General features: G+C 68.6%; 55 protein-coding genes and 4 pseudogenes. 29 read left to right on the forward strand and 30 right to left on the reverse strand.

What is annotated here, in order from left to right; all coding sequences use genetic code 11:
* Positions 1-81 precede the first annotated feature (81 nt).
* Positions 82-417 carry a winged helix-turn-helix transcriptional regulator gene (locus ACFWFI_RS05940; protein ID WP_387386001.1) on the reverse strand — a complete coding sequence of 112 codons (336 nt, stop codon included), beginning with the start codon at positions 415-417 and terminating at the stop codon, positions 82-84.
* 81 nt (positions 418-498) lie between these two features.
* On the opposite strand from ACFWFI_RS05940, the gene ACFWFI_RS05945 reads away from it, so the two are divergent.
* Positions 499-1107, forward strand: a complete 609-nt coding sequence (locus ACFWFI_RS05945) for an NAD(P)-dependent oxidoreductase (protein ID WP_387386004.1) — start codon at positions 499-501, stop codon at positions 1105-1107.
* Positions 1108-1231: 124 nt separating this feature from the next.
* Here ACFWFI_RS05945 and ACFWFI_RS05950 read toward each other — a convergent pair whose 3' ends face one another.
* Both ACFWFI_RS05950 and ACFWFI_RS05955 read right to left on the reverse strand, forming a co-directional pair.
* On the reverse strand, positions 1232-1753 hold the full coding sequence (locus ACFWFI_RS05950) for a GNAT family N-acetyltransferase (RefSeq protein ID WP_387386007.1): 522 nt from the start codon (positions 1751-1753) through the stop codon (positions 1232-1234).
* A gap of 39 nt (positions 1754-1792) precedes the next feature.
* A complete protein-coding gene (locus ACFWFI_RS05955; RefSeq protein ID WP_387386009.1) occupies positions 1793-2896 on the reverse strand; it encodes a DUF4037 domain-containing protein in 1104 nt (367 codons plus the stop codon).
* Positions 2897-3108: 212 nt separating this feature from the next.
* Between ACFWFI_RS05955 and ACFWFI_RS05960 the strand changes: the two genes are divergently transcribed.
* The 3 genes from ACFWFI_RS05960 to ACFWFI_RS05970 all read left to right on the forward strand — a co-directional run bounded on the left by ACFWFI_RS05960 (position 3109) and on the right by ACFWFI_RS05970 (position 5260).
* Complete coding sequence (locus tag ACFWFI_RS05960) at positions 3109-3279, forward strand: hypothetical protein (RefSeq protein ID WP_187282311.1); 171 nt, start codon at positions 3109-3111, stop codon at positions 3277-3279.
* Positions 3280-3401: 122 nt separating this feature from the next.
* Positions 3402-3908 (forward strand): GNAT family N-acetyltransferase, encoded by a 507-nt coding sequence (locus ACFWFI_RS05965; protein WP_387386011.1) that lies wholly within the window; start codon positions 3402-3404, stop codon positions 3906-3908.
* A gap of 506 nt (positions 3909-4414) precedes the next feature.
* Positions 4415-5260 carry a GNAT family N-acetyltransferase gene (locus tag ACFWFI_RS05970; RefSeq protein WP_387386014.1) on the forward strand — a complete coding sequence of 282 codons (846 nt, stop codon included), beginning with the start codon at positions 4415-4417 and terminating at the stop codon, positions 5258-5260.
* 94 nt (positions 5261-5354) lie between these two features.
* Here ACFWFI_RS05970 and ACFWFI_RS05975 read toward each other — a convergent pair whose 3' ends face one another.
* Positions 5355-6245 (reverse strand): TIGR03620 family F420-dependent LLM class oxidoreductase, encoded by an 891-nt coding sequence (locus ACFWFI_RS05975; protein WP_387386017.1) that lies wholly within the window; start codon positions 6243-6245, stop codon positions 5355-5357.
* Positions 6246-6512: 267 nt separating this feature from the next.
* Between ACFWFI_RS05975 and ACFWFI_RS05980 the strand changes: the two genes are divergently transcribed.
* Complete coding sequence (locus ACFWFI_RS05980) at positions 6513-7586, forward strand: glycerophosphodiester phosphodiesterase family protein (RefSeq protein WP_387386020.1); 1074 nt, start codon at positions 6513-6515, stop codon at positions 7584-7586.
* Positions 7587-7629: 43 nt separating this feature from the next.
* On the opposite strand, the gene ACFWFI_RS05985 is transcribed toward ACFWFI_RS05980, so the two are convergent.
* Entirely contained in the window at positions 7630-8343 is a 714-nt protein-coding gene (locus tag ACFWFI_RS05985) for an SAM-dependent methyltransferase (protein WP_387386022.1), read from the reverse strand.
* Between the two features lie 265 nt (positions 8344-8608).
* Positions 8609-9517, reverse strand: a complete 909-nt coding sequence (locus ACFWFI_RS05990; protein WP_387386025.1) for an NAD(P)-dependent oxidoreductase — start codon at positions 9515-9517, stop codon at positions 8609-8611.
* 83 nt (positions 9518-9600) lie between these two features.
* Between ACFWFI_RS05990 and ACFWFI_RS05995 the strand changes: the two genes are divergently transcribed.
* On the forward strand, positions 9601-9984 hold the full coding sequence (locus ACFWFI_RS05995; RefSeq protein ID WP_387386027.1) for a winged helix-turn-helix transcriptional regulator: 384 nt from the start codon (positions 9601-9603) through the stop codon (positions 9982-9984).
* Positions 9985-10094: 110 nt separating this feature from the next.
* On the opposite strand, the gene ACFWFI_RS06000 is transcribed toward ACFWFI_RS05995, so the two are convergent.
* Both ACFWFI_RS06000 and ACFWFI_RS06005 read right to left on the reverse strand, forming a co-directional pair.
* Positions 10095-11303, reverse strand: coding sequence for an MFS transporter (locus tag ACFWFI_RS06000; protein WP_387386030.1), 1209 nt, complete (start codon positions 11301-11303; stop codon positions 10095-10097).
* An 83-nt stretch (positions 11304-11386) separates the two neighbouring features.
* Complete coding sequence (locus ACFWFI_RS06005) at positions 11387-11992, reverse strand: hypothetical protein (protein WP_387386033.1); 606 nt, start codon at positions 11990-11992, stop codon at positions 11387-11389.
* Positions 11993-12680: 688 nt separating this feature from the next.
* On the opposite strand from ACFWFI_RS06005, the gene ACFWFI_RS06010 reads away from it, so the two are divergent.
* Complete coding sequence (locus ACFWFI_RS06010; RefSeq protein WP_014158060.1) at positions 12681-12884, forward strand: cold-shock protein; 204 nt, start codon at positions 12681-12683, stop codon at positions 12882-12884.
* Between the two features lie 396 nt (positions 12885-13280).
* On the opposite strand, the gene ACFWFI_RS06015 is transcribed toward ACFWFI_RS06010, so the two are convergent.
* Positions 13281-13721: a hypothetical protein gene (locus ACFWFI_RS06015; protein WP_387386035.1), complete on the reverse strand. Its 441-nt coding sequence runs from the start codon at positions 13719-13721 to the stop codon at positions 13281-13283.
* 202 nt (positions 13722-13923) lie between these two features.
* Between ACFWFI_RS06015 and ACFWFI_RS06020 the strand changes: the two are divergent.
* A pseudogene (locus ACFWFI_RS06020) lies at positions 13924-14052 on the forward strand (IS5/IS1182 family transposase); the annotation flags it as partial.
* 26 nt (positions 14053-14078) lie between these two features.
* On the opposite strand, the gene ACFWFI_RS06025 reads toward ACFWFI_RS06020, so the two are convergent.
* Positions 14079-14666, reverse strand: coding sequence for an Imm21 family immunity protein (locus ACFWFI_RS06025; RefSeq protein ID WP_387386038.1), 588 nt, complete (start codon positions 14664-14666; stop codon positions 14079-14081).
* A 297-nt stretch (positions 14667-14963) separates the two neighbouring features.
* Here ACFWFI_RS06025 and ACFWFI_RS06030 point away from each other — a divergent pair, with 297 nt between their 5' ends.
* Complete coding sequence (locus ACFWFI_RS06030) at positions 14964-16286, forward strand: geranylgeranyl reductase family protein (protein ID WP_387386040.1); 1323 nt, start codon at positions 14964-14966, stop codon at positions 16284-16286.
* A gap of 244 nt (positions 16287-16530) precedes the next feature.
* On the opposite strand, the pseudogene ACFWFI_RS06035 reads toward ACFWFI_RS06030, so the two are convergent.
* Together ACFWFI_RS06035 and ACFWFI_RS06040 are read right to left on the reverse strand one after the other, a co-directional pair.
* A pseudogene (locus ACFWFI_RS06035) lies at positions 16531-16650 on the reverse strand (phospho-N-acetylmuramoyl-pentapeptide-transferase); the annotation flags it as partial.
* A gap of 114 nt (positions 16651-16764) precedes the next feature.
* The gene (locus ACFWFI_RS06040; protein ID WP_387386042.1) at positions 16765-17223 is read right to left on the reverse strand and encodes an Lrp/AsnC family transcriptional regulator; all 459 of its coding nucleotides are present in this window, start codon (positions 17221-17223) and stop codon (positions 16765-16767) included.
* A 176-nt stretch (positions 17224-17399) separates the two neighbouring features.
* Here ACFWFI_RS06040 and ACFWFI_RS06045 point away from each other — a divergent pair, with 176 nt between their 5' ends.
* The gene (locus tag ACFWFI_RS06045) at positions 17400-18032 is read left to right on the forward strand and encodes an AzlC family ABC transporter permease (protein ID WP_387386045.1); all 633 of its coding nucleotides are present in this window, start codon (positions 17400-17402) and stop codon (positions 18030-18032) included.
* Complete coding sequence (locus ACFWFI_RS06050) at positions 18025-18354, forward strand: branched-chain amino acid transporter permease (protein WP_387386047.1); 330 nt, start codon at positions 18025-18027, stop codon at positions 18352-18354. The genes ACFWFI_RS06045 and ACFWFI_RS06050 overlap by 8 nt, the downstream gene beginning before the upstream one ends.
* A 21-nt stretch (positions 18355-18375) precedes the next feature.
* On the opposite strand, the gene ACFWFI_RS06055 is transcribed toward ACFWFI_RS06050, so the two are convergent.
* The 3 genes from ACFWFI_RS06055 to ACFWFI_RS06065 all read right to left on the reverse strand — a co-directional run bounded on the left by ACFWFI_RS06055 (position 18376) and on the right by ACFWFI_RS06065 (position 21542).
* Positions 18376-19632: an MFS transporter gene (locus ACFWFI_RS06055; protein ID WP_387386049.1), complete on the reverse strand. Its 1257-nt coding sequence runs from the start codon at positions 19630-19632 to the stop codon at positions 18376-18378.
* A 33-nt stretch (positions 19633-19665) separates the two neighbouring features.
* Positions 19666-20259, reverse strand: a complete 594-nt coding sequence (locus ACFWFI_RS06060; protein WP_387386051.1) for an ArsR/SmtB family transcription factor — start codon at positions 20257-20259, stop codon at positions 19666-19668.
* Positions 20260-20663: 404 nt separating this feature from the next.
* Complete coding sequence (locus ACFWFI_RS06065) at positions 20664-21542, reverse strand: helix-turn-helix transcriptional regulator (RefSeq protein ID WP_387386054.1); 879 nt, start codon at positions 21540-21542, stop codon at positions 20664-20666.
* Between the two features lie 248 nt (positions 21543-21790).
* Here ACFWFI_RS06065 and ACFWFI_RS06070 point away from each other — a divergent pair, with 248 nt between their 5' ends.
* The 5 genes from ACFWFI_RS06070 (at position 21791) to ACFWFI_RS06090 (ending at position 26155) form a co-directional block, all read left to right on the forward strand.
* Positions 21791-22768, forward strand: coding sequence for an aldo/keto reductase (locus tag ACFWFI_RS06070; protein WP_387386056.1), 978 nt, complete (start codon positions 21791-21793; stop codon positions 22766-22768).
* Between the two features lie 37 nt (positions 22769-22805).
* Positions 22806-23654 carry an aldo/keto reductase gene (locus ACFWFI_RS06075; protein ID WP_387386058.1) on the forward strand — a complete coding sequence of 283 codons (849 nt, stop codon included), beginning with the start codon at positions 22806-22808 and terminating at the stop codon, positions 23652-23654.
* A 93-nt stretch (positions 23655-23747) separates the two neighbouring features.
* Complete coding sequence (locus ACFWFI_RS06080) at positions 23748-24119, forward strand: DUF2255 family protein (protein ID WP_387386060.1); 372 nt, start codon at positions 23748-23750, stop codon at positions 24117-24119.
* Positions 24120-24195: 76 nt separating this feature from the next.
* Positions 24196-25230 (forward strand): zinc-dependent alcohol dehydrogenase family protein, encoded by a 1035-nt coding sequence (locus tag ACFWFI_RS06085; protein WP_387386062.1) that lies wholly within the window; start codon positions 24196-24198, stop codon positions 25228-25230.
* Positions 25231-25306: 76 nt separating this feature from the next.
* Positions 25307-26155: an SDR family oxidoreductase gene (locus ACFWFI_RS06090; RefSeq protein ID WP_387386065.1), complete on the forward strand. Its 849-nt coding sequence runs from the start codon at positions 25307-25309 to the stop codon at positions 26153-26155.
* Positions 26156-26167: 12 nt separating this feature from the next.
* On the opposite strand, the gene ACFWFI_RS06095 is transcribed toward ACFWFI_RS06090, so the two are convergent.
* Positions 26168-27034 (reverse strand): helix-turn-helix domain-containing protein, encoded by an 867-nt coding sequence (locus ACFWFI_RS06095; protein WP_387386067.1) that lies wholly within the window; start codon positions 27032-27034, stop codon positions 26168-26170.
* 238 nt (positions 27035-27272) lie between these two features.
* Between ACFWFI_RS06095 and ACFWFI_RS06100 the strand changes: the two genes are divergently transcribed.
* From ACFWFI_RS06100 to ACFWFI_RS06125, 6 genes are all read left to right on the forward strand, one after another.
* Positions 27273-27545: a carboxymuconolactone decarboxylase family protein gene (locus ACFWFI_RS06100; protein WP_387386134.1), complete on the forward strand. Its 273-nt coding sequence runs from the start codon at positions 27273-27275 to the stop codon at positions 27543-27545.
* Positions 27546-27616: 71 nt separating this feature from the next.
* Entirely contained in the window at positions 27617-28036 is a 420-nt protein-coding gene (locus ACFWFI_RS06105; RefSeq protein WP_387386069.1) for a (R)-mandelonitrile lyase, read from the forward strand.
* Positions 28037-28065: 29 nt separating this feature from the next.
* Positions 28066-29052 carry a quinone oxidoreductase family protein gene (locus ACFWFI_RS06110; protein ID WP_387386071.1) on the forward strand — a complete coding sequence of 329 codons (987 nt, stop codon included), beginning with the start codon at positions 28066-28068 and terminating at the stop codon, positions 29050-29052.
* A 94-nt stretch (positions 29053-29146) separates the two neighbouring features.
* Positions 29147-30181 carry an alcohol dehydrogenase catalytic domain-containing protein gene (locus ACFWFI_RS06115; protein WP_387386074.1) on the forward strand — a complete coding sequence of 345 codons (1035 nt, stop codon included), beginning with the start codon at positions 29147-29149 and terminating at the stop codon, positions 30179-30181.
* A gap of 349 nt (positions 30182-30530) precedes the next feature.
* Complete coding sequence (locus ACFWFI_RS06120; RefSeq protein ID WP_387386076.1) at positions 30531-31907, forward strand: cation:dicarboxylate symporter family transporter; 1377 nt, start codon at positions 30531-30533, stop codon at positions 31905-31907.
* A 162-nt stretch (positions 31908-32069) separates the two neighbouring features.
* Positions 32070-32927 (forward strand): PaaX family transcriptional regulator, encoded by an 858-nt coding sequence (locus tag ACFWFI_RS06125; protein WP_387386079.1) that lies wholly within the window; start codon positions 32070-32072, stop codon positions 32925-32927.
* Positions 32928-32953: 26 nt separating this feature from the next.
* On the opposite strand, the pseudogene ACFWFI_RS06130 reads toward ACFWFI_RS06125, so the two are convergent.
* The 3 genes and pseudogenes from ACFWFI_RS06130 to ACFWFI_RS06140 all read right to left on the reverse strand — a co-directional run.
* A pseudogene (locus ACFWFI_RS06130) lies at positions 32954-33297 on the reverse strand (AAA family ATPase); the annotation flags it as partial.
* An 18-nt stretch (positions 33298-33315) separates the two neighbouring features.
* The gene (locus ACFWFI_RS06135) at positions 33316-33705 is read right to left on the reverse strand and encodes a VOC family protein (protein ID WP_387386082.1); all 390 of its coding nucleotides are present in this window, start codon (positions 33703-33705) and stop codon (positions 33316-33318) included.
* Positions 33702-33893, reverse strand: a complete 192-nt coding sequence (locus tag ACFWFI_RS06140; RefSeq protein ID WP_387386137.1) for an ArsR/SmtB family transcription factor — start codon at positions 33891-33893, stop codon at positions 33702-33704. Before ACFWFI_RS06140 ends, ACFWFI_RS06135 begins: the two co-directional genes overlap by 4 nt.
* A gap of 165 nt (positions 33894-34058) precedes the next feature.
* Here ACFWFI_RS06140 and ACFWFI_RS06145 point away from each other — a divergent pair, with 165 nt between their 5' ends.
* Positions 34059-34418, forward strand: coding sequence for a DUF6204 family protein (locus ACFWFI_RS06145; RefSeq protein ID WP_387386084.1), 360 nt, complete (start codon positions 34059-34061; stop codon positions 34416-34418).
* Positions 34419-34470: 52 nt separating this feature from the next.
* On the opposite strand, the gene ACFWFI_RS06150 is transcribed toward ACFWFI_RS06145, so the two are convergent.
* Together ACFWFI_RS06150 and ACFWFI_RS06155 are read right to left on the reverse strand one after the other, a co-directional pair.
* Positions 34471-34800: a DUF6233 domain-containing protein gene (locus ACFWFI_RS06150; protein ID WP_387386086.1), complete on the reverse strand. Its 330-nt coding sequence runs from the start codon at positions 34798-34800 to the stop codon at positions 34471-34473.
* Between the two features lie 2 nt (positions 34801-34802).
* Complete coding sequence (locus ACFWFI_RS06155) at positions 34803-35156, reverse strand: hypothetical protein (RefSeq protein WP_387386089.1); 354 nt, start codon at positions 35154-35156, stop codon at positions 34803-34805.
* Positions 35157-35453: 297 nt separating this feature from the next.
* On the opposite strand from ACFWFI_RS06155, the gene ACFWFI_RS06160 reads away from it, so the two are divergent.
* Complete coding sequence (locus tag ACFWFI_RS06160) at positions 35454-36860, forward strand: cytochrome P450 (protein WP_387386092.1); 1407 nt, start codon at positions 35454-35456, stop codon at positions 36858-36860.
* A gap of 84 nt (positions 36861-36944) precedes the next feature.
* Here the strand turns inward: ACFWFI_RS06160 and ACFWFI_RS06165 are convergent, their stop codons facing one another.
* From ACFWFI_RS06165 to ACFWFI_RS06175, 3 genes are all read right to left on the reverse strand, one after another.
* A complete protein-coding gene (locus ACFWFI_RS06165) occupies positions 36945-37502 on the reverse strand; it encodes a pyridoxamine 5'-phosphate oxidase family protein (protein ID WP_387386093.1) in 558 nt (185 codons plus the stop codon).
* A gap of 157 nt (positions 37503-37659) precedes the next feature.
* A complete protein-coding gene (locus ACFWFI_RS06170) occupies positions 37660-39570 on the reverse strand; it encodes a multicopper oxidase family protein (protein ID WP_387386096.1) in 1911 nt (636 codons plus the stop codon).
* A 370-nt stretch (positions 39571-39940) separates the two neighbouring features.
* Entirely contained in the window at positions 39941-41050 is a 1110-nt protein-coding gene (locus ACFWFI_RS06175) for a cation diffusion facilitator family transporter (protein ID WP_387386098.1), read from the reverse strand.
* Between the two features lie 258 nt (positions 41051-41308).
* Here ACFWFI_RS06175 and ACFWFI_RS06180 point away from each other — a divergent pair, with 258 nt between their 5' ends.
* Complete coding sequence (locus ACFWFI_RS06180; protein ID WP_387386101.1) at positions 41309-42205, forward strand: helix-turn-helix transcriptional regulator; 897 nt, start codon at positions 41309-41311, stop codon at positions 42203-42205.
* On the forward strand, positions 42202-42999 hold the full coding sequence (locus ACFWFI_RS06185; RefSeq protein ID WP_387386103.1) for an SDR family NAD(P)-dependent oxidoreductase: 798 nt from the start codon (positions 42202-42204) through the stop codon (positions 42997-42999). Before ACFWFI_RS06180 ends, ACFWFI_RS06185 begins: the two co-directional genes overlap by 4 nt.
* Before the next feature lie 120 nt (positions 43000-43119).
* Here ACFWFI_RS06185 and ACFWFI_RS06190 read toward each other — a convergent pair whose 3' ends face one another.
* The 3 genes from ACFWFI_RS06190 to ACFWFI_RS06200 form a co-directional block, all read right to left on the reverse strand.
* Complete coding sequence (locus tag ACFWFI_RS06190; protein WP_387386139.1) at positions 43120-44109, reverse strand: endonuclease/exonuclease/phosphatase family protein; 990 nt, start codon at positions 44107-44109, stop codon at positions 43120-43122.
* Between the two features lie 156 nt (positions 44110-44265).
* A complete protein-coding gene (locus ACFWFI_RS06195; protein ID WP_387386105.1) occupies positions 44266-45372 on the reverse strand; it encodes a sensor histidine kinase in 1107 nt (368 codons plus the stop codon).
* On the reverse strand, positions 45365-46060 hold the full coding sequence (locus tag ACFWFI_RS06200) for a response regulator transcription factor (protein WP_387386107.1): 696 nt from the start codon (positions 46058-46060) through the stop codon (positions 45365-45367). Before ACFWFI_RS06200 ends, ACFWFI_RS06195 begins: the two co-directional genes overlap by 8 nt.
* A 319-nt stretch (positions 46061-46379) precedes the next feature.
* Between ACFWFI_RS06200 and ACFWFI_RS06205 the strand changes: the two genes are divergently transcribed.
* The 3 genes and pseudogenes from ACFWFI_RS06205 (at position 46380) to ACFWFI_RS06215 (ending at position 49345) form a co-directional block, all read left to right on the forward strand.
* Positions 46380-47318 carry a MerR family transcriptional regulator gene (locus ACFWFI_RS06205; RefSeq protein ID WP_387386109.1) on the forward strand — a complete coding sequence of 313 codons (939 nt, stop codon included), beginning with the start codon at positions 46380-46382 and terminating at the stop codon, positions 47316-47318.
* A 144-nt stretch (positions 47319-47462) separates the two neighbouring features.
* Positions 47463-47999 (forward strand): annotated as a pseudogene (locus ACFWFI_RS06210) (GNAT family N-acetyltransferase).
* A gap of 113 nt (positions 48000-48112) precedes the next feature.
* Positions 48113-49345: a hypothetical protein gene (locus ACFWFI_RS06215; RefSeq protein WP_387386111.1), complete on the forward strand. Its 1233-nt coding sequence runs from the start codon at positions 48113-48115 to the stop codon at positions 49343-49345.
* A gap of 34 nt (positions 49346-49379) precedes the next feature.
* Here the strand turns inward: ACFWFI_RS06215 and ACFWFI_RS06220 are convergent, their stop codons facing one another.
* The 3 genes from ACFWFI_RS06220 to ACFWFI_RS06230 form a co-directional block, all read right to left on the reverse strand.
* Positions 49380-50411, reverse strand: a complete 1032-nt coding sequence (locus ACFWFI_RS06220) for a hypothetical protein (RefSeq protein ID WP_387386114.1) — start codon at positions 50409-50411, stop codon at positions 49380-49382.
* A gap of 617 nt (positions 50412-51028) precedes the next feature.
* Positions 51029-51424: a GNAT family N-acetyltransferase gene (locus ACFWFI_RS06225; protein ID WP_387386117.1), complete on the reverse strand. Its 396-nt coding sequence runs from the start codon at positions 51422-51424 to the stop codon at positions 51029-51031.
* Between the two features lie 760 nt (positions 51425-52184).
* Positions 52185-54287, reverse strand: a complete 2103-nt coding sequence (locus tag ACFWFI_RS06230) for a hypothetical protein (protein WP_387386120.1) — start codon at positions 54285-54287, stop codon at positions 52185-52187.
* Between the last annotated feature and the right edge of the window lie 26 nt (positions 54288-54313).

Consider the following 54313-nt stretch of genomic DNA (forward strand, 5'->3'; position numbering starts at 1 on the left):
GCCTCAGCCCTGCTGCAGCCGACGTCCGACGTCGCGTGGCGCGGGCGCTCGACGCCGGGGCAAGGCAAGGGAAGCGGTTCGTCAGAGAGGGGCTTGGCCGGAGCGCTCCAGGTCGAGTGCGACCGCTCGCACCGCGTCGACGATCGGCATCAGCTTGCGGCCGAACGGGGTGAGCCCGTAGACCGTCGACTGCTTACTCCTGGACTCGGCAACGCGGCTGACCAGTCCGGCTTCTTCGAGTTTGCGCAGGCGGTTGGTGAGCGTGACCGCGTTGACCTTCGGGATCGCTCGCTGCAATTCGTTGAACCTCAGTTCCGACTCCTGGAGCGTCATCACGATCGCCAAGGTCCAGAGGTCGCCGATGACGGACAGGATCTGCATGCACCGTGCTGTCTGCGGGTCGTTTGTCTCCTCCATGATGCCTTCCATGGTAATTCACTATGCTATCTTTAGTGGTATAGAAGCTTTAGTGGTTGTCTGCGGAAGGGATCTGCGCGCATGAAGATCACGATCTTTGGCGGAACCGGACGCATGGGACACTTGCTCGTCCAGCAGGCCCTGGAGGCCGGGCATGAGGTCACCGTCCATGCCCGCACGCCCGGCAGACTCCGTGTCACCCACCCGCGGCTCTCGATCGTCACCGGACAACTCGACGACCAGGAGTCGATCTCCGAAGCGGTGCGTGCGGCGGACGCCGTGATCGAAGGTGTCGGCTCCGAGAGCGAAGCGACGCGCCGGATCGTCACCGCGATGGACACCGCAGGCGTGAAGCGGTTCGTAGTCGTCTCCACGTGCAGCGTTTCCGACCGCGCAGACCTGCCGGACCTCAAGTTCAAGGCGCTGGTCCGGTTCGTGAAGACAGTCGCGCCCCGCCCCTACGCCGAGGTGCGTGCTGCGGCGGAGACCGTTCGCGCCAGCGACTTGGACTGGACTCTCGTCCGTGTCGCCAAGCTCACCGACGAGGCCCCCACCGGGCGCATCAACGTCGGGCATTACGGTCACGGGACCGTGGGCCTGTCCATCACGCGTGCCGACATGGCGGCCTTCCTCCTCGGTCAGGTATCGGACCGGGCCCACGTGCGCGGCGCTCCCGCGATCAGCAACTGACTTCGACGGGCCTGCGACGTCCGGGACGTGATCGACCCACCCACCGGACAAAGGAGTCTCAGTCTTCCCGCCATCGTGCACGATCTCCACCTCGGACCCGCAGGGCAGCCACCACCGAGCCGGCTCAGAGGTCCCTTCGCATGAGAACGCACATCGTCTCGCGGCGACGGACCGATCCGTCAGGCCCTTCCTCGTCCCAGGCGTCCGGTTCGCGGCCGTAAGCGACGTAGCCCAGGCGCTCGTACAGGGCGCGGGCCCGAGGGCTGTTCTCCTCCACCGCGAGTTCCGCCCTGCGCAGGCCGCGGTCCCTGATGCGCTGCTCGGCGGCTCGGACCAGCAGCGTCCCCAGACCTCGGCACTGCAGTGCCGGGAGCACAGCGAGCTGCCACAAGGTTCCGGCTCCCTCGGAAACCCGGTAGTCGATGCCGCCGATCGCCACCGGCAGATCCACAGGGGTGCACGCAGCCAGGTAGTCCACCTCGCCGGCCGCGGCGCGAGTCAATTCGACCTCCACGTGGCGCAGGTGGGTGGCCGAGCCCGACCAGGTGCATGCGGGCAGGTCGCGGGGCAGTAGGTCGCGCACGCGTACGGGGATGGACACGGTGGCATCGGGCGATGCGTGGTCGGTCTTCACGGATGTGAGCATGCCGACCGATGCGATGGAGCGGCAATACATTTCTCCCGCTCATCGGACGGCTTGGACTGCGGCCCGGACGGCGCGGGGCTGGTTGAGCAGGTCGGTGTTGTCCGCCCACTGGTCCACGCTTCCTACCAGCGGCAACGCCCTGAGGTCCGGGTCCGACACGGTACGCGCGAGAGCCTGCGCGAAGCGTTCGGCGTGCAGGACCAGGAAAGGTCGTGCGTGGTACGGCCGGCGCCCGGGGTCCACCGGAGTGATGAGACCGGATGCGTTCTGCAGCGATGCGACGGTTTCGTAGGCATCGCACAGGTGGGCTTCCCTGACCGGATAGTCGGTCGCCGCAAGCGCACCGCGGAGCATCGGGCCGAGCGACTCCGCCACCGGCAGCCGGCCGAACGAGCTGCCGAGCCACTTGCCGTAGGGGGCGTACTGCCGCTCCAGCAGCAGGCACAGATGCATCAGGCCCCGCACCAGACGCGCGGCCACCACCGCTGAGCCGAGGTCGTCACCGGCCTCCGCGCAGCGCCCCACGAACGCCTCCTCCTGCGAGATGCGCTGCCACTGACAGGCCAGCAGGTATCGCCATACCTGCTCCGGATACCAGGACAGCCTGCGCCGGACATCCGTCAGGGTGCCGAGACCATCGTGGAAGACCGTCCCTCCGGTGGTCTCCGCAAGCCGTTGCTGCGGCATCGCCAGCCAGTCCCGTACGCCCAACTCCACTTCCGACGAGCCCAGTCCGAGACAATTGGCCAGCCAGGCATCCACGTCGTACAGACCCACGCGGTGATTGACCGGGCCGTCGGTCACCTGCATGCGCCCGACCGGATCCAGCGGATCATCACTCTCCTGGAAGTGGGTCGGCCACCCCCGCACCTGCTTCGGCAGCCGTTCGGCCAGGACGCGACGGATGTGTTCACCGTGCTGCGCCTTGTCCTCGGCTGTCAGGAAGAGCTCCAGTCGCGGTCCCCACTCGTGATCCGCGGACCTGGGGGAGTCGAATCCCAGCACCTCGGATCCGCTTCCGACCCGCGCGGCGGCGTAGGGCAGTCCCGGAAAAGCCTCCCGGAGGATCGGCTGGACCGCCTCTTCGTACAGGATCCTGGACAGTTCGATTCCTGGAACGAACCTGGCACCGGAGATCGTCATGCCCCCCACTGTGCTGGCCCTGCTCGTCCCGTGCCAGCGGTTATCCGTACGTGTCCCGGACCGTCAGCAGCAGCCCACACCCCGGCGGCCGTCGGTCAGGCGGAACCGCTGGGTGTGCCGCCCGCCGACACAGGCCGACACGGGCGCTGTCATCCAGGTCTGAGGCGAGCATCCGGGGGCACACGTGTTCCAACGGCGAAAGGAGCCACGTCATGTTGGGAATAGCTGCGGCAGTACTGTTCTTCATCGCCTTTCTGATCAATGCCGCCGAGATAGCGACGAACGATGTCTTCGCTTCGACGAACGTCATGCTGATCGGCCTGATTCTGCTGGCCCTGCATGTCGCAGGCATCGGGAACGGGCGGCGCGTCGGCCGACGTTGACCGTCGTACACCTGGCCGGGTGAGCGTCCTCGCCGGCACCGGGCCGTGGCCGAGTCCGCGGTCCGGTGCCACTCCGCCGGCACAGCACACGCGGGGACGCGGCCGTCCAGGACAATGACGCCATGCGTATCCGTCCGGTGAACATCGACGAACTTCCGCTTCTCCAGGACATCGAGCGAGCCGCCGGGCAGTGCTTTCGCGATATCGGCATGCCTGAGATCGCTGAGGACGAGCCGCTGCCGGTCAGCGAACTGGCTCGCTACCGGGAAGCCGGCCTGGCGTGGGCCGCCGTTGATCCGGCTGACGCCCCGGTGGCCTACCTGATCGCCGAACTCGTCGACGGCAACCTCCACGTCGAGCAGGTATCGGTGCACCCTGATCAGGCGCGTCGCGCTGTCGGACGCCTGTTGCTGAACCATCTCGCGGACCACGCCGTGTCCGACGGCGTCCCCGCCCTCACCCTGACCACGTTCGCCGATGTTCCCTGGAACGCGCCTTATTACACGCGCTGCGGTTTCCATCGGCTCGACGACAGCGTGCTCGGTCCGCACCTGCGGGAAATCCGACGACAGGAAGCCGCTCACGGTCTGGACCGATGGCCGAGGGTCTGCATGCGCAGAGACCTGTGACCAGGTGAGCGAGGACGGAGCCGACCTACTCCGCGCGCTGCGGACTGATGACGTGCTTCGTGACTGCCGGACGGGCGACGATCGGTACGCCATCGCCCGTCACCCCAGGCGCGTCAGCAGGTGCCCACGGCGAAAGCGCCTGCTCGCGTGGCTCGCGCAGTATCCGCCCGACCTGTCGGTACCAGCGGGACGAGGTCGTCGCGGACGCCGGTGACAGGGCGGGGGAGGGGCTGTTCCGGGTATTCGCGCGTGCCCGCATGGAGTTGAGAGCCGCAGCGCAAAGGGTGAAGACTGTCCGGATGCGATGGCTGATGCCCCCTCAGGAGGCGGGACCAGGTCCTGCGCATCCTGGGGTGGTCCGCCATCTGGCCACATCGACGCCGCGCTGTCCGCAGCGGGCGGTGGCCGGACGGACCGGCACGCCGCCGTGCGTCCGGGGAGGGCGGCATGGCCGGACGGGAGCCGAATCCGCCCCGTGGATTCACCGGATCGAGTGGAAGAGGGACATGGCAGAGTACGAGATCACGACAGCCGGAATCCGTGAGATGACGAGGTTCCTGGAGTGGGCCGACGACGAACAGTGGAACCCAGGGAAGCTGGACCATCTCCCCTTCCACGCGGCCGACCCGCACGGGTTCTTCCTGGGCAGGCTGGACGATGAGCCCGTCACCTCCGTATCCGCCGTACGGTACGGAGCGGATTTCGGATTCATCGGGTTCTACATCGCGCGGCCCCCGGCCCGCGGCCAGGGGTACGGGATCCAGGCGTGGCGGGTGGCCATGAAGCACCTGGACGGCCGGAACGTGGGCCTCGACGGTGTGATCGACCAGCAGGACAACTACCGGAAATCTGGATTCCGCACCGCCTGGAACCACTTGCGGTACGCGGGAGTTCCGAGTGGGGAGAAGGCCTCCGGAGACATCACGGTCGTCGACGCCGGAACCATTCCGTTCGGCGGACTGGCGTCGTACGACCGTCGCTTCTTCCCCGCGCCGCGTGACGCCTTCCTCTCCTTGTGGGTGGGAGTACCCGGCCACACTGCCCTCGTGGCACTCCAGGACGGCGAGTTGAGGGGTTTCGGGGTGGCACGCCCGGCCGAGTCCGGCGCGCGTGTCGGCCCTCTCTACGCCGCTTCCGACGACATCGCCCTCGCCCTCCTGAACAGCCTGTCGGCAGCCCAGCAGGGGGCGCCGGTGGCGCTCGACGTGCCCGATGTGAACGCAGCGGCGATCAGGCTGATGGAGCGCCTGGGACTCGAACCGACCTTCGAGTGCGCCCGGATGTACACCCGGGAGGCACCAGAGATCGACATGGCCGGCATCTACGCCGCGACCACCATCGAACTCGGATAGGACCTCCCCGACCGCCATACCCGTACCCCGCCCGGCCGGAACGGCAGCGACCCCTGTGGCCGACCCGGATCCGGCACTCCATGGGAGTCGCGCTCTACAGCTGGTCGGCGAACACCCCGGCCAGCTCGCGCCATTCGGCCCGAGGCAGGCCGCTACCGCCTTCGTCGGCGGTGAGGATCTGCAGCGCCACGTGGTCGGCTCCGGCGTCGAGATATTCCCGAGTCCGGGTCTTCACGCGCTCGGCGTCACCGAGGGCGAAGAGCGCATCGAGGAGACGGATGCTGCCGCCGCCGTCGAAATCGTTCTCTGCGAACCCCAGGCGCAGCAAGTTGTCGGTGTAGTTGGGCAGCTTGAGATACATCGCCAGCATGTTCCGTGCGGTGGTGCGGGCCCGGTCGATGTCGGTGTCGAGGACCACCGAGAGTTCCGGGGCGAGCAGCGCGTCGGGGCCGAGTGCCGCACGTGCCTCTGCGGTGTGTTCGGCGGTGACGAGATAGGGGTGAGCGCCCAGGGCCCTGTCGGCGGCGAGCTTCAGCATCCTCGGACCGAGCGCGGCGAGGACCCGGTGCCCGGAGTCCACCGGTGGCGTCGCGGCGTCGAGCGCGTCGAGATAGGTGACCATCGCGCTGTACGGCTTCGCGTACTGCGGCACCATCGGGCCGTGGCTGACGCCCAGGCCGAGCACGAACCGTCCGCGCGAGCTCGCGTCGATCGCGTTGATCCGTGCCGCCACATCCTCGGCGGCATGGTCCCAGATGCTCAGGATGCCGGTGGCCACGGTGACCGTGCCTGTGGCGGCGACGACAGCTGCGGCATCCTCGACCGAGGGGCTGCCCCCGATCCACAGAGTGCCGTACTTCAGCTCTTCGAGCTCGGCGACGGCCTCCGCGATCGCTTTCCTGCCCGCGTCGTCCGCTCGCGACCCGTGCAGGGCACTGCTCCAGATGCCGACCTGTCCGAAGGTCTCGCGCTTCTCAGAAGTCATGGTGAGGTCAACAGCGCACCGTGTTCACTATTCCCGGCCGGACGGGGGTTCATCCGAACGGAGCCTACGGCGAGGAGGGAACGTACACGCACCCAGGTCGACGGAGGGTGGGTGGAGTGAACGCCGTCGGGAACCGGAGACGCTCGGCTTCCTCGTGAGCGATCGTTCCGTGGACGTTCACGAGGAGCTCACTGCGGGTCCTCGTGTGAGCCGGATCCCCAGGATTGGCTTCGCGGCGTCCGGTCCGACGCAACAGACGAGGCACACATGTCCCTAAGGCGCGCAGTCGCAGGCCTGGTCCTTCTTCCCGCGCTCGCAGTCCCGGCGACTGCGCAGGCGGCCGCGGCTCCCCACACGCATGAGCCGGTTCGCGGGGCCGCGTTCGACTTGCAGGCCCACCGTGGGGGCCTCGGGCTGACCACGGAGGCCTCCCTCGAGGGCTTCGGCAAGGCGCTACGCCTGGGTGTCAGCACTTTGGAGCTGGATACCCAGATCACCAAGGACCGGAAAGTGGTGGTGACCCACGACCGGCAGGTCAGCGCTCAGAAGTGCAGGGACACCGGTCCGCTCACGTCGGGTGATCCGATGTACCCGTATGTCGGCAAGTACATAAGGGACCTGACGCTCGCGCAGATCAGGAGTATGGACTGCGGCTATCAGCAACTGCCCGGCTTCCCGGAGCAGGAGCAGATCAACGGATTCCGCATGGTCGAACTCAGGGACGTCCTCAACCTGGTGAGGAGTTACCGCGCCAAGAGGGTCCACCTGAACATCGAGACGAAGGTGGAGGCCGGAGCGCCCGAGCAGACCGCGCCGCGCGCGCTGTTCGTCCGCCGCGTCTTCGAGGAGATTCGCCGATCAGGCATCGAGGACCAGGTGTCCGTCCAGTCGTTCGACTGGGGGGCGTTGAGGGAGATGCACGAACTCGCGCCGTCCTACCCTCTGGTGGCGCTGACGAACTACGACTTCCTCCAGGTGGGGAAGCCCGGAGCTTCCCCCTGGCTCGGCGGGATCGACGCCGATGACTACGACGGAGACTTCGTGAAGGCTGCCGCTGCCGTTCCCGGCGTGACAGCACTGTCCCCGAACTACGGCTTCCCGCAGAGCGGAACGGTCGCGGACCCCGACTTCCGGTTCTACCCCGACAGGAAGATGGTTCGCGATGCACACCGGCGCGGACTGAAGGTCATCCCCTGGACCTGTGACGACCCCGCCACCATCGAGGCGCTCATGGACATGGGCATTGACGGGATCATCACCGATTACCCCGACCGCGTAAGGGACATCATGGCTGCTCGCGGCATGCCGCTGCCCAGGTCCTACCCGGCACCGCGCCCCTGACGAACGGCGTTCCGCCCACACCAGGATCGGCGTCCGCCTGTGGTCATGAAGGGTTCCTGCAGGCATCGCGGCTCCTTCGACACCGAGTGCGATCGCCGTACTGGCTCGCCCTGCCCGATCGCGCGAGGACGTCGTATCCGACGAATGTGAACATGCTCTGCGCCGTATCCAGGGGCCGGGATTCACCGGCCAGGCGGTGCACTCCCACACCGAAGCCCGCGTCGGGCTCGGACATCCACAGCCTCTCGAAGCCCTCGGCCTCCAGCCAGCCGCAGATCCGGGGCACCAGGTCCGGCGGCTTACGATGCCGCGTCCAGACAAGCGTTCCACCGCTCCGGCACAGCTGCTTGCTGTACGTGGCGACACGCTCGACATCGTCATCTGTGATGTTGCCGAAGACTCCGCAGACCAGCACGAGGTCCGCAGGGGCCATGCCCGTGTAGTGGGTGGTGGACGCGGCATCTCCCACCACGACTTCGATGCCGTGCAGACCGGCGGCGCGGGCGGATTCCCGCGCCGTCGCCGCGTTGCCGACGTCGAGCTCGACCAGCCGCGCCGTGACATCGCCACGACGCGGATGGTCCCAGAGGGCTCCGATGAGGTCATGCCCCTGGCCCGCGCACACACTGATCACCCGGACCGGCCCCGGCGGACATTCGTCCAGAGCCAACCGGATCCGCTTCCGAACGACATCGAGCCGCCGCCTGAGCGAGGAGTCCGTCCGGTCGTAATCCCTGTGCCACGCATGCCAGTCCATGCCGCGAACCCTACGAGCAGCATGGAGTGCACGCAGCTCGATAAAGGACGCAGCGGCTCCTTCCGGTGTCGGCTTCGGGAAGGGTACGCACGGTCAGGGGGCGAGCTGGGGAGCGGACTTCCCTGGTTGCTGTCCGCGAGAACTGCCGCGGACAGCAACATCGGGTCAGATCTCCTCGCGGTCAGCCGATTCCGCAGGGTGCAGGATGGGCGATGGGGCCGGTTCGGCGTGGGTCCGGGAGTGTGCTCATCGGTCCCGCGTCCGGTCAGCGCGGCTCTCGGATGCCGTCGATGATGCGGGTCCAGTTGTCATTGCCGTGTCCGTCCTCGATCGCGCGCCGATAGTGGGTCTGCACGGCCATCGGGAGCGCCAGGCCGAGACCGAGCGACGTGCTGGTCTCGACGATGTGGTCGGCCGTCGCACCCATCATGGTGACCGTGCTGAGGTCGCCGGGATGCGTTCCGGCATCCAGCGCGGCGCCGGGTTGATCTTCGCCGGCCCTCAGGATGTCGCCGATCGAGTCGGCGGACGAGAGCAGCTCCGGCAGCGCTTCGCCGGCCTTCATTCCCGCGGCGCCCAGCATCGCGGTGGCGTGCATCAATCCGGACAGGGTGGTGAGGAACACCGCGAGCTGGGCTTGGTACATCATCTGGGCGAGGCCCGGATCCTCGCCGAGATACCTGGGTGTACCGAGCAGGGTCAGCGCGGCCAGGTGTCCCTCCAGCACCTCGCGGCGGCCGCTGTAGTAGACATGGGCCGCCTCCGTGCCGACCATCGGCGCCGGGACCATGACTCCGCCGGTGAGGAAGGTGGCGTCCTGGCCCGCTGCCCAGATCGCTGCCTCGCGTGTGCGGTCGGGCGTGTCGGAGCTCAGGTTGACCAGCGTCCGGCCGGCGAGGGATTCGGCGGCGCCGGTGAGGACGTCGTACATCGCCCGGTAGTCGGTGAGGCTGAGGATCACGAGGCCACTCGCTTCGACTGCCTCGCCAGGTGTCGCAGCGAGAGTCGCTCCTTCGGTGACGACGCCGTGGGCCCGACCGGCGGTGCGGTTCCACACGGTGACAGGGTGCCCGGCGGTGAGGAGGGTGCGGGTCATCGCCTGGCCCATCGGGCCGAGGCCGATCACGGTGACAGGGCTGTCTTGCCTGGTGTTGCGGTTCTGTTGTTCGTTCACCCCTCCATGCTCGGAGAGCGTCACTACTCTCGGAAGTACCCACTATTTTCTGCGGTACTTACCTTTTCGTAAGGGGACCATTGATGGCCAAGGCGCCGAGGAACGGGCCCTACATCTGCGGCATCGACGCTGCGCTCGACGTGGTGAGCGGCAAGTGGAAGGGGCTGATCCTCTGGGAACTCGACGCCCATGGCGTACGCCGCTTCGCCCAGCTCCGCCGTGGTCTGCCGGGGGTGAGCGAGAAGATGCTGACCCAGCACCTGCGCGAGATGGAGGAGGACGGACTCGTGCACCGGGAGGTCTATGCCGAGGTGCCGCCCCGCGTGGAGTACTCCCTGACCGAGCACGGGCGCACGCTCAACCAGGCGCTCGGGCCGCTCGGCTCCTGGGGGACCGAGCGGATGCGTCGCGAAGGCTCCGGGCAGGCCGACGTGGCCGAGGCCGCCGCACACGGTCAGGCAGTCTGAGCAGGCGCACTCTCAGCCCCGCCGACGGACGGGAGGCGGATTCCGCACGTGCCACAGTGTCCGGGCCTCCTCTGAGCCGGCGGGCCGTCGGAGGACCTCCTCGGCCGCGTTCATCTGCGGCGGGCGTGCAGCACTCCGGCGAGCAGGAACGCGAGCACTCCGGCAAGTGGGACCACCAGGAGGCCTATCCGGAGACTGGTCGCATCGGTCACCAACCCGACGATCGGCGGCGAGGCCAGGAAGCCGAGGCGCATCAGCCAGGAGACGATCGCCAGCCCCGAGCCGGGCTTCAGGCCGGGCAGTTCGTCGGCTTCGTGCATGGCGGCGGGCACCAGCGTCGCCACCCCGAATCCGGCCGCGGCGAAACCGAGGACCGTGCCGGGCACCGTGGGCACCGCCAGGGCCAGGCCCATGCCGACAGCTGCGATCAGGCCTCCTGTTCGGGCCACGGTGCGCTGGCCGAACCTGTCGACGAGCCGGTCGCCGATGACGCGGCCGACGAACTGGGCCCCCACCAGGGCGATGTAACCGAAGGCCGCCAGCGTCACCGACGCGTGCAGCGAGCCGGAGAGATAGAGCGTCGCCCAGGAACTGCCCGCGTCCTCGACGAGGGTGCCGGCCGTCGCGATGAGCACGAGGGCAGTCAGCACATACACGGTGCGTCGACCGGGCGCCGCAGGCCCCGCCTGCCGCCCCACGTGGGCGTCGGCCTCCGGCTCCGGGGACGGCTCGCTCTCCGGGCCGGACAAGCAGAACCGCAGGGCGACGCACGCAGCGATCGCGAACACCACGGCCGAGATGGTCAGGTGCAGGCCCCTCGAGAGACCGAGTGCGACAGCCGCGGCGGCCATGCACCCCCCGGCGACGGCGCCGATGGACCAGATCGCGTGGAAGGAATTGATGATGGAGCGTCCGTAGCGACGCTGCACCCGCAGCCCGTGGGCGTTCTGCGCGACATCGGTGACGGAGTCCATCGCTCCGGCGAGGAACAACGCACCCGCGAACAGCACTACGGAGTCGGCCAGGCCGGCGGCGAGAATGCCCGCACCGGTCAGCAGTGTGCCCAGCACTGCCGCCCGGGCCGAACCCAGTCGACGGATAGCCGCTCCGGCGGCCAGGCCCGCCGCGATGGCCCCCGCCGGGAATGCCGCGACGGCCAGCCCGTAGACGGCGTTGCTCAAGTCCAGATCGGCCTTGATCTGCGGATATCTCGGCAGAAGGTTGGCGAAGAGGGCGCCGTTGGTGAAGAACAGCACGGCAACGGCCACACGAGCCTGCCGGTCGGTCTGGGCGAGCCGGCTCGGTGCGTCAATAGTCATACGGGAACCATATAGTCCGAGCGTACGAACGTACACTCGTCCTGGTGCACATTGTTCCCGGACCAGGTCGCAATGGGCTTCAGCTACTTGGCCGACGCTCCGGCTTCGGCGAGGTGCGAGGCCGAGACAGGGCTGTAGTACACGGAGCGACCTTGCTTGGAGCGCTCCAGCAGCCCATGTGCGACCCCCTGCTCGAGGGTGTTGCGCACCACAGCCACCTGCGTCGTGCGCTGGGGGTGAGCCTCGGTCAGGGCCGCGGTCACCTCGGCGGCGGACTTCGGTTCCCTCTGGTCCGAGAGATATCCGGTGACCAACTCACGCCACGTCGGCTCGCCGGCCCCCTTGGGCGTTGCGGTCTCCTCGGGGGCGGTCTGCTGTCCAGCCCGGGACTTGGGTCCGCCTCCTCGCTTCTGCGTTGCCGTCCTGCTCTTGGCGCCTCGCGCGGCGGGCACGGACGCCGCTGCCTTGCGACCCTTGCTCTTGGGCGCAGCCGGCTTCTCCGCGGCGCCCAGCACGTCTTGCATCTTGACCAGGATCTGCTCACCCTCCTCCAGCTGGATGAGCTCGTCCTGCAGTCGGGTCAGTTCGGCGCGCGCCCGGTCCTGCTCACTCCGGTTTGCTTCGAGATCATCTGTGATCCGCTGTGCGTAGTCTGCGCTGATGCCGGATGTAGGAGTGTTTTCGGACATGCAGTCCTCGTCCTTCGCTCGCTGTGTCTCAAACGGGTATAGCGGTTGATGCTACCGACACCAACGAAGGCGGCGCCGCAGTAGATACAGATTCGCCACGACGCGGACCTCCTCCGACGTTCGAGCGCAAGCAACCCGAGGGTGTCGTATCCGAGCGCGCAGGCCTCTGCACCCCGGCGATTCACCGGTGTTGGCGCGAAGTTGCGCACTGCGGGCACTCACACGCGGCCTACGCCTAGTTGAACGCGATCAGGCACGCCGGACGGTGTTCAGCCGCGCCGACACCGCGGACGGCTCGGGACTCCTCGCAGCCGCCGCAGCCTCGCCCTCGACGCGGATGACCGCGCCCGACCTGGGGCGATCCCGACCGCGTGGGTCCACGTGGGTGGTCCGCGGCGCGTCACCCGCCCGCTGTGTCAGGCCCTCCGCGGCAAGTGATCCGGTGACCGGCATCGGCAGCTCGCGCTCATGTCGTGCCGTGCGTAGGAGTGAGTCGAGTCCACAAGACGTACACATCGTGTCGTTGCTCTCTGGTGGGGGCCGGTTTCGCCATGTAGCGTCACTGCCAGATGTCGTGGTTCGCGTATCAGCCCGCGCTTCGGTGCGGGCGTTTTGCTGTATCGGTGCGGACCACGGCGCCTCCGGGACCGCGAGGTGCGGATCCGGATATCAACGGGAAGGCACCAGCATGGCCAGCGGAACCGTCAAGTGGTTCAACGCCGAAAAGGGTTTCGGCTTCATCCAGCAGGACGGCGGCGGGCCGGACGTCTTCGCGCACTACTCCGCCATCAACGCCACCGGCTTCCGTGAGCTCCAGGAAGGCCAGGCCGTCACCTTCGACGTCACCCAGGGCCAGAAGGGCCCGCAGGCGGAGAACATCACGACCGCCTGATCGTGTAGGTCGAGTTCGTCCAGGCCCCGGGAAGCACGATCCCGGGGCCTGGTGACCGGCGTAAGCCGGTGCAATCGTAAGCAGGGCAAGCCAGGCCGACGCGCTCCCAGTGCTGGACGCCGAGCGTTCTGCCTCCGCTTCCCCGTCTCATGGGCCTCGCCGGTATGGCCACCGTGGTCGAAAGTCGGCATCCGACGCCTCTGCCGCGTCGTACTCGGCACCGGAACAGATGGCCGAGCGCTCGCCGTCCCGGCCGCACCAGCGGTGGACGAGTCCGATTCAGGCGCCTCGCCAGGTGGGTGCGTTTTCGGTGATGATGCGGCGGTGCTGCATGAGCCGGTAGAGGGTGCGGTCGAGTTGGCTGCCCACGTCACACTTCGCGGTGAACATGGGCGGTTACGAGATCTGCCGCGGCACCACGGGCGCGTTGTCGAGAAGGAGATACAGGGTGCCGTCGATCGGGCAGTGAAGTCCGACCGAAAGGCGTCGGACCTGGTCGCCAGCTCCGAGACCGTACGCGAACGCCACCTGGAAGACGTCGTGTCCGTCGGGACATACGGGATCGGGCCGCGCGACCGCCGGCGCGAGCGCAAAGGGCAGGTCGCTGGAGTACAGAGCCCCGTCCTCTGTCCCGAGGGGCACGCAGCAGCCCTCGCAGAAGCACTCGTTGCCGACTACTTCGAAGGTGTCGGCATCGCACATACGGCAGACGACGGGTGCAGTGATGAGTCGCTCATCCGGCTCACACCGGACGGCTCCGCCCACCAGCGAAAGCAAGGCGCTGCTTTCCAACACCGCATCCCCCCACCGCCTCTGAGCCTCACGGTTCTTCGCCACCCGCGACAGACATCCTCGCACGCGTCGCGGCAACGCCCCTGCACCTGTGGTGCACGTGGGCATTCGCCGCTTCGCCGTGCGTTCAATCGAGGTCAGGGGCTCGCCAGGTGCGTGTGTCTTCTGTGGCCCACTACGGCGACGCCCCCGCATCGCTCGCAAGGACATTGAGCCTTCCGTCCGGCTCGGCGAGCCACCGCTGGGTCGTTCCCGAAGTGCCTTCGCGTGCATGAAGACATGAAAGGTCCCCCGCGACTGTCGCCTGAAGGGCGACGGTGTCCACCACGCGATGCTCGGCATCGCCTGTCTGCACAACCTTGCGCGCAGCGCGTGACCACACTCGAACGAAGCCCTATCTGTTCAAGATTCGACAGGCAGGAGTTGGACCAGGCCCACCCAGTTGCCCTCGTCCACCGTGGTGTGGGTGGCACGGACCCTCCAGCGGCCGACGGGCAGCGGGACCGATGCCTGGGCGGGCATCCCGCCGCCGGGATACTCGATGTCCAGCTCGGAGCCTGATTCGGCGGAGTCCATGAGCGTCGCTGGACCGTCCGACACCCACGTACCGCACTCCTCCCACGGAGTTACCGGGTCTGCGAGGACAGCCCCTGCCGCAGCCCTCAGCTCGGCCTCGGAGTCGGCGGCAAGCCACCGCAGGAAGGCTCGGTGCTCGGGTAGATAGCAGCTGGTGGCCGGCTCGTCCGCCAGCACCAGTGCCTGCGCTCCGTTCTCGCCGACGGCAATCACACCGGCCAGGTCATCTACTCCGCAGGCACGGTCGTAGTCGTCTGCAGTAGTGGCGTCTCCCACCATGACCCCGGTCTCCGTACACCCACGCCATGCAGCCAACGCCGATACAGGGATGACGATCAAAGGCCCACCCATCGACTCCACCCAGACGGGGGAGGTGTGGGACGCATCGGCTGCGGTGGACGAAGAGACGCTCATGCCGTCAGTGTGCCCGCACCCACTGACAACGCCCGCGGTGGCCCAGTAGCGTCCAGGGCCTGCGGCGCCCCGTAGTTGCGGGACAGTCCTTGGCCGGAGAGCTGCGTCGGCGAGAGCCGGCCTGCACCGATCCCCGGCACAGCGGATACGACTTCGCCACCCGGCCGAGAGGGTGCTCCGGGCTCAGGCAGGGTATGTGCTCGGTGCGGAGGCCCTGAGCAGGGTCTGCTGAACGAACCGCGAATGCCGGTGCTACGTCGGATTTTCGACCCGCCCCACTCATCGAGGAGTCAGCAAGTGGAGTCAGACGAGGGTGTGGGTTCCGGCGATCACCAGGCACAGGTGATCGTGGTGGGCGCGGGGCCCGCGGGTTCGGCTGCGGCGCTGCACCTGGCGAGGGCCGGCGTGGACGTACTGCTGCTCGAGAAGGGAACCTTCCCCCGGGACAAGGTGTGCGGGGACGGCCTCACCCCGCGAGGCGTACAGCAGTTGGTGCGCATGGGGGTGGACATCGACGCTCCGGGCTGGATGCGCACCAAGGGCATGCGGTGGGTATGCGGGGGGCGCCAGGTGCACATCGACTGGCCTCGCTCGGGCAGCCACCCGGACTTCGGCCTCACCCGGTCCCGGCACGACTTCGACGACATCCTGGTCCGACAGGCCGTGGCCGCCGGTGCGCGGTTGTGCCTGGAGACGAAGGCAACGGGCCCCCTGACCAACCGTGCAGGACGCATCGTCGGCGTGAGCGCCGTCGCGGGAGCCGACAAGCAGCCGAGGACCTACCATGCCCCCGTGGTGATCGCCGCCGACGGTGCCTCTGCCCGAACCGCGCTTGCCATGGGGCTGGAGCGGGATCCGGGCAAGCCGATGGCCACGGCCGCTCGCCGCTATTACCGCAGCGAGGCCCGCACCCATGACCCTTACCTTGAGCTCTGGGCCGATCTGCGATGTTCCCGTACCGGCCGTGATCTGCCGGGATACGGATGGATCTTTCCGCTCGGTGACGGTCGCGTGAATGTCGGCCTGGGGGCCCTGCCCCACCGGGGTCACGGGACCGTCGATCTGCGGGCCACCATGGACCGGTGGCTCACCAGGGTGCCTCCGCACTGGGAACTGCAGGAGCAGAACGCCGACTCGCCGCTGCGGAGCGCCGCGCTGCCCATGGGTTTCAACCGCAGGCCGCAGTACGGCCGCGGTCTCCTCCTGGTCGGTGACAGCGGCGGCATGGTCAGTCCATGGAGCGGTGAAGGCATCGTTCAGGCCATGGAGGCGGGTGAGGTGGCCGCCGAGACAGTCGCTCTCGCCCTGCACCGCCCCGAAGGCCCCGGGCGGGAGCAGGCTCTGCATCAGTACGCGAGCGAAGTGAACCGCCGCTGGGGGCGTTATTACCGGCTCGGCAACACCGTTGCCGAGCTGGTGTTCGCCCGCTACGGCTATCGGCCGCTCCTCAACAGCCGTGTCATGGCCTCGCCCGCCCTGGTGCGCACTCTCGCCCGATTGCTGACGCACGGAAGCGACGCACCCTCCGACGACCTCATCGATACCGTGGTCCGGAGTGTCGTACGGATGGTTCCCGCGTCGAGCCGGCGCGCACGGGGCCTGGAGACTCGTAGTCGGTAACCCGAACGGATCTGTTCCTTCGCGGTGTTGCGGCCCGGAGGGCACCGGCGCTGCGACTGCGATTGTTCGCGGGCCCGGTGTCGGTGGGGCGGCTGCGGGAGCCTGCACCACTTTTTCGCTCGGGGCGGGGAACGCCTGGTGTTCAACCGGAGCAAGACGCCGTTGCGGGCTCAAGGGGAGGGGCAGCCACCGGCGAGCCGGGCTATGAGGACGCGCACGCCTGCACCCTGTCGAGAAGGCCCTCTCAGTCCGCCGCCCATTCTGAGTGGAACAGACCGATACCGACGGTGACGCACAAGCCCTGGATGGTCCGGAAGCGCACCACGACGAGTACTTCGGACCAGCCTTTGAGTTCGAAGTGATGAGGCCGCCCCGCCTTCGCCGTCGGGCTGTTGGAACGAGGAGCTTCAGGACTTCCGGCGAGCCGTCCGTCCCGGCGTTGCCCACGCCGGACGAGTCCACCGGGTTGGCGGTGGCTTCAACCGTTCGCCTTGATGGTCTTCATGGTGAGGTGGGATTCGAGACGCAGGACGGCGGGCAGGCCGGAGAGCTTGCCGGTGATGAAGGCTTCGTAGGCTGCGTGGTCAGCTACCGCGACCCTGAGGAAGTAGTCGGGGCGTCCGTACATGCGCCGGCACTCGACGACCTCGTCGTAGGCGGCCACGGTGGACTCGAAGGACTCGAAGCTCTTGCGGTCCTGGGCGTAGATCTCCACGTCCACGAGGACCTCCAGCTCGCGTCCCAGGGCGGCGGGGTCGATGGCTGCCTTGTAGCCGGTGATGACGCCGCTCTCCTCCAGACGTTTGACCCGGCGCAGACACGGGGGCGGGGTCAGGCCGACCCGCTTGGCCAACTCGACGTTGGACAGTCGACCGTCCGCCTGTAGATGAAACAAAATGTCTCGGTCGATCGCATCCAGGTTACTTTCATTGCTCATAGAGAGATCATACGGGAACAATCAGCAATCAAATTAGGCGGGATTCTTACTAAAATTGCGACATGGAAATGAGTCCCGTCATTGCCGGCCGGCGTCGGCCAGTGTCCGATCCTCCGCCGCGGAAGCGGTCCGAGGCGCGGGCAGCTCTCAGCGACTGCGCGTCCGTGGGCCTGGGAATGGTTCCGCTCGGTCTCGCCTTCGGGGCGCTCGTCGTCCAGTCCGGGCTCGATTGGTGGTGGGCGGCGCTGTCCGCCGCACTCGTCTACGGCGGCTCGTTCGAGTTCCTGCTCATCGGCATGGTCGTCGCCGTGGCCTCGCCGGCGTCCATAGCCGTGGCGGCATTCCTGGTGAACGCCAGGCACGTCTTCTACGCGCTCTCCTTCCCCCTGGAGCGCGTACGGGGCCGCCTCGCCAAGACGTACAGCACCTTCGCGCTCACCGACGAGGCGTACGCCCTGACCGGCACCGAGCGGTCCCGGACCTGGTCCGGCCCGCGCATCCTGTGGCTCCAGTTCTTCATGCACGTGTACTGGGCCGGCAGCGCCACCGCCGGTGCTCTGCTCGGCTCCCTCATCCCGGACGGCGTCACCGGCCTGGACTTCGCCCTGACCGCCCTGTTCACCGTCCTCGCCCTCGACGCCATCCGCGACCTGCGCGGCGACCTGCCCACCCCCGTGCTCGCTCTCCTCAGTGCCGTGGCCGCCCGGCTGCTCTTCCCGGAGCAGATGCTCCTGGCCGCCTTCGCCTTGTTCACCGCCGGGCTTCTGGCCCGTCGCGTCGCCACCGGCAGGAGGCCCACCCGTGCCTGACACCGGCTACGCCATCGCCGCGATCCTCGTCGCCGCCGCCGTCACCTGGGCCCTGCGCGCCCTGCCCTTCGCCGCCCTCGCCCCACTGCGGGCGAGCAGCACCGTGCAGTACCTCAGCACCCGCATGCCCGTCGGCGTCATGGTGATCCTGGTCGTCTACTGCCTGCACGACATACCCGTAACCCGGTCAAGTGCCCTCGCCCCTGCGGCAGCTCTGGCCGCCACCATCGGCCTGCACCTCTGGCGCCGCAGCGCGCTGCTGAGCATCCTCGGCGGCACCGCGGTCCACGTGATCCTCGCCAGCACCGTCTTCGCTGGCTGAGATCCATGCCGGACCCGGTCGTCAGCGCGGCCGGGGGAGTTCGGCACGCCGCACCGCGTCGGAGGCCAGGGCCACGGCCACACCCAGGCCGGCGAAGGCGCCGCAGCCGACGAACACCGAGGTGCTGCCCCAGGCCCCGATGGCAGCGCCGACCAGCGGGTAGCTGAGAGGAGCGAGACCGACCAGGGCCAGCATGGCGACGGAGGTGACCCGGCCGAGGTAGGAGGGATCTGTGGCGGTCTGTATGAGGGCGTTGTTCAGGCTGCCGAAGACGCCCGCGCACAGACCGGTGACCGCGGCCAGGACCACGGCGATCCAAAGAGCCGGCACCAGCCCGATGGTGGCCGCTCCCGCACCGCCCACGAGTAGCGTTCCGGTCAGCACCAGACCGGCACGGGGCAGCCAACCCGCGATCGCGAGCAGTGCGGCGCTGGCCGCAGCCCCCGCACCGAAGCCGCTGACGATCCAGCCGTAGCCGGAAGGCCCCCAGCCGCGCTCCGCGTTGAGGAGCACCATGCCGACGTTGAGGGTGCCGACGAGGCCGAGCTCGTAGACGGCGCCGGCGGCGACGAGCGGGCCGACGAGGCGATGGCGGCGGATATAGCGCAGTCCGTCGAGCAAGTCCGCGCGCGCTGTGCCGAGTTCCGGCTGCTTCGCGTCGGGCACCCCGAGGGGTCGTATTCGCATCGTCAGCAGGAAGGGCAGGGAAAGCGCGAAGAGCAGGCCGGCGACGGCGAAAGTGGCCGCCGTGCCTCCCAGTCCCATCGCCAGGCCGCCGATCGGCGGTCCGGCGATCTGGCTCAGGCGCATCGACAGGGAGCGCATGCCCGTGACACGGGCCAGCTGGTCGGGGCTGGTGATCCGCGGCGGAAGCGCCCCGATCGCGGGTACGAACAGCGCGTCCACGGCGCCGAAGACGAGAGCCACCGCGACCAGGATCCACAGGGCCGGTGAGGTCAGCGCGATGCCGGCGGCCACAGCCAGTATGAGAAGACAGCGCAGCGCGTCGCTGGCGAGAATCACCCGGCGAGGGTCGAACCGGTCGGCCACCACGCCCCCGACGAGCATGAGTAACGCGCGTGGCAGCGCCCCGACGGCCATGACAAGGCCGACTTCGGCAGGGCCGGCCGCCTTCTGGGCCGACCAGCCGAGGGCGACGAAGTACACGCTGTCGCCGACGAGGGAGGCGGTGTACGCGGTGAGCCACCGCAGTACGTTGCCGTCGCGGTAGGCCGGTGTGGTGGGGTGTTCGGACAGGGCCGGATCCGTGGTCGTCATGGTGGGCTCCTGCGGAGTCATGGGCCAGGCGTGTCAGGGCCGGAACGGGAAGCTGTAGAGGTGCACCGACACGTGCTCGCGGTCCTCTGCGGTACCTGTCTCCTTGGCGGCCTTGCCGCGTTCCCGCCAGCGCTGGGCCACTGCCTGGAGTTCGTCGCTCATCTCGGCGAGCTCGGCGGGGGTGAGGTCCAGCAGCCACTCCGAGCTGAACGCGGCGTCGGTCCACGCCTTGCCCCACGCGCCCGTCTCGTCCAGGTAGGCGCGGTACTGCGAGACGCGGGTGTCGAAGATTCCACGGGTCACCGCGCCGACGACGGCGGTGCCCTCGGGCGTGTCCGCGAAGTCCGAGCTGCGGAAGCCCCAGCCCTCCTCGGACGCCACCTGCCACCACCGCTCCCGGCCGTCGGTGCTCTGTCCGCTCGCCTCGCTCACGAAACCGTGCTCGGCCAGCTTGCGCAGGTGGTAACTGACCAGCGACGGTGCCTGGTCGACCTGCTCGGCGAGCTGCGAGGCGGTCGCCGTGCCCGCTGCGTACAGCAGCCGGTAGAGCTGCATCCGCAGGGGGTTGGTGAATGCCTTCAGCCGGGACAGGTCGGTGATCTGCTCGGGCTCGTGCTTCGGTCGCATGCGCCCAGCCTAGATGTGAAGGAATAATTGCGCAATTATTCTTTCATGATTGCCCGAGGGCGGCCTCCCTGCTCCATTACCTGGGAAGCCGGATGCCGAACACATCGTCGACGCCGGTCCGGGCGGGATGGTTGCTGTCGGCGACGGTCTGTGCGAGTCCCGTGCGACTCCGATGGCGGTCGCGAGGTCCTGGACCGTTCGGCCGGTGCGCAGGTGGCCGGAGCTGAGGTGTCGCCGCAGGAAAACGCGCGGTGTGTGCGGGTGGATCAAGCCGAGGCCGTTATGCGGTCAGGGCCCGGGAGTCCGTCACGAGCCGAGCTGCCGTCGGTGCGGAGTCCGGTGGTCGAGCCGCCCCGACGAGGACCTGGCCGCCCTGGGCAGGTGCGCCGCTGCGCGCGGCCCGGTCACCTCCGCTGCTCCGAGGGGCGTGGCTCGTTGTGGGAGGCGGTCATGTCGAGCAGGAGCATGGCGTCGTGGTCCGGAGTGCCGGGCTCGGCCGTGTATACGCCCATGCGCTGGCCGGGCGTGCCTTCGAGTTCCATTCCCTGGAAGCCGAGGGTGATCTTGCCGACTTGCGGATGCTGGAAGGTCTTGGTGGCGTATTTGCGGCCGGTGACCTCGTAACGCTCCCACAGGCCCGCGAAGGCGGGGCTCTTGAGTAGCAACTCGCCTACGAGCTGGGCGAGGTCGGGAGCGTCGGGGTCGGTACCGGCCAGGGCGCGGAGCCGGGCGACGCAGCCGCGGATCTGGTTGTCCCAGTCGGTGAAGACCTCGCGGGCGGCGGGGTGGAGGAAGAGGTAGCGGGCGAGATTGCGCTGCCGGGCAGGCCACTCGTCGATTCCGGCGTACAGGGCGAGGCCGCCGGGGTTGTGGGCGAGGATCTCCATGCTGCGGCTGACGACGTAGGCGGGGTTGGGCCGCACCGTCTCCAGCAGTAGTTTCAGCTGGGGGCGCACCGTACGGCTCGGAACGGGTGCGGGCTGGGTCGCGTAGCGGGCAGCGAGGTCACGCAGGTGCTGGTGCTCGGCGTCGTCGAGCTGGAGGGCACGGGCGAGGGCGTCGACCACGGCGGGACTGGGCCGGGTCTCCTTGCCGCGTTCCATGCGGGTGTAGTAGTCGATGCTGACCCCGGCGAGGGTGGCCAGCTCCTCGCGGCGCAGGCCCGGTGTGCGGCGAATGCCGGGCCCGGGGGTCAGGCCGGCGCTCTGGGGGCTGGTCTGAATGCGGCGCGCGCGCAGGAAGCGCCCCAGTTCGTCGCCGCTGCCGTGCTGCTCAGGTGCCATGACACCAGTGTCTCCCCACGACCACCGTGACACGCCCGGACAGGGGGGCCCTGTCACACCCCCGCTGGCCGGCCCCCCGCACACCTCGGCCTGGCTGTCGTCGGCATACGGCGGCAGGCTGGAAGACGTCGCAGCGTGTCCACATGGAGCACCGGCCGTGAATCGCTGCTCCCCGGTGGGTACCGATGCGCAGCTCTGACCGCCCATGGCACGCCGGGTGCCCGACGAACGACGAGAGGTGACGAGCGATGCAGCACATCAAGCTGGGCGACCTGCGGGTTTCCCGGATCGGCCTGGGGACCATGGGCATGTCCCACGGATACACCGACTCCGGAACCGACGAGGCGGAGTCCGTCCGCACCCTGCACCGCGCCCTTGAGCTGGGCGTCACCTTGATCGACACAGCCGAGATCTACGGCCCCTACGCCAATGAGGAACTCGTGGGCCGGGCCCTGAAGGGCCGCCGCGACCAGGTGGTGCTGGCGACGAAGTTCGGCATGGTCGCCCACTCGGGGCCGGGCCCCTGGAACCTGGATTCGAGCCCGGCCAACATCCGCACCGCCGTCGAAGGCTCGCTCGAACGGCTGGGCACCGACTACATCGACCTCTACTACCAGCACCGCGTCGACCCGGACACACCGATCGAGGAGACCGCCGGGGCTGTGGCCGAGCTGATCACCCAGGGCAAGGTCCGCGCCTTCGGCCTCTCGGAGGCCGGGCCGGACACCATCCGCCGCGCCCACGCCGTCCACCCCGTCGCCGCTGTGCAGTCCGAGTACTCGCTGTGGACCCGTGGGCTGGAGGAGCGGGTCCTGCCGGTCCTGCGTGACCTGAACATCGGCCTGGCGCCCTTCTCCCCGCTCGGGCACGGCTTCCTGACCGGCACGATCCGCTCCACCGAGGACTTCGCCGAAGGCGACTTCCGGCACGGCAATCCGCGCTTCTCTGGCGAGAACTTCCGGCGCAACCTGCGCATCGCCGACGAGGTCCAGGCCGTCGCCGAAGAAGCCGATGTGACCGCGGCGCAGGTCGCGCTGGCGTGGCTGCTCGCCCAGGGCGACGACATCGCGCCCATCCCCGGCACCAAACGTGTCCACAGGGTCGAGGAGAACACCGCGGCCGACCGTGTCCGGCTGACCACCGAGCAGATCGACAAGCTCAGCAGCCTGCCCGCGGCCGCCGGCGAGACCCACCCGGAGGGCGCCCGGCAGATGCTCGAACGCTGACACCCGACCCACGCACGCACGAGCGTAAGGAACCCTCATGCAGACCGTCACCCTGAACAACGGCGTCGAGATGCCGATCCTCGGCTTCGGCGTCTACCAGATCCCGCCCGAGCAGACCGAGCAGGCAGTCATCGACGCCCTCGCAGCCGGATACCGGTCCCTCGACACCGCGGCCGCCTACGGCAACGAGGAGGCAGTGGGCCGCGCGATCAGGACCAGCGGCATCCCGCGCCAGGACCTTTTCGTCACCACCAAGCTGTGGATCTCCGACGCGGGCGAGGACAAGGCCAGGCGCGCCTTCGACACCTCACTGCGCAAGCTCGGCCTGGACTCTCTCGACCTGTACCTGATCCACCAGCCCTACGGCGACGTCTACGGCTCCTGGCGGGCCATGGAGAGCCTGCACCGCGAGGGCCTCGTACGGGCCATCGGCGTCTCGAATTTCCACACCGACCGGCTGGTGGACCTGATCGACCACAACGAGGTCACGCCGGCTGTCAACCAGATCGAGACCCACCCCTTCCACCAGCGCACGGCCGATCAGGAACTCATGCGCGAACGCGGGGTCCAGATCGAGTCCTGGGGCCCCTTCGCCGAGGGCCGGAACAACCTCTTCACGCACCCGGTGCTCACGGGCATCGCCGCCGCGCACGGCAAGTCCGTGGCCCAGGTCGTCCTGCGCTGGCTCATCCAGCGGAACGTCGTCGTGATCCCCAAGTCGGTTCGCGCCGAGCGCATGGCGGAGAACTTCCAGGTCTTCGACTTCGAGCTCACCGACGACCAGATGGCGGCCGTCGTCGCCCTGGACACCGGCGCGTCGCAGTTCTTCGACCACCGCGACCCGGCCATTGTCAGCCGACTCGGCAACGTCACCCTGAACGCCTGAACGCCTGAACGCCCGCCCCCGTGAAGCCCGCCGTCGCATCACCGGCGACGCGCATCGCCCCGCGATCCCGCCCCCCGCTCGGAAGGAAAGACCATGAAGACCTGGAACGGCTCGGATCTGGAGCAGATCGGCGCAGCCGAGGAACTGGACCTGCAGTCCGAACGCGGCGACGGCAGCCTGCGCGATCCGGTGACCATGTGGGTGGTGCGCGCCGGCGACCAGATCTACGTCCGCTCGGTCAAGGGCCCCGACGGCCCTTGGTACCGGGGGACGCAGTCCCGCCACCAGGGCCGCATCGAAGCCGGCGGTGTGCGGCAGGAGGTGGCCTTCCGTGAGGCGGATCCCAGCGCGTACACGGGTGTGGACGCCGCCTACCGCGACAAGTACGCGCGCTACCCCGGCATCGTCGAGCACGTCCTGACCGACCGGGCCCGCGCCTCCACCCTCCGCCTGGAACCACGCTGAGGCACGGCACCGCACACCGCTCACGCCGCTGACGCGGCACCTGCCAACCCCCTTCCCATTTCGAGGAGTTCCGCTCATGCGAGCCACCCTGTTGTACGCGGCCGACGACGTACGCGTCGAGAACGTCGCCGACCCGAAGATCCAGAACCCCACCGACGCGGTCGTGCGGATCGTGCTGTCCTGCATCTGCGGCAGCGATCTGTGGCCCTACAAGTCGCTGCCGCCCACCGACCGGCCCCGCCACATGGGACACGAGTTCCTCGGGGTCGTCGAGGAGACCGGATCCGAGGTGCGGCGGTTCAAGCGCGGCGACGTCGTCGTGGTTCCGTTCGTCTACTCCGACAACACCTGTGCGTACTGCCGCGAAGGGCTGCAGACCTCCTGCGTGCACGGCGGGTCGTGGGGCGTGAACGGAGTCGACGGCGGCCAGGGACAGGCCGCCCGGATCCCGTACGCCGACGGGACCCTGGTCGGCCTGCCGGTGGGGGAGGACTCCGAACTGCTGCCGGATCTGCTGACCCTCTCCGACATCCTGTGCACCGGCTACCACGCGGCCCGCACCGCCGGCGTCGGACGCGGCGACAGCGTCACCGTCGTCGGTGACGGCGCCGTGGGCCTGGCAGCCGTGATCTCCGCCCGGCTGCTGGGCGCCGACCGGATCATCCTGATGGGCCGGCACACGAAGCGCACCGACCTGGGCCGCGACTTCGGCGCCACCGACGTGGTGGCCGAACGGGGTGACGAAGGCATCGCCCGGGTCCGTGACCTGACAGGCGGTGAGGGCACCCGCAAGGTCCTCGAGTGCGTAGGCCTCCAGGACGCGCTCGTGCAGAGCTTCGGCGTGGTCCGCGCCGGCGGCACGATCAGCCGCGTCGGGGCACCCCAGTTCACCGACGTGCCCTTCGGCTTCGGTGACTTCATGCGAAACATCACTCTCACCGGCGGCGTCGCTCCCGCCCGCGCCTACATCGAGGAGCTGATGCCCCACGTCCTCGACGGCTCGATCAGGCCCGGCCGCGTCTTCGACCGCACGCTCGGCCTGGAGGACATCGCCGAAGGCTACCGGGCGATGAACGACCGTGAGGCCCTGAAAGTCCTGATCACGCCATGACGGGACGGCGCCCGCAGCAAGGCACTGGTCGGTTCGCACCCGGACCGGGACACGAAAGCATCAGGAGACTCCGGAAATGAGCGAAAAAGCCGAGTGGGCCAAGGAAGTAGCCGTCGTCATCGGCTCCGGGAGCATCGGCCTGGCGATCGCACGCCGCATCGGCGCCGGCCGCAAGGTGCTGCTCGCCGACCACCGTGACGAGGCAGCTACGGCTGCCGCCGACCGCTTGCGCGGCGAGGGCCACGATGTGGTCACCCGAGTGACCGACGTCTCCGACCACGGCGCCGTCGAGGCACTGGCCGAAGCGGCCGCCGTCCTGGGCCCCGTCGCCCAGGTCGTGCACACCGCGGGCGTCTCACCCACCCAGGCCCCCGTCGAACGCATTCTGCACGTCGACCTCGTCGGGACCGCGATGGTCCTCGACGCCTTCGCGCGCGTCGTCGCCCCGGGCGGGGCCGGCCTGGTCATCGCCAGCATGGCCGGGCACCGGGAGAGCCATTGGGCCCCGGAGATCGAGCACGCGCTCGCCACGGCCGAGACCGCGGAGCTGCTGGCGCTGCCGTTCCTCCAGCCCGGCCGGATCGGCTCCACCGTCCATGCCTACGCTCTGTCCAAGCGGGCCAACTCACTGCGGGTACAGACGGCCGCCGCCGCGTGGGGAAAGCGAGGTGCCCGCCTCAACGCGGTCAGCCCCGGCGTGATCATCACACCGCTTGCCCAGGACGAGCTGTCCGGGCCCCGTCGCGAATGGTTCGACCACGTGCGCGAGGTGTCGGCGGCCGGACGGTTCGGCACGCCCGACGAGGTCGCCGAAGCGGCCGCCTTCCTCCTCGGCCGCCAGGCCGGCTTCATCACGGGTGCCGACCTCCTCATGGACGGTGGGGTCACCTCGGCCCTGCGCACAGGCGAACTGACCACCCCCTGACCGAGGCCGCCCTCACTCCGCCGGAGTGGCCGAGAGGTGCTGGTCCGCGGCCCAGGAGGCGAGGATGCGCAGCCCGTCGTGGGTGGGGGAGCCGACCTCGGCGGTCCAGACGACCAGTTGCTGGTCGGGGTCGGTGCTGGCGGTCAGGGTGTCCCAGTCCAGGGAGAGCTCACCGGCGACCGGGTGGTGGAGGACCTTCGTGCCGACACTCAGGGTGGCGACGTGATGCGCGGCCCACCACTGTCGGAAGTCCGGGTCCTGGACCGACAGCTCACCGACCAGGGCGGTCAACCGGGGGTCGTCCGGGTACTTGGCCGCCTCCATGCGCAATTGCGCGACGCTGGTGCGGGCGACGCTTTTCCAATCGGCGTACAGCGTGCGCATCGCGGGGTCGGTGAACAGAATGCGCACGTAATTGCGGTGCTTCTCCGGGACGGCGGAGAAATCGGTGACCAGAGCTGCCGCGAGCGGATTCCATGCGATGACGTCCATCCGGCGGCCCATTACGACGGCGGGCGTGGCGGTGAGGTCGTCCAGGACCCTGCGCAATTGCGGCTGTACCTTCTGACGGGCGCGGCGACGGGGCTTGGCGGTTTCCTTCCCGGCCAGGCCGAACAGATAGCGCCGCTGGTCGTCGTCCAGGTGCAGCGCCTGGGCGACCGCGTCCAGGACGGGTGCCGAGGCAGGCATGCGGCCCTGCTCAAGCCTGGTGTAGTAGTCCGTCGAAATCGCCGAGAGCTGGGCCACCTCTTCCCTGCGCAGCCCGGTCACCCGGCGGTGACCGGCGCTGTCGGGCAGGCCCACGGTTCGAGGGCTGAGCTCGGCCCGGCGCGCTTTGAGGAACTCGCCCAGCTCGTTGAGATGCGGTGTCGGACTCATGCCACCAGTGTGACAGCGGGCGAGCCTCGCGTGAGGGGGAGGAATCTCTCCCAGGATGTTTTCATCCCAGGATAAAACTCTCCTCTGCACTGTCGCGCGCCTGGGTGCAACCATGGGGAGCAGACCACGAAAAGGGTCAGGAATTCGGTCGACGAGCCGATGGATGTAACTGGAGGAAATTGGCGTGGCGGAAAAAGAATCCCCCGCACGGCAGGCGCTGGGCGATGTGGCACCGAAGATGGTCGAACTGACCGATCAGGTTCTCTTCGGGGATGTGTGGAACCGTCCGGGGCTCTCCCCGCGGGATCGCAGCCTGGTCACGGTGACCGCGCTCGCCGCGCTGTACCGGGGCGAGCAGCTCACCTTCCACCTGCGGCTGGCCATGGACAACGGACTGGGACGTGACGAGCTGGCCGAGGCGCTGACCCACCTGGCCTTCTATGCCGGCTGGCCCAACGCGATGGATGCCCTGGGCCGCCTCAAGCAGATCACCGACGCGACCGGGCGCTGAGCCGGACCCCGGACGGACACGCGCCTGTACACGGCGCACCCTTTGGCCCGAGACGAGAGGAACAGCGCGACATGGAGTTCGTAAAGCAGCAGGCCACGGCGAAGGGACCGGAGGACTGGTTCACCGGAGACGTGTGGTTCGACGCCCTATACGCCGGCAGCGAGCCGTCCAGGATGCGCGCCAACATGGTCCGCTTCTCCCCGGGCGCCCACACCGCATGGCATCACCACGCCGTCGGCCAGACCCTCCACATCGTCGCCGGGACTGCCCTGATCGGTACCCGTGACGGCACCGTCCTCGAAGCCCACCCCGGCGAGACGGTCACCTGCCCGCCCGGCGAGGAGCACTGGCACGGCGCCACCGAGGACCGCTTCATGGAGCACCTGGCGCTGTGGGAAGCCCCGGCTCCCGGCGACGACCGACCCGAGACCAGCTGGCTGGAGAAGGTCACCGAAGAGCAGTACGCCGGCCCGCGCACCCGCAGCCGCTGAACCCCGCACGCGAAGGGAGACCCCCGTTCATGCCTGCCACGATGACCGCCTTGTTCGGCGGCACCGGCCCTGACTGGACACCGCGCCAGGTCCCTGTGCCCGAACCGGGCCCCGGACAGGTCGTGGTGCGTGCCCGTGCGGTGGCCCTCAACAACGCGGACGCCGCGATGCTCGCCGCCGCCGACCCCACGGCCGGCGGCACGGGCGAGGAGTACCAGGCCGGCTTCGAGTTCGCCGGTGAGATCACCGCCGTCGGCGAAGGGGCCGACATGCCGGCCGTCGGCAGCCGGGTGATGGGCACGACACCTGGCAGCTTCGCCCAGTACGTGCGGGCCGACCGCCGGCACGTCCTGCCCGTCCCCGACGAACTGGGCCACGAGGAAGCATGCGCCCTGCCGACCGGACTGCTCACCGAGCACGGCGCCCTCGCCGTGGCCGGCTTCCAGGCCGGGCAGTCGGTGCTGATCACCGGCGCCACCTCCGGCATCGGCCTGATCGGCGTGCGGATCGCCCGCGCCCTGGACGCGAGCCGGATCATCGCCACCACCCGCGACGCCGCCAAGCGCGACCTCCTCTTGAACGCCGGAGCCGACACCGTCGTCATCACCGGCGAACAGGACATGACTCAGGCGGTGCTCACCGCCACCAGCGGTGCCGGTGTCCACATAGCCCTGGACCATGTCGGCGGCCGGACCTTCGCCGCCTGCCTGCCCGCCACCCGCACCGATGGCGCCGTGGTCAACATCGGCCGCCTCGACCGGGCCGCCTCCACCATCGACCTGGACGCACTGGCCTACCGCCACCTGCGCCTGCACGGAGTGTCCTTCGGTTTCACCCGGGCCGCGGAACTCGGCGACGTCATCGCCGCGGCCGGTGAACGGCTGCTGCACGCGGTCGCCGACGGACGTGTACGGCCCCTGATCGACGCCACCTTCTCCTTCGACACCGCCGCCGAGGCCACCGCACGACTCCGCAGCCACCAGGCCCTCGGAAAAACCGTCCTCAGCGTCCCCTGATTCCGCTACCGAGCAGTTCCCGTACCTGCCGTCCGTGCCCCCCGGCAGGCGGCAGAGCACCAAGAACCACGCAACGAGAAAGCGAGTTGTCCCCATGCGGGCCACCTTCATGTACGAAGCCGGCGACGTCCGTGTCCAGGACGCCCCCGACCCGGTCATCGAGCGGCCGACCGACGCGATCGTGCGCGTCGTTCGCTCCTGCGTGTGCGGCAGCGACCTGCACCCGTTCCACACGCTGAACGCCGCTGACGGACCTGTGCCCATGGGCCACGAGTTCCTCGGCACCGTCGAGGATCTCGGCTCCGAGGTCTCCGGTCTGAAGCGCGGCGACCTGGTGGTGGCACCGTTCGCCTTCGCCGACAACACCTGTGAGTTCTGCCGCGAGGGCCTGCACACCTCCTGCCCGAACGGCGGCTTCTTCGCCGCCGGAGTCGGCGGGGCCCAGGCCGACGCAGTCCGCGTCCCCCAGGCCCAGGGCACCCTGGTCAAGCTCCCCAAGGACGTCGACGCCGCGCTGCTGCCCTCGCTGCTGACCCTGGCGGACGTGTACGGCACCGGCTACCACGCCGCCCACCAGGCACGGGTGCGTCCCGGTGACTCGGTCACCGTCATCGGCGACGGCGCCGTCGGACTGCTCGCCGTCCTTTCTGCCAGGCGACTCGGTGCCGAGCGAATCATCCTGATGGGCCGGCACAAGGCCCGCACCGACCTGGGACGCTTCTTCGGTGCCACCGACGTCATCGCCGAACGCGGGGAAGAGGGGATCGCCAAGGTCCGCGACCTGACCGGCGGCCACGGCACCCGCGCCGTACTCGAAGCCGTCGGGCACATGCCCGCCTACGAGATGGCGCTCGGCGCGGTCCGGCCGGGCGGAGTGATCAGCCGCGTGGGCGTCCCCCAGTACGAGGACGCGCCCGTCGGTTTCGGTAGCCTCTTCGGCCCGAACGTCACCCTGACCGGCGGCCCCGCGCCCGTCCGCGCCTACATCGACGAACTGCTCCCCGCCGTCCTGGACGGCACCGTCGAACCCGGTCGTGTCTTCGATCGCACCGTCACTCTGGAGCAGACCCCCGAGGGCTACCGCGCCATGGACCGCCGCGAAGCTCTCAAGGTCCTCGTCACTCCCTGACGGGAGCCGACCGGCCCGGTGCGGCCGGTGAACCGCACCACCGGGAACCCGTATGCGATGCCGCGTCACCCTGCGGCGCCGTATGCGGGTTTCCCTGCGTCCTGACGATCTCCAGGACGCCGTGTCCCGTGTGCTCGAACAGCGAGCGAGCGCGGCGCATCCGGCCCGGGCACGCGGTACTGCGCGCGCATGGTCCGGGCGGGCCTCACCGGCGCGTTGTAGTTATCACCAAAAAAGATCTTCCCTCTTGCGGGCATCTTCCACTGGACGGGGCGAGCGGTCATAGTGGCGGGCAGTCGACGGAAGTTTAATTCCGTATCGTGGAATATGATTGTCTGGAGAGTGCCTCATGCCGGACGCCAGCCCGTCACTGGCCCGACGTACCGCCCGTTTCCTCCGTACTTCACTGTTCGCGCAAGTTGCTCTCGCCCTCCTGCTGGGGGTAGTCGTCGGTCGGCTGTGGCCTCAACTGGGATCCGCGGTACAGCCGCTCGGGGACGGGTTCGTCCGACTGATCAAAGCCATGATCGCGCCGCTCGTCTTCTGCGTGGTGATCGCGGGCATCGCCAAGGCCGGGGATCTGAAGGCGTTCGGACGCATAGGCCTCAAGGCGCTCATCTGGTTCGAGGTCGCAACGACCCTTGCTCTCGCCGTCGGTCTCCTGGCGGGCAACCTGGTACGGCCGGGCAGCGGAATGAACGTCGACCCGGCATCGCTGGACGCGTCCGCCGTGGATGAGAAGACCGGCGGCGGTTCGTTGCCGTCGACCTCGGAGTTCATCCTTCACTCGCTGCCGGACAGCGCCGTCGGTGCCTTCGCGGAGAACTCCCTGCTCCAAGTGCTCGTACTCGCCTGCCTGGTAGGTGCGGCGCTGCTGCATCTGGGCCAGTCCAGGGTTCCGGCGATCCTCCCCGCCATCGAACAGGCCCAGGAGGTCGTCTTCGCGGTGGTCGGCTTCATCATGAAGCTGGCTCCGCTGGCGGTGTTCGGTGCCACCGCCCATCTGGTGGGGGAGTACGGGCTCGGCGCGCTGTCGACGTACGGCAAGCTCATCGGAGTCTGCTACGCCGTGGCACTCGTGTTCCTCGTCTTCCTCGGACTGGCCCTGAAGGCGTTCACGGGGGTCAGCCTGTGGAAGTTCGTCCGCTACACGCGCGAGGAGATGCTGCTGGCACTGGGCACGGCGTCCAGCGAGGCGGTGATGCCGCGCATGATGCAGAAGCTTCGGCAGGCCGGGTGCCGTGAGGACGCTGTCGGGCTCGTCCTTCCGACAGGGTATTCGTTCAACCTTGACGGCGCGTCGATCTACCTGTCCATCGGCACCCTGTTCATCGCCCAGGCCGTCGGCGTGGACCTGACGCTCGGGCAGCAGATCACCGTCGTCGTCGTGCTGATGCTGACGAGCAAGGGCATGGCCGGCGTGCCCGGTTCGGCCTTCCTCGCCCTCTCCGCCACCGCGTCCGCGCTCGGAGTGATCCCCGCCGGCGCTGTGGCACTCCTTCTCGGGGTGGACCGGATCATGGACACCATGCGTGTGGCGACCAATCTCCTGGGCAACTGTGTCGCCGTCATCGCGGTGTCCAAGTGGGAGGGCGCTCTGGACAAGGCCAGGATGCGCAAGGTGCTCGACGGAGAGATCAGCTTCCAGCCCGAGCCCGAGCCCGAGCCTTCGTCTGAGGTCGGCGGGGTCGGCACCGTGGCCCTGAAGCAACCTACCGGCAGCTGAGGTCCGAGACCCTCGGGGAGGACTCGCACGGGGAACCGCGCAGCCAGGTCAGGCGCACCCGCCTGGCATGAGGCCCCGATCCGCCCCGGGCCGGGCCGTGCACGACATCCCTTAGGCTGGGGGATTCGTGAGCGGCTCGGCTACGGGGACGATGGTGCGGACATGACGGCGGCAACCCGATCGGAAACTCCCGGTGCGGCGAACCGCGACACCCGCCACGGCCCGCTGATCACGACCCTCTTCGGACTGTACGCACGGGGTGAGGCGAACTGGCTCTCGGTGGCGTCCCTGGTGCGGATCATGTCCGACCTCGGCGTGGAAGCACCCGCGGTGCGGTCTTCGGTGTCACGCATGAAGCGCCGAGGAATCCTGGACAGCGTGCGTCACGAGGGCAAGGCGGGGTACTCCCTGGCCGACTCCACGCTGGGCACCCTCGCCGAAGGCGATGTACGGATCTTCGAGCGTGCTCGGGCAACCGTCGAAGACGGCTGGCTCCTCGTCGTGTTCTCCGTGCCCGAGACCGAGCGGGAGAAGCGGCACGAACTCCGCACGTGCCTGACCCGGCTGGGCTTCGGCACCGCGGCCCCAGGGGTCTGGATCGCCCCGGGAAACCTCGCCACGGAGACACGGCGAACGCTGGAGCGCCGTGAACTCTCCGGCTACGCCGACATCTTCGGCGCGGAGCATCTCGCGTTCGCAGACCTGCGGACCAAGGTCAGCACCTGGTGGGACCTTGACGAACTCACCGAAATGTACGCGGACTTCCTCCGCCGCTACAGCCCGCTCGCCGATCCCTCCTCCTGGGCCCGGGCCACTCCGAGAGAGGCCTTCCGGGCCTACGTCCCCATGCTCACCGAGTGGCGCCGACTGCCGTATCGCGATCCCGGCATTCCCCTCGCGCTGCTCCCGCCCGACTGGAACGGGAGCACCGCAGGTGCGCTCTTCGACGAACTGGACGACATCCTGAGGGGGCGTGCACAGGAACACGCCCTCACTCTCATCCACAGCCGCGCCAAGTGACTCTGAGCGCGATCGGCCCACTGTCGGTCGTAGATCGCGGCATACGCGGTTGTGGGGCGGCCGTCGTAGACCTGTCGGTACTCACCTCGGGTCCGTGCGGCGACGTCGATGGGACCGAACATCCTCGTCGGCGCGGTGAACTTCGACAGGAGGATCTCCCGGTATGCCGTCCCCTCGACCCTGCTCGTGAGCTCCCGGGCCATCTCGGACTTCACCGTTCCGGGTGGGCCGAGCACCAATGAGTGCCGGCCTGCCAGAAGGTCACCACCAGCGTTCGCACCACGTCGGCCCGCTAGTAGGAACGGTCCGGCGACTCGTCGCTGATCGCCCGCAGCCTCTTGGCCGTGTCCTGCAACCACGGTCCGGGCACCGCGCCGCCGATCGTCAACTACGGCTGTGTCGCGATTTGGATCAGGTTGCCGCAGGTGTCGTCGAAGACGGCGGTGGTGACGGGACCCATCTCCATCGGCTCCTGAGTGAAGAGGACGCCGAGGCCGCGCAGGCGCTCGTACTCCGCCTTCACGTCGTCGACGGCGAACTGGGCGAGCGGGATGCCGTCCTTGACGAGCGTGTCGCGGTAGGTCGTGACGACCGGGTGCCCGACGGGCTCCAGAAGGAGTTCGGTGCCGCCCGGCTCGTCGGGCGAGACGACGGTCAGCCACCGGTCCTTCTCGCCCACCGGGACGTCGTGCTTCTTCTCGAAGCCGAGGATCTCGGTGTAGAAGCGCAGGGCCTTGGCCTGGTCGTCGACGAAGACGCTGGTCAGATGGATCTTCATGGGGTGCTCTTCTCCGGTCCGGATGCGTCGGGCATGAGCCACCGCTCGGCGATCTGCCGCAGAGGGGCTGTGTTCAGGTTGTGGAACTTGTAGCGGCCCTCCCGCCGGGTCTCGACGAGCCCGGCTGCCTCCAGCACCGCGAGGTGCTGGGAGACCGCCTGGCGCGAGATGCCGAGCCGGTGCTTCATGCTCAGCCGCGAGCAGATCTCGAACAGTAGGCAAATGCTCACTTGCCTATCAAGCCGTGGCGCGGTCGTGTCGCGAGCCGGCTGGGGGTGATGGCCCACCCTGCCCACCGCGCTCCGGGAGAAATCCGGTGGAGCTGCGACGATCGCACTGGTTAGGGTCGTGGGATGAGTACTCGTACCTTCCGAATCACGGTCCGTGGTGTCTTCGACGGACTCGGCGCTGATCAGCGGGCCGAGCTCCTGGCCCGTGCTGCGGAGCACGACGTCCTGCGCGCGGCCTTCACCACTGAGGGACACCTCAGCTACGACGTGGCCGCACGCTCGGCCTTCACCTTCCGCTTCCTGGACTCCGGGGACGAAGAAGAGGACATCCTGGAAGCGACCGAACGGGCTGAAGGTGCGGCGATGACGTGGCTGGCCGAACGCGGCTACGGCTACAAGAACCTCAGGAGCAATGCCGAGGACCTTTCCCAGGCGCCCCTCGGCAAGCGGCAGCGGCGCGCTGCGGCCCAGAAAAACGTCTGATCCTGCCGACGGCGCGCTACACCGGGTGACGCGTCCAGCCGGGTGCCTCGTCTCACTGCAGTCCGGTCTGTGGGTTGCAGATCTGACAGGCCTCCATATCGGGCTCGGCGAGCGCGATGATCGCTTCCTCGCGGCTGATGAACCCGGAGCCGTTCCTGTACATCGTGCAGTTCCCGCGGTGCAGCAGGGCGCTCGAGCTGGAGCGCTGTGGCTGGATCTTCCATGACTGCTCGGCCCGCGCCTGCGCCCGCCGGCGTTTCTCCCGCTGCTCCTGGGCCTCGAGCTCTCGGATCCGGTGGTCGACAAGCCGAAGCTGCCAGGCGAGGTACTCGCGCGTCGCCCGCCACTTCTCGAGCCGGGATATTCCGCCGGACCCGGCCACGGCTACGGCGCCCCGTCCGTGGCCACTCTCTTGTGGGCGTGCTCGGGCGCCGCACGGACATCGACTGCGCCACTCCTGTCCACCGTTGTCCAGTAGGGGTGGTTGGTCACCGTGATGCTGAGGTCGAGCAGCTGCTTCCGGAGCCGGGACACCTCGTCGCACTGCTCGGGGGTGCGCCCTGGCCTGTCCGCCGTCCCGGACCGGTAGTCGCTGCGCAGCTGCCTCTCGGCCTGCCGCCCTGCCATCGGGTCGGCGGCCCAGGGGAGGCCCGCGGCGCAGCGTTCCAGGGTCGTGCGGGTCCGGTGGAGGGCGATCTGGGCGTCGCGCAGGTCTTGGGGAAAGTCGTACGTCGGCACACTTGAATAGTACGTCTGTTCGATTTGATTGTGCGAGTGCGGCGGGCAGGTCCCCGCAGCCGGCCTGTCCTCAGGCCTGACCGCTGAAGGGCGTCGGCCTCCTGGGGCAGGCCGCCGGCCCGGGATTTCCGGCATGCTGTCGCGGCTCGAAGTCTTGAGGAGGTCGGGGAGCTACGGGGCGCGGGCGTGTGCGTGTGCGTGACGCATTGATCACCTGCGGGTGGCATTCCCGGGTTTGATCTTGGGCATGCATGGGCCGCATCTCAGCGACCCCCCCCACGAGGAGTGCCGAATACCGTGAACGCCCCGCTTCCCCCCTCCGCCCCGACCGCGCCCGGCGGGCTCCTGCTGATCGGTCACGCCCACCACTTGGCCCGCGCCCCGCTGCCCTTCATCACTTCCCTGCGTGAGTACGGCCGTGTCGTGCGTATACGCATTGGCACCACACCCGCCTACGTGGTCACCGACCCTGCGCTCACTCGACAGGTTCTCGTCACTGACGCCGCCCATTTCGCGAAGGGCGGAAAGATAATCGACGCTTTGCGGGTGTTCTTCGGCGACGGACTGGCCACCGTCGCCGACGGGGAGACCCATTTGCGCAACAGGCGTCTTATGCAGCCGATGTTCAACAAAGCGCACATAGCCACCCGCGGCAGCGCCATGATCGACCAGGTCTCGGCGATGGTCGGTGCCTGGCAGGACGGCGAGCAGCGCGACGTCTTCGCGGACATGAACGATGTGACCCTCGCGTCGTTCCTCGTCGCTCTGTTCGGCACCGACCTGCCGGCCCACTTGCAGGGCGAGTTCACCCGGCTCATGCCCGAGATCATGAAGGGCACGATCCGCCAGACCATCCTGCCGTCCTGGGTCACCCGGCTGCCGCTCCCGGCGAACCGAGCCCACGCCCGCCGTGTCGCCCGTCTGCGTACCCTGATCGATCAGGCCATCGACCACCACGCAGGCCGTCTGGACGCCGGCACGTCCATTCCCGGGGACGCCGCGGGATGCCCGCACGCGGGCCGGCAGGCCGGGCTCTTCGAGACCCTGCTCACCGCACCCGAGCCCCTCACTCGTCAGCACCTCCAGGACGAGGCCATCACCCTGTTGACCGGAGCCATCGAAACGACAGGGGCGACCCTTGCCTGGACCCTTTACGAGGTCACCCGGCATCCGGAGGTCGAGCGGCGCCTGCGTGCCGAGCTGGCTGCCGTCTGCGAGAACCGGACTCTGCGTTTCGACGATCTCGAGGAGTTGCCCTATGCCCGCCAGGTGCTGCAGGAGGCCGTGCGAAAGTACGGGCCGGCCTGGATGGTGACCCGGACGGCGACCCGTGACATCGACCTGGGGGACCACTCGATTCCAGAAGGTGCCGACGTCGTGTGGAGTCCCTATCTCCACCAGCACGACCCCGAGTACTTTCCCGACCCCGACACCTTCGACCCGGACCGCTGGGGCCCTGGGTCTGCTGCCACCATCCGCGGAGCTTTCCTCGCCTTCGGTGACGGGCGGCGCAAGTGCATAGGTGAGAACTTCGCCTGGGCCGAACTCCACATCATCCTGGCGGCCATCCTCCAGACCTGGCCGCACCTGGAACTCACGTCGCGACCGCCCCGTCCTCAAGCGGTCGTCACCGTGAAACCCGACCGGCTGGACATGGTCTTCTCCCGCCGGACGGCCACCGTGAGCCCGGCATCCGTCGGCTGACCGGATTCCGGCCCCTCCGGCGAGCAGGAGCGAGCCGGAGGGGCGTGAGCCTGCGGCGATCGTTCGACGAGGCTCTGCCCGGTCTCAGAACGTCCAACGCGTGTGGCTGTAGACACCGTCGTCGCGACCGAAGCCGTAGGCGGTCGCCGGAGTCACCGCGAACACCACCGCGTCCCCCCTCCGGAATGCCTCGCCGATCCCGTGGAAGGTGCCCTCGGGTGACGTGATGTGTGGCCCGTACTTCGTCTCGTACGCCGTGATCACCTCCTCCAGCACCGCCGGATCCACAACCCGCTCCGCCTCGCCCTCGACCACGAGGTCCAGCCCGTCGGTGAGTGAGTTCCTTCCGGTGGTCACTGCGCAGTGCCCGTCACGAGCGAGATTCCTTGCCTTCTGCTCCAGCGCACCGGTGGAGAAATACATCACCCCGCCGTGCCAGGCGGCGATCACAGGAGTGACGTGCAGCCGGCCGTCGGGCCGCACCGTGGACACCCAGAAGATCTCAGCCGTCTCCAACTGCTGTTGTGCCTCATCCCACTGGGTGGCGGTCACGTCCGCGGCACCCGGGCGGGGATTGAGCGCGGAGCTGTAGCGGGCGTCGAGCTCGGTCGTGGGCTGCTGCCCAGCTCCCTGTGCCGGCATGGCGGCTCTCCTTCTCTATGTTTCCCCCAACGGCCGGGACGCCGCTGGTTGCGTCATTGTTTTGATCGGCAACCACGTTCTGCCCCTGCTCGGCGAAGCAGGGGCCCCGCCCCGGGCCCCATGGGTGCGGACCGGCACGCGCAGGTACATCACCCCGTCATTTGCCGTGGCCGCCGCCGTCTTCGCCACTTTCGCCGTCTTGGCCGACGATCGTCCACGGGCGCATCAGGTCATCGTCCTCGTGTTCGAGAATATGACAGTGATGGATGTACGTCGCCGGCAATTCGGCGCCGCTGCCCGGAATTGACGCGATCATACCCGTCGGCGGGCTGAATTCCTTGATGATGATTCTGGTCACCGTCTCCGGATAGGACTTGACGGTGTCCTTGTAGGACCGTGCTTCGTCCGGGTCCGGCGGAATCGGCGGGCCGGTGAGATAGTTCGCCAACACCGGTCGATCCTCCGGTTTGCGGCCGTCGTCGAGCCACCTCTCGTAATCCGCCTGGTATCCCGCTGCGTCGATCGGCTGCCTGTTCAAGACCTGGAAGTTGACGAGGTGGACATGCATCGGGTGGGCGTCGTGGTTGGGGTTGATGTACTCCCAGATCTCGGTCGAGCCCACCTTGATGAAGTCCTGGGAAGGCTCCATGAATGGCACCGCGTTGAATGTCATGGTGCCGAACAGCTTGTGCTGGTACAGAACCCACTCCCGCCGACGGGTGTCCGGTTCCGGCTCGACAGGTGCGACCTCCGGCAGCTTGAGCTTCTTCGGAGGCGTCGTGCTGTCCCCGCCTCCGGACAGTCGTTTGGTGACCTGGAACTGCATGATTTCCGAGATTTCCGGTCCGCCGCCGCCGGGGTAGTGGACCGGCGCGTTGTAGTTGGTCAATGTGACCTTCGTGCCCATGGGCATCTGACTGAAGTCGACGATCAGGTCGTACCGCTCGGCCGACCCGATCAGGAAGTTCAGCATGCGCAACGGAGCACGGAAGCCGCCGTCGGTTCCGATCAGCCAGAACGGCAGTGTGGGCTGAGGCAGTACATCCCTGGGAACGTCGAACCTCAGTCGCCAGAAACGCTCGTTCGACGCGTTGAGGATGCGCAGCCGGTAGCGTCGCGGCTCGACGGCCAGGAAGGGATACGCCTTTCCGTTGACGACCGGGGTGTCCTCGCCTTCCTGCTGGGTCATGGTGTAGGCGAGCGAGCCGTCCCGCTTGAAGGTTCGGTCCTGCAGGATGAGGGGGACCTCGTATTCGCCTCGCGGCAGCCCGAGCCGCTCGTCGGCGGGGTCACGAACGAGGTAGAGACCGGCGAGCCCCGCGTAGACGTTGAGGCTGGTCATCCCCATGCCGTGATCGTGATACCAGAGCATGCACGCCTGGTCGTGGTTGGTGTAGCCGCTGATCGTTTCGTTGCGTTCGACCCGGCTCGGGTCCAGGGTGGCGTAACCCTCCGCGTGGAAGCCGTCCGGGCTGAACGACTGCAGGGGCATGCCGTCGGACTGTGGTGCCGTGAAACCGCCATGCTGGTGCACGACGTTCCACACGTTGATATTCGGGGGGAAAGGCGGTTCGCTCTTGTAGGGAGGCGGCGCGTCCGGGGTGAGCTCGGGGTCCCCCTCGCGAATGGCGTCGATCACGGACTGGAACAGGTGGGTGGTCGGCAACTTGTTGCGGTATTTGACGACCGTCGGGCGGTCCTTGGTCACGCTGATGGTCGGCCCGAGATAGCCCATTCCGATCGCCTTGTGAGGATCGCGCGGGTTCCTCGCCCAGTAACCCCACACGGTTGCCGGCCCGAGATCCCGGTGGAATCGCCACGAGCCCTGCCGCATCGTGATGTCGTAGTAGTCGGCGCCCGGATAGACGGAAGGGTCCGGGATGGCCGTCATCGGTCTGGGTAGTGGATCGACGTACTTCTCGAGCGGAGGAGTCTGCTGCACCGGGGTGTCCGCAGACCCTCTTCCGTGACCGTGCCCCGTCCCCGTGCCGTGACCGGTCGACGATGCGCCTGTGCTCCCGGAACACCCTGTGGAAAGCATGGCCGCGCCACCCAGGGCGCCGACCATGAGGAATTTCCTTCGCTCAACCATCGTCTCCAGCCTTCCCTCGCCTCATGTGACGTGCCAGGGATACACGGCTGGTTCGGAGCGTTGTCGCAGCACGCCGGTCCGGTCCGGGAAAGCAACTCATTGAGACTATCTCGGCAGAAATTCGGTAGGAATTGGAATTGAAATCGAATTATTACCGCCAGTCTGCACACATATATCTTTCGGGATATCGGGAAGAACCTGGGACCTCGGCCATGCCGGCCGCGAGGTCGGCGCTCCAGTCGTCATTCGCGTACTGCGCCCCCTGGACTGTCGGGGACGAGCGGCGGAGATCCAGGCTCTCTCGGCCTGCGCTCGCCAGTGCCCGCGACCGTCTTCCGCGGAACCCTCAGCCGCCGTAGACATCGCCCCGGCGTCGACCGGCATGGTGTGCGAGGGCGGCGTGGGGGTCGGCGCCGGTGGCGGGGGCATGGTCGGTGTGGACCGTCGCGGCGGTCAGCCTGGGGACTGCGTGGATCAGGACGTGTTCGGCAGCGACCGCCAGTTCATGGGCCTGGACGACCGTCAGGTGCGCATCGACGACGATGTCGACCTCGGCTCGCAGGGCGTGGCCGATCCACCGCATCCGTACCGGTCCGATGCCGCGTACTCCCTCCACTCCCTGCAATGCGCTCTCCGCCGTGGTGACGAGAGAGGGGTCGACGGAGTCCATCAAGCGCCGGTAGACCTCGCGGGCGGCGTCCTTGAGGACGAACAGAATCGCGGCAGTGATGAGCAGTCCGACGACCGGGTCGGACACCTGCCATCCGAGCGCTGCGCCTCCGGATCCAAGCAGTACGGCGAGGGAGGTGAAGCCGTCGGTGCGGGCGTGCAGGCCGTCGGCGACCAGGGCAGCGGAGCCGATCTTCCTCCCGGTGCGGATGCGGTACCGGGCGACCCACTCGTTGCCGATGAACCCCGTCAGCGCGGCGGCGGAGACGGCCCAAAGATGGGTGATGTCACGGGGATTGAGCAGGCGGTCGACGGCCACCCAGGCGGCCAGGGCGGCGGAAGCGGCGATGGTTGCCACGATGAGGATGCCGGCGAGGTCCTCGGCGCGGCCGTATCCGTAGGTGTAGCGGCGGTTCGCTGCCCTGCGCCCGAGCAGGAACGCTGTGCCCAGCGGGACGGCGGTCAGGGCGTCGGCGGCGTTGTGGATCGTGTCCCCGAGCAGTGCCACCGATCCGGACAAGGCGACGATCAAGGCTTGGACGACGGTGGTTGCTCCCAGAACGCCGAGTGAGATCCACAGCGTGCGCATTCCCTCGCGGGAGGTCTCCATCGCCGAATCGACCTTGTCAGCGGCCTCGTGGCTGTGAGGCGCGAGCGCATGGGCGAGTCGGTGCCGCAGTCGGCCCAGCCTGGAGCCGGCCGACCTGTGCCGATGCTCGTTGCCCGTGGGGGCGGGTCCGTGTTCGTGGTGGTGGTCGTGTGTGTGGGTGTGCTGATTCCCCTCCATGCCCGCCACCGTGGCACACGGAGTCGATTGCAGCTATGACCGTCATACCCTCTGTGACCAGGTGCGACGGGCTTGCAACAGCGCCCCGGCGGCAGCAGGCCGGCAATCTCCTGCGACAGGCCTGTCGAACTGCTCCTCGGCCGCCCGCGGGACGAGTGGCAGGCGATGCGAGGCGGGTCTTCCCGCAGCCGGTTCCTAGGACGCAGCGACCCACCCTTGCCGACGCGAGACCGGCCCGGAGCGGGGAACATGGAAGACATGGCCAGCAACATCGACCTCAGCCAGTTCCTCCGCCGTTGCCGTGCCCGGATCACCCCGCAATCGGTGGGGCTGCCCGAGCACGGTGCCTACCGTCGTGTGCCGGGCCTGCGCCGCGAGGAGGTGGCGCAACTGGCCGGAGTCAGCACGGACTACTACACCAGGCTCGAGCAGGGACGTGACATCACTCCCTCGGACAGCGTCCTGACGGCGATTGCGGAGGCGCTGCGCCTGGACGACGCCGAAGGCGCCCACCTGTTCGACCTGGTCAGACCCAAGGCCGTCAAGGCTCGGCGGCGCACACCCACCGTGCAGAAAGCCCGCCCGGGGATCCGGCGTTTCCTGGACTCCTTCGACGACCACGCCGCCTTCATCCTCGGCCGACGAGGAGACGTCCTGGCGACCAACCACCTGTGCCGGGCCCTGCTCGCAGACTTCGACGCCATGCCCTACCGGGACCGCAATCTCACCCGATGGATCGTGCTCGCCCCCGAGGCACGCGAACTGTACGCGGACTGGGAGAAGATCGCGGCGGAGATGACCGCGATCCTGCGCCTGGACGCCGGCCGTCACCCCGACGACACCCGCACCGCCGAGCTCGTGGGCGAGCTGACGGTGAAGAGTGAGCAGTTCCGCCGCTGGTGGGACGACCACAAGGTCCTCAACCGGACCTTCGGCCACAAGCGCTTCCGCCACCCTCTGGTCGGGCCCCTGACCATCGAATACCAGGCGTTCTCCCTCCCCGGCGAGGACGACCAGACCCTCTTCCTCTACATGCCCGCCTCCGACCAGGCCTCGCAGGAGGCCTGGCGGCTCCTGGCCAGTTGGAACGCAGACCCCACAACCACCGCACCGCTGCGGTCCACCTCCTCTCCTACGGAACGGAGCACCCCGTGAGCAGCCTCGCCACCCCCCGGCCGCTGGCCCTGGTGACCGGAGCCTCCTCCGGCATCGGCTACGAACTCGCCCTGCTGTTCGCCATCAACGGCTTCGACCTGGTGGCGACGGGGCGTAGCGGCAAGATCGACACAGCAGCCGCTGACCTGGCCCGGTACGGCGGCGAGGTCGTCCCCGTACGAGCCGACCTCGCCGAGGCCGACGGCGTCGAGACCGTGTGGCGCGCGGTGGAGCAGACCGGCCGTTTCCTGGACGTGGCGGTGCTGAACGCCGGGCGCAGCATCGGCGGAGCCTTCCTCGACACCGACCTCGACGACGAACTCAGCCTCATCGAATTGAACGTCACCTCCGTGGTCCATCTGGCCAAGCACGTCGCCCGGCACATGGCGGCCGGTCAACGGGGCCGGATCCTGATCACCTCGTCGCTGTCCGCGACCCTGCCCACGCCGTACGAGACGGTGTACGGGCCCTCCCGTGCCTTCACCCGCATGTTCGCCCTCGGCCTGCGCGAAGAACTCAAGGAGCACGGCGTCAGTGTCACCACGCTCATGCCCGGCGCGACCGACAGCGATTTCCACGCCCGCGCCGGTATGGACGACACGGCTTTCGGCCCCGGCATGAAGAAGAACAGCCGCAAGGACGTGGCTCGTCAGGGCTTCCTCGCCCTGATGAACGGACACGCCGAAGTCGTCGGAGGCGACCCGTCTACCAAACGCACCGCCCTGAAGAACCGCTTCCTGCCCGAAACGCTCAAGGCCGCACGACACGCCCGCATGGCAAGGCCCCGCAGCTGAAGCCTCGCGTGGTTGCCGGGGCCCTCTGCGCCGGTGCGGTCAGACGTTGACGGCCGCGAGGGCGGCCGGCTGCTGAACCGTGTCATGTGGAGCTGTCGCGGTACCGGCCGGCGGCAGCGCTCACCAGCTGATGCGTGCTGCCACCGGTAGATGGTCGCTGCCCGTGGCCGGCAGTACCCACGAGCTCTTCGGCTCCATGCCCCTGACCAGGATCTGATCGATCCGCGCCATCGGGAAGGACGCCGGCCAGCTGAAGCCGAAGCCGTCTCCGGCCGCTTCCTGGGTCGAGTGCAGCTGCGAGGTGAGGCCGTCGAACGCACGGTCGTCGGTGGTGCCGTTCATATCGCCGAGTGCCACCACCCGCTCGTTCTGCTCGGATGCGAGTGCTTTGGCAAGTGCGAGGGCGCCGACGTCGCGCGAGTCCGTCCAGAAACCGTGCCTGGGCATCGGCCGCACCGACCCCAGGTGCGCCACGTACACCACCAACGGCCCCTGATCCGTGGCCACCGTTGTGCGCAGCGCCCGGGGCGGGTCCACGGGAAGGTCCTCGGCCCGCCGGGTTTTCGCCAGCGGCCCGGCATCGCCCCGCAGGACGTCGACCGACCGGGAGTCGGACAGCGGCAGCTTGCTCCACAGCCCGACTGTGCCCTGCACCGTGTGGTACGGGTATGCCTTCGCCAACTCCTTCCCGTACGCAACCGTGGCCTGCGGGGGCATCTCCTGGAGCGCCAGCAGGTCTGCCCCTGAGGCGGCCAGGTCGCGAGCGGTGCCGGCCGGGTCGGGGTTCTCGGCGTTGACGTTGTGGCTGACCAGGGTGAGGTCGCCGCCCCGCTGGGACTTGTCGAGGAGCAGTCCGCCGAAGAGGCTCAGCCACGCCACGATCGGCAGCAGCAGCGCGAGCCCCGCCGCGGCGGAGCGGCGCCACACCGCCCCGGCAAGGAGTACCGGGATGAACAGGCCGAACCATGGCAGGAACGTTTCCACCAGGCTGCCGAGACCGCCCTTGTCCGTGATCTGCGCGTGCAGCAGCAGGAGCAGGCCGAGCAGCAGTGCCAGCGCCGCGAATACCAGGCCGCGCTTCCACGGGTCCGGGCCGGACAGGCCGCGGATCGCCCGGCGGATACGCACGCGCCGGGCACCCGAGCCGGTGCCTCCGTGATCGGCGCCGCACTGCCCGGCTTGAGCCGTGTTCAGGACCCCCGCGCGCTCCTCGGCGTCGCCTTGCTGCCGCCCATCCGGCACTTCTCGTAGTGCTTCACTCACTGATCAGATGTCCTTTGGAGAAGGTACGGGCAGTTGAACGGCGATACGGAGTCCGCCCTCAGCGCGCGGGGTGATGGTGAGGGACCCGTCGTGCACCTCGGTGATCCGCCGGACGATGGCCAGGCCGAGTCCGACACCTGCGTGGTCGTTGCGAATACGTTCGGTGGCGCGCTGAAACGGCTCGGTGAGGGTCGAGACCATCTGCGGGGAGAGCTTCTCGCCGCTGTTCCCGACCCTGAGCACCACGGTCTCGGGGCCGGCGCCGGTCTCGACCCACACCGTGCCTCCACCGGACAGGTTGTGCACGATCGCGTTGTGCACAAGGTTCGTCGTCAACTGCAGCAGGAGCGCCTGTGAGCCGAAAGCCGTGGCGATGTCACCGGAGGTCTCGATGGCGACACCGCGCTTCTCGGCGAGCGGGAGCAGTGTCTCGGTGGCCTCTTCCACGAGCAGGGAGAGGTCGACGGGTTCTCGGGTGAAGGACCTCTGGTCGGCGCGGCCGAGCACTAGCAGCGCCTCGGTGAGGTCGATCGCCCGGGTGTTGACGGCGTGCAGGCGGTTGATGATCTCACCGAGGTCCTGCGCCGGATCGCTGCGGGCCACGTGGAGAAGCGTGCGCGAGATCGCCAGCGGGGTGCGCAGTTCGTGCGAGGCGTTGGCCGCGAATCTCCGCTGCTCGGCCACGTGCGCTTCGAGGCGGGCGAGCATCGTGTCGAAGGCGTCGGCAAGTTCACGGAACTCGTCCCTGCGGCCCGGCAGCCGGATCCGGTGGGAGAGCGATCCTTTCGTGGCCATGCTTGTGGCGTCCGTGATGCGGGTCAGCGGGGCGAGCATGCGGCCGGCGAGAATCCACCCGCCCACGAGTCCGAACACCAGCAGGAACGCCAGTACTGCTGCTGCCCTCGGAGCGAATACGCTCAGGAGGGCGGACCGGACGGGGAAAACACCCTTGAACCCGTCATCGGGGTTGATGAGCATCGCACGGTCCGGGACGTAGCGCAGGAGGAACACCCACACCGCCGCGAGCAACAGGAGGCCGGCGAACATGAGGAATCCGGCGTAGCTGAGGGTGAGTTTGAAGCGGACGCTGAACCCGGGCCGCCTATCCACGGGCCCCGCCCTCGTGGCCGGCTACTGGCTGCGTGTGGATGCGGTACCCGGCGCCGGGCACCGTGGCTATGGCCCAGGGTTCACCGAGCCGTTTGCGCAGTGCCGAGACCGTGATGCGTACGGCATTGGTGAACGGGTCCGCATTCTCGTCCCACGCCCGCTCCAGAAGCTCCTCGGCGCTGACGACACCGCCCTCGGCAGCGACGAGGACTTCGAGCACGGCGAACTGCTTCCTGGTCAGCGCGACGTAGCGGCCGTCGCGGTGGACCTCCCGGCGGAACGGATCGAGCCGCAGGCCCGCGAGCTCCCGCACGGGCGGCCTGTTGTGTGCGCGTCTGCGGTCGAGTGCTCTGAGCCTGAGCACGAGTTCCTGGAGCTCGAAAGGCTTGGTGAGGTAGTCGTCGGCGCCGAGTCCGAACCCGGAAGCCTTGTCGTCGAGCCGGTCGGCGGCGGTGAGCATGAGGATCGGCATGCCGCTGTCGGAGGCGACGATGTGTTTGGCGATCTCGTCACCGGACGGGCCGGGAATGTCGCGGTCGAGGACGGCGATGTCGTAGGCGTTGATGCTCAGCAATTCCAAAGCGGTGTCACCGTCACCGGCTATGTCGGACGCGATCGCTTCCAGGCGTAGGCCATCGCGGATGGCTTCTGCCATATAGGGCTCGTCCTCGACGATCAACACTCGCATGCTCCGAGGGTACGAGTCGCCGCATATCGTCGGCATATCGAGAACCACATGGGTGCTGGCTCCGTCGCATCGCTGTGACTGCGGGTGGAACCTACGGCTCTGCGGCTGCTCACGGCACGTACACCTTCGCGGCTGAAGGGCCCTGGCAGCACAATGACTGGGTGCACGACGTCCGCGCCGTGCGCACCGGTCCGGATGTATTCCCCTGTGACGTCGGGGACTCGGGAAGAATCGTCGAGACTTGTGGATGAGGGGTGGTTGCCCGCCGGCAGGCGAAGGGACTTGAGTCTCCAGCAGGGGGAGACACGAAGGTGGGGGCATGGACGGTGACACGCTCTACTCGATCGGCGAGCTCGCTCGGCGGACCGGTCTCACGGTCAAGACCATTCGGTTCTACTCCGATCGCGGAATCGTGGCGCCGACGGACCGCAGCCCGGCCGGCTACCGCCTGTACCACATCGACGCCGTCGCACGCCTGGACCTGGTGCGGACCCTGCGCGAGCTGGGACTGGACCTCCCCACGGTCCACAAGGTCGTGGACCGCGAGCTCTCGCTTCCCGAGGTGGCAGCGGCGCACGCCGAAGCACTGGCGGCGCAGATCCGTGTCCTGTGCCTGCGGCGCGCGGTGCTGACGGCGGTGGCCGAGCGCGGGTCCACACCTGAGGAGACGGAACTCATGCACCGACTTGCCCAGCTCTCCGAGGACGAACGACGCCGTCTGATCGGCGATTTCCTCGACGCCGTCTTCGGCGGACTTGACACTTCCCCCGCTTTCGCGGGGGTCATGCGCTCAATGACCCCCGAGCTACCTGACAACCCGGAGGCCGAGCAAGTCCAGGCGTGGGTGGAATTGGCCGAAATGTCCCTGGATCCGAGTTTTCGCGCCTCCGTGCGGCGGATGGTCGAGGACCAAGCAGCCGAGCAGGCCCGAAGCGACATGATGGGCCCGCGACGTGACATTTCCGCAGCCGTCCGTGACCAGGCCGGCCCGGCCCTGACCGCCGGCATCGACCCGGCTTCGCCCCAGGCCGATCCGATCGTCGCGGTGTTCACGGCGCACTACGCGCACCTCCTCGGCCGCCCCGACGACGTCGAGCTTCGCCGCCGGCTGGCGAATCGGCTGGAGAGCGTGAACGACCCGCGCAGGGAGCGGTACCTCGAGCGGCTCGCAGTGGTCAACGGCTGGCCGGCCCCGGAGAGTCTGGCTCCACTGTTCGACTGGTCCGTCCAGGCTCTGCGGGTCCGGACACGGCAATGACAGGGCGGTCGCAAGCGGCATGGGCCGGACGTAGCTGGTGTCGGGTGAAAAAGCCGCCGCATACGATCGGTTGGTGAGTGCCCCGTCGTAATTCAGGTGGCCGCTACGCTGGCCTCTCCCGCTCTCGTTCTGCGCCCCTGGCGCATGGAGGACGCTGCCACGTTGGCCGAAGTGAGCCGGGATCCCGGTTTACGCCAGTGAGCGAGCTCGGTCGCGGACAACGATGCCGGCGGGGCACGGTGGGTGGAGGTCCAGCAACGGGGCTGGGTAGCGGGGGACCGATTCGGCTTCGCCGTCCTTGAGGCACAACCCGATTCAGTTCGCGAACAGTTGGTGGGCAACGTGGTCCTCAAGGAAATCACCCCCGGTAAACCGGCTGCCGAGGTGGGCTACTGGACCGCGGCGCACGCACGCGGGCAGGGAGTGGCGCCCCGCGCCCTGGAGGCACTCACCAGCTGGGCCTTCGCCAACTTCGAAGCCGACGGGCTGGAGCGTTTCGAACTCCTGCACCAGGTGGACAACCTGGCATCGTGCCGGGTTGCGCAGAAGAGCCGCTACGACTTCGACACGTTGCTGCCCGCGGTGCCGCCCTCCTTCCCCCGCGATGGGCACCTGCACATACGGCGCTCGGGTGCTCGCAGCCCGCAGAGAAGGCCACTTGATCGGAAGCCGGAGCGATAGCCGAACGTGGCTGCCCGCACCTGCCCAGTGCGGGACACCACGCATCCGGGAACGGACGGGCGGACGGATCCCCCGCCGGATCGCCGCACACCGGCGGTCGCTAGTCTGCCCGGATGCGTGATGGGGGAAGCAAGGACGACAGCGACGGCTTGCGCGCCGAAGGCGCCGGCGGCACAGGGTCCGGCGGCACAGGGTCCGGCGGCCGGTGGCGCGGGCTGAGGGATCACCGGCTGGCCGTCCCCGCTGTGGCGCTCGTGGTCCTGGTGGCGGCCGGGGTGGCGATTCCCCTGGTCCTTGCCGGCTCCGATGACACATCGGCGCAGGCCTGCTGGCACCTGACATCCTCGGACCGCGCCCTCGCGGACGACCCCCGGGCAGCCACCAAAGCTCTTGATCCGGGGGACGATCTCGCCCGCCTCGGATCGGCGAGGAAGCTTCTGAGGCACGAGAGCGTGTGCGGTGACGGCGTGCAGGTTCTGGGCCGCATCGTGGACGCCGCTACGCGTTCTGCGGGTCCTGGCAGGCCGCACACCCTGGCGCAGGCCCGGACGGCCTACGCGGTGACGGCTGCCGTACACGACCTCAAGCTCCCCGAAGGTCTGGCGCCGGGCCTGGCCCGCATGGTGGCCGAGTACGTGGTGGACGCCGGAAAGGACAAGGGATGGGGCATAAACGACCTGCCCGGTCCGGCCGTCACTCCCGAGGAGGCACGGCCCGACGCTGAGGGCTGGTCGGTGTTCGGCCGCTTCCTCGCCCCTGACGAGGCGCACTCCGTCTTCGGGTACGCCGACAGCAGCCTGGGCGCGGACGCGGACATGGAGTCCCTGGTCGCGGAACTCAGCAAGGATCCGGAGGCGTTCGCGATTCTCTACGACGCCGAGCGCGCCGATCTCGCGCACTATCTGGAGCGTCTCACCGACGACGGCGGCGACCCGGGCTTCCGCCCCCCGTCGCGCCCGGACAGCCTCTCCACCCCGACAGCCGGCTCCGACAACGACCTCCAAGATGTCGCCGGCCGCATTGGCACGCTCATGAATCACCGTGCCGGATACGCCAGGGACCGCACCATTGCCGATCTCGCCGAGTTCGACAGGACCGTACGGCGCAATACCCGCGGCACCTTCCGTCCCGCCGAGAACCAGCTGGACTCGCGTCCGGTGATGGGCGACATAGCGGACCGTCCGGCGGCCGGGCCGGTCCACGGCGACCTCATGGACGGGCGGCATCAGGTGTTCACAGTGCTCGACGCCTGGGCGAAGGACCGCGGTGTGCCGGCGGGGCGTGCCGCCGCCATCAAGCAGTTGATGGACGACGCCTATGTCCGCGCGCTGTGGCTGCGCTTCTGAACCCGCTCCGAACTCCCGCCCCGTCCGCTCCCTCTCAGAAGTGGAAGCGCAGGTCGGTACAGCCGCGCCGCCGTACCTCGTCCTCGGCGAACAGCTTCAGCATCCGCTGCCTGGCCGCCGCCCCGCCCCTCGGAGTGTCCTGGGACGCTGCGAGGGCGTAGTTGGCGGCCTCGCCCTCGCACAGAGCGGTTGCGGTCATGGACCGGGGCACGCCCTTGTTCTGGTAGACGGTGAGGCGGTTGCTCCAATCGCCGTACCAGGAGACGAAAGCGAGCCTCGACGGATTCCGTGTGCTCTCTCCGTCCGCAGCGGAGAACAGGTCACAACGCCCGCTGGGTGCAGTGTCGTTGGCGGCCACGGCGATCTGCCAGTTGTCGTCCGAGGGCAGTCCGGCTCCGGTCACCCACCCGCAGGGCGTGCCCTCGGCCCGCGCCACCGGCACCCTCTTCGGATCGTCCGACGGGACGTTCAGCGGTGCCAACCGCTCCGGGGCCTTCAAGGGATCCGCGCCGCAGCCGAGCTTCTCCGAGGCCATGTGGGTGAGCGTGACCGCTGTCCGATGGGCGGCTCCGGGGACTCCGGTGAGTACCTCGCGCCCCATCTGGATGTGGACCAGAAGCTTGCGCTTCCTGCCTTCATCGTCCGCGGGAAGGTCTGGGCAGGGCACGAGCAGACGAATCGCTTTGTACTGGTCGACGAATCCCGGCAGGCCGTCGGGCAGTGCCGCCTGCTGGTCGAATCCACCCTCCGTGAAGACGGACATCAACTCCCTGTCCTGGTCATCACGCCGGGTGTACGCGGCCACCGAGACGAACCGCTTTCCGTCCGTATCTCCGCCCGTCAGGGTGACATCGCATGTATAGGAGCCGAGCCCTTCCGTGCTCCTGGACTCCTCGGAACCCAATAGGGACCCGTCTGGCGTCAACTGCTCCACGGCATCGCCGACAAGACCCCCGCCGCAGGCGTTGCGGATCAACGCCCACTCCTTCACGTAGGGCTGCGCCACATAGCCGCCGACCCCCAGGACCACAGCTGCCGCCACCGACACCTTCACCCAGCGCCGCATCGTCCCCGCCCCCGTCGCGCCGATCGCACTTCGGCCCCACCGGAGCCGTAACAACGCCTCACCCTACGGCCCGAGCCAACCCGTTCGGCCAGCAGCTGCCCGCCTAAAGCGGTCAACCGGGCATTCCGGTGGGACGCGAAGGGCTCCGTGCGGTGAATGCCTGGACAGCCATGGTGGTCGCCGCCACTCATGGCGTGGACGGCAGTCGTGTGACTGACCGCCCCAGGGCAATGGGGTATCGAGAATTTTCACAGGGAAGACGGCACGGCTGCTGGTCAGCAACAATGGCGAGGAGATGCTGGAGCTGGTCGTCGAGCCGTGGGCCGACATCCATCGCATCCTGCCGGACCGGACCTGCGTCGTGGCAACTCACTCATCGGCGAGTGACGGCTCTTGTGGTCCGGGATGTTGCGCGAGGACGAGCCGTTCCAGGTCGGGCATCGACCCGATTCAGTCACGGTGTGGGCCAACGGCAACTGCTTCCACCTCAGCGACACGGAGGGGGACGCGATGCACGCGGCGGACTGGGACTGTTTCGACCACCACGTCGGCCTATGACAACTCGCCTGCAGAACCCTCTGCTTGAGAGATTCCGAAGCTCATCCTGGAATGATCAGTCAGAGGGCGATCAGCCCCGCTGATGTCTCCCGGAAACCACAGGCATCGAAATAGAACGAACGTAGATGTTCCTCGAAGTCGACGTGAAGCCACTCGCACTTCGCGGAACGGGCCTCCTTGGCCGCAGCTGCGACAAGCGAGGCGCCAACCCCTCTCGACCGATGAGGCCCGGCGACCACCGTGTCCAGAATGAAGGCGTGTGCTCCGCCGTCCCAGGCAACGTTGACGAATCCGATCAGAGAGCCGGCTTCCCACGCGCAGACCCAGCCGAGGCTGTGGCGCTCAAGTCGTGCTCGCCAGCCGGTCTGAGTGACCGGGGAGCCGAAGCCGTCCGCGTGCAACGCGTCGAGGGACGCGTTGTCGAAGTCGCCCCGCCACTCATACTTGATCGCCACGCCCGGATCATAGTGCCTCGGTACGGTATCGGCCCGAATCGATTACTGGGTGAGGAGAGCCCGTTCGCGGAGGAGTTGGCAAACCTGGCCTGACCACGCCCCGCACCCCGGACGCGAGGCAGTGCACCGCGCACCCAGAACCCGAGTATTGACGTCACCGGGGGTTCTTGCCACGGCAGCATCGGAGTGTTGCCGTCGGCGGACACCCCTCGCGGGGGAGCGTCCGTGGTCGCGGTCAGGACAGCAGCAGCACGGCGCCGGCCGCGGCCATGGCCGCGGCGGTGCTGCTGTGGATTCCGGATGACGGTGGCGGCGGTAGGCATGGCGGGGGCTCTCCTCTTCTCGCGGCGCCGACCCCCTGTCGAGCGCCGCTCAGTCTTCTAGCGATGCTGGACATAGCCATGGCCTGATGTCTGGCGTTGCCAGGATTCCTCTTGTGTCGAACAGCCGGAATCGCCGCGAGCGGGAGCGCGCCCAGCGCCACCGCCCAATCCTCCCCGTGGCACGCGAGTTGGCCGAGGCCCGAGGGCTGGGAGACGGTCACCGCCGCCGCCTCGCCGAGCGCGTGGAGTACAGCCAGCCCGTGCCCTGCAGCCACTTCAAGGGCAGGGGCGCCATTGTCGCGGCCGTCGCCGAGGAAGGCTCGCGCCGAACTGGCCGAGTCGATGCGCGATGCGCGGACCGCTGCCGGGCGGGCGAGCCCCTCCCTCCTGGCTGGGGCAGACTCCTCCGTTCGGATGCTGTCCTCGCAAACAACCGCCTACGGGCCGCACGCCATGAGCACGGCGCGGGCGTGCTGCAGCAGCAGTTCGTCGTCGGCGCAGCGGTAGCGCATCCGGCCCGTGCCGCCCGTGTTGTTGTGGCGGCGTGCCGCAATGAGCTCTTGGCGGAGCACGGGGACCGCGGGGGCGGCCGCGGAACCCATGCCCGCCCACACCCTGACCACGTCAGGCCGGTTGTCGCTGTGCGCGGACCATGCGTGCAGGAGGACGGGCAGGGACTCCTCCACACCATGGCCCGCCTCCCACAGCGCCACCGCGAGGTCGCCGGCGACCCAGCCGACGTTCTTCTCCGGTGACGCCGCTAGCGCGCGCAGTTCGGGCAGTAGCACAGATGCCCCCGCTCCCATGCCGGCGACCACACGTAGCGCGTCGCACAGCGGCGACCAGTCCTCGGCTGCGAGCGCCGTTCTGAGTGCGGGCAGGGCGGTCTCCTCCTCGCCTCCGACCGACCACAGTGCCGCAGCCGCCTCGACGCTGTGCTGTGACGTGCCGTTCCGTGCCAGTGACCGAAGCTCCGGGAGTGCCTCCCGTGCGGCCGTCGGGCCGAGTCGTGCCAGGGCGCGCAACGCTGCGCCCCTTGCCGGGACGAGCCGGTCCGCGGGGGTCCGCAGAATCCGGATGACCGTGACCGGAGCCTCGGCCGATCCGACGGCAACCGCGGCCTTCAGCAGGTGCTCGGCGCGCCAGGAACGGTCCACCGGATCGAGCGCGGACAGCCTTCCCTCCAGCACCGGCGCCAGCGCCGCGGCGGCGCCCTGGTCCATGCGGTCGATCCAGTCGCCCAGGTCCTCCGGCACGTGTCCGAACCGGAGCACTTCTGCGAGCCCCGGCACGGCCCGCGCGTCGCCCTGTGCGGCGAGCGCGCCTAGCACGGCCCCGTAGGAGGTTTCGTGCCACCGTGCCTGGGGCGGGAAGTCCGGTCCGGCCGCCGCCCGTTCGGCCAGCGCGTGGGCCGCCGGCCTCCCGATGCCGTACAGGTGTCTGAGCTCCGAAGCCGCCCACCGGACGATGCGGTGGTCGGCTTCGCGGATCTGCTCACCCAGGAGCCGCACAGGCTCCTCGTGCGGGCCCCGCCATCCCGTCAGCAACAGGCCGCCCATGTCGATCGCCTCGCGTCGCTGGCCCCAGTCGGGGCTGCACAGCTGGTCCTCCAGCAGCGCGAAGCGTTCGACGACTCGGTCGTCCAGGGCGCGGTGCAGGTCCGCGAGCAGCTCGGTCGCCCAGGGGGCCTTGGCCGTGGTGCTCTGGGACGCCTTTAGCCGGCGCAGATAGGAGATCATCGTCGGTGTCTGTGGGGCGGGGGCCGTGTTCTCGTGCGCGGATGCGTCCTCCTGCGCGTCGCGTGCCTCCCGCATCACGCCGGTGGCGATCTCCACGGACCGCTCAGGGAGCCGGCCGGGCGCGCAGCGCGCCAGCTGCACGAGGGCGGACAGCTGCAGCCCGGCATCGCCCGGCCCGTTGCCCCGGGCGAGGAGGCCGGCCAGAGTCTCACCGGCAAGTTCCGCGAACTCGGCCCTGCGGACACCCAGTTCACCCAGTGCGGCCACCAAAGCCCGCAGTACCCCCGGATCCCGCTCCCCGGCGAGCCTTCGGCGCAGCGCTGCCAGGACCGTCTCCGGCTCGTCGTGCAACTGCACCAATGCGCCCGGCAACGCCCGCCTCAGACCCTCGTCGGCGTCGTCGAGGAGCTCCAGGAGCGCACCGCTGCGCGCCCGCACCTTCGACTCCGCCTCGGCGAGCATTCCGGCCCAGGCCGCGTACTCGTCCTCGTCGTCGGACCAGAAGTCCATCTCCTCCGGGTCACGGCCGTCACCCTCGACACTGCGCAGCAGGTCGACGATCTCCCCACGTCCCGGCAGGCCCACTGTCCCCACCAGCTCGAACAGGAACGGGATGCACGCGACCGTGCTGTCGTACACGTCCCCTTGGTGGTGCACTGCACCGTGCATGCCATCGAGCGCGATCTCCCGCTCGGCCGCGTCGGAGGACGCCAGCCCCCGCAGTAGATCCGGCACATCGGAAGCGTCGCCGTACGCATGGCCCATGGACGCCCAGTCGACGTCGTCGATCCCCGTGAACATGGTCGCGAGTCTGCCAGGCACCTCAG

The organism is Streptomyces sp. NPDC060209, assembly GCF_042728155.1.
Taxonomy (GTDB): Bacteria; Actinomycetota; Actinomycetes; order Streptomycetales; family Streptomycetaceae; genus Streptomyces.

Excerpts from the sequence above, each read along its gene's own strand:
- ACFWFI_RS06055 (WP_387386049.1), bottom strand. The coding sequence starts at position 19,632 with ATGACGACCACGGATCCGGCCCTGTCCGAACACCCCACCACACCGGCC.
- ACFWFI_RS06170 (WP_387386096.1), bottom strand. The coding sequence starts at position 39,570 with ATGGTCGGCGCCCTGGGTGGCGCGGCCATGCTTTCCACAGGGTGTTCC.
- ACFWFI_RS06010 (WP_014158060.1), top strand. The coding sequence starts at position 12,681 with ATGGCCAGCGGAACCGTCAAGTGGTTCAACGCCGAAAAGGGTTTCGGC.
- ACFWFI_RS05980 (WP_387386020.1), top strand. The coding sequence starts at position 6,513 with ATGTCCCTAAGGCGCGCAGTCGCAGGCCTGGTCCTTCTTCCCGCGCTC.
- ACFWFI_RS06115 (WP_387386074.1), top strand. The coding sequence starts at position 29,147 with ATGCGGGCCACCTTCATGTACGAAGCCGGCGACGTCCGTGTCCAGGAC.
- ACFWFI_RS06065 (WP_387386054.1), bottom strand. The coding sequence starts at position 21,542 with ATGGCACCTGAGCAGCACGGCAGCGGCGACGAACTGGGGCGCTTCCTG.
- ACFWFI_RS05985 (WP_387386022.1), bottom strand. The coding sequence starts at position 8,343 with ATGGACTGGCATGCGTGGCACAGGGATTACGACCGGACGGACTCCTCG.
- ACFWFI_RS06025 (WP_387386038.1), bottom strand. The coding sequence starts at position 14,666 with ATGAGCGTCTCTTCGTCCACCGCAGCCGATGCGTCCCACACCTCCCCC.
- ACFWFI_RS06220 (WP_387386114.1), bottom strand. The coding sequence starts at position 50,411 with ATGCGGCGCTGGGTGAAGGTGTCGGTGGCGGCAGCTGTGGTCCTGGGG.
- ACFWFI_RS05955 (WP_387386009.1), bottom strand. The coding sequence starts at position 2,896 with ATGACGATCTCCGGTGCCAGGTTCGTTCCAGGAATCGAACTGTCCAGG.
- ACFWFI_RS06200 (WP_387386107.1), bottom strand. The coding sequence starts at position 46,060 with ATGCGAGTGTTGATCGTCGAGGACGAGCCCTATATGGCAGAAGCCATC.
- ACFWFI_RS06080 (WP_387386060.1), top strand. The coding sequence starts at position 23,748 with ATGAAGACCTGGAACGGCTCGGATCTGGAGCAGATCGGCGCAGCCGAG.
- ACFWFI_RS05975 (WP_387386017.1), bottom strand. The coding sequence starts at position 6,245 with ATGACTTCTGAGAAGCGCGAGACCTTCGGACAGGTCGGCATCTGGAGC.
- ACFWFI_RS06105 (WP_387386069.1), top strand. The coding sequence starts at position 27,617 with ATGGAGTTCGTAAAGCAGCAGGCCACGGCGAAGGGACCGGAGGACTGG.
- ACFWFI_RS06090 (WP_387386065.1), top strand. The coding sequence starts at position 25,307 with ATGAGCGAAAAAGCCGAGTGGGCCAAGGAAGTAGCCGTCGTCATCGGC.
- ACFWFI_RS05965 (WP_387386011.1), top strand. The coding sequence starts at position 3,402 with ATGCGTATCCGTCCGGTGAACATCGACGAACTTCCGCTTCTCCAGGAC.
- ACFWFI_RS06180 (WP_387386101.1), top strand. The coding sequence starts at position 41,309 with ATGGCCAGCAACATCGACCTCAGCCAGTTCCTCCGCCGTTGCCGTGCC.
- ACFWFI_RS05945 (WP_387386004.1), top strand. The coding sequence starts at position 499 with ATGAAGATCACGATCTTTGGCGGAACCGGACGCATGGGACACTTGCTC.
- ACFWFI_RS06085 (WP_387386062.1), top strand. The coding sequence starts at position 24,196 with ATGCGAGCCACCCTGTTGTACGCGGCCGACGACGTACGCGTCGAGAAC.
- ACFWFI_RS06095 (WP_387386067.1), bottom strand. The coding sequence starts at position 27,034 with ATGAGTCCGACACCGCATCTCAACGAGCTGGGCGAGTTCCTCAAAGCG.
- ACFWFI_RS06110 (WP_387386071.1), top strand. The coding sequence starts at position 28,066 with ATGCCTGCCACGATGACCGCCTTGTTCGGCGGCACCGGCCCTGACTGG.
- ACFWFI_RS06000 (WP_387386030.1), bottom strand. The coding sequence starts at position 11,303 with ATGACTATTGACGCACCGAGCCGGCTCGCCCAGACCGACCGGCAGGCT.
- ACFWFI_RS05960 (WP_187282311.1), top strand. The coding sequence starts at position 3,109 with ATGTTGGGAATAGCTGCGGCAGTACTGTTCTTCATCGCCTTTCTGATC.
- ACFWFI_RS06145 (WP_387386084.1), top strand. The coding sequence starts at position 34,059 with ATGAGTACTCGTACCTTCCGAATCACGGTCCGTGGTGTCTTCGACGGA.
- ACFWFI_RS06175 (WP_387386098.1), bottom strand. The coding sequence starts at position 41,050 with ATGGAGGGGAATCAGCACACCCACACACACGACCACCACCACGAACAC.
- ACFWFI_RS06230 (WP_387386120.1), bottom strand. The coding sequence starts at position 54,287 with ATGTTCACGGGGATCGACGACGTCGACTGGGCGTCCATGGGCCATGCG.
- ACFWFI_RS06215 (WP_387386111.1), top strand. The coding sequence starts at position 48,113 with ATGCGTGATGGGGGAAGCAAGGACGACAGCGACGGCTTGCGCGCCGAA.
- ACFWFI_RS06135 (WP_387386082.1), bottom strand. The coding sequence starts at position 33,705 with ATGAAGATCCATCTGACCAGCGTCTTCGTCGACGACCAGGCCAAGGCC.
- ACFWFI_RS06060 (WP_387386051.1), bottom strand. The coding sequence starts at position 20,259 with ATGCGACCGAAGCACGAGCCCGAGCAGATCACCGACCTGTCCCGGCTG.
- ACFWFI_RS06005 (WP_387386033.1), bottom strand. The coding sequence starts at position 11,992 with ATGTCCGAAAACACTCCTACATCCGGCATCAGCGCAGACTACGCACAG.
- ACFWFI_RS05940 (WP_387386001.1), bottom strand. The coding sequence starts at position 417 with ATGGAGGAGACAAACGACCCGCAGACAGCACGGTGCATGCAGATCCTG.
- ACFWFI_RS06070 (WP_387386056.1), top strand. The coding sequence starts at position 21,791 with ATGCAGCACATCAAGCTGGGCGACCTGCGGGTTTCCCGGATCGGCCTG.
- ACFWFI_RS06040 (WP_387386042.1), bottom strand. The coding sequence starts at position 17,223 with ATGAGCAATGAAAGTAACCTGGATGCGATCGACCGAGACATTTTGTTT.
- ACFWFI_RS06075 (WP_387386058.1), top strand. The coding sequence starts at position 22,806 with ATGCAGACCGTCACCCTGAACAACGGCGTCGAGATGCCGATCCTCGGC.
- ACFWFI_RS05970 (WP_387386014.1), top strand. The coding sequence starts at position 4,415 with ATGGCAGAGTACGAGATCACGACAGCCGGAATCCGTGAGATGACGAGG.
- ACFWFI_RS06165 (WP_387386093.1), bottom strand. The coding sequence starts at position 37,502 with ATGCCGGCACAGGGAGCTGGGCAGCAGCCCACGACCGAGCTCGACGCC.
- ACFWFI_RS06140 (WP_387386137.1), bottom strand. The coding sequence starts at position 33,893 with ATGAAGCACCGGCTCGGCATCTCGCGCCAGGCGGTCTCCCAGCACCTC.
- ACFWFI_RS06205 (WP_387386109.1), top strand. The coding sequence starts at position 46,380 with ATGGACGGTGACACGCTCTACTCGATCGGCGAGCTCGCTCGGCGGACC.
- ACFWFI_RS05950 (WP_387386007.1), bottom strand. The coding sequence starts at position 1,753 with ATGCTCACATCCGTGAAGACCGACCACGCATCGCCCGATGCCACCGTG.
- ACFWFI_RS06045 (WP_387386045.1), top strand. The coding sequence starts at position 17,400 with ATGGTTCCGCTCGGTCTCGCCTTCGGGGCGCTCGTCGTCCAGTCCGGG.
- ACFWFI_RS05995 (WP_387386027.1), top strand. The coding sequence starts at position 9,601 with ATGGCCAAGGCGCCGAGGAACGGGCCCTACATCTGCGGCATCGACGCT.
- ACFWFI_RS06120 (WP_387386076.1), top strand. The coding sequence starts at position 30,531 with ATGCCGGACGCCAGCCCGTCACTGGCCCGACGTACCGCCCGTTTCCTC.
- ACFWFI_RS06125 (WP_387386079.1), top strand. The coding sequence starts at position 32,070 with ATGACGGCGGCAACCCGATCGGAAACTCCCGGTGCGGCGAACCGCGAC.
- ACFWFI_RS06100 (WP_387386134.1), top strand. The coding sequence starts at position 27,273 with ATGGTCGAACTGACCGATCAGGTTCTCTTCGGGGATGTGTGGAACCGT.